This is a genomic window from Methanolobus chelungpuianus (assembly GCF_024500045.1).
Classification (GTDB): Archaea; Halobacteriota; Methanosarcinia; order Methanosarcinales; family Methanosarcinaceae; genus Methanolobus; species Methanolobus chelungpuianus.
On sequence record NZ_JTEO01000004.1, the window covers coordinates 284,203 to 339,672 of the forward strand.

Here is a 55,470-nt window from a genome sequence, read left to right on the forward strand (position 1 = left end):
GGACGTCTGCAGGGATGATATATACGAGATAGAAGGGGCCAATCATGTACTGGGTCTCCAGTGGCTTTTCCAGAGAGCCGGCATGGAATTGTCTCCCGAACACTACGGTCCTATACTTGCAAGGAAGGTAGAGATATTCTCAAGCATAGCCTGCATCAGGCCCTTTGAAGGGACCGGCGACTGCCTTGATAAACTGAAGGCATGCTTCAATCTTGCAGTTGTAACAGGCTCCGAGAGGGTAACTGTCACAAGATTGCTCGATGAGTTCTTTCCGGGCATCTTCGATGTAGTGGTCTGCGGCGATGATGTGGCCAGAGGGAAGCCCTTTCCCGACCCTTATCTCAAGGCAGTTGAAATGCTTGGCGTATGCAAGGAGGAATGCATAGTTATAGAGAATGCTCCTATGGGTGTGGAAGCGGCTAAGAATGCAGGGCTTTTCTGTGTCGGTATCCCTACATATGTTGCTGCGGACAAGCTCTCAAAGGCTGATATAGTGCTTGACGGCCATCCCTCCCTTCACAAGTATCTTCTCCGGATGCTTCCTTGATAGCTTCGGAAGGTTTTAAAGCGAAATTTCCAATATATCATATATGGACAATACGACAAACAGCACGGATCCGGGAAAGAAACTCCTGGAAGATCTAAATAGACACAAACAGGATTTCAGCCGTAATCCCAGCATGGACAATCTTTTCCAGATCGTTGTCATTTATGATGCACTCGGGCAGACTGAACGCGGTTTAGGATTTGCGGAAGCCTTTCTGATGCAGGTGGAGGACGAAATGGAGAGGATTGTGCTGAATACGATGGTCCTGAGCATGGTGGACAGGGATGATGAGGCAATCGAGCTTCTTGGAAAGGCGGAGAAAAAGTTCCCGGAGGACATCAGGCTCAAAAGGTACAGGGGTATGCTGCTCAACAAGCAGGGGAAGTTCGACGAAGCTGTCGGCGCCTTTGACGCGTTGCTGGAAAATGAGCCGGATGATCTTGAATCAGTGTCCGGTAAGATCATGGCCCTCCTGGGATTGAGGAAGAATGAGCAGGCCATGAAAGCGTATCAGGACTCTATCGGCATTACTCCCACGGAAGCGCCGCAATGGCACTTCAAGGGCATGATCGACGGGATGATGAGTGAGTGTCTTTTGAAGATGCAGCAGAGCGGTAAGGATGAGTCCCGTGAGAAGAAGCTCGCCGGGAGCTTTGATCGCATAAGCAACCTGATTGATACCTTCGGTCCGGATGTCCGGGATTTCTACAGGATGGGGCAGGTTGCAGGGAAGGAGGCCTATCATCTTACCATGAATGACACGGGGAAGGAATGAACCGGTCCCGGGGCAAATTCTTATTTTACTGCTCCTTTGTTCTCCACTCTTTATGCAGAGGGGTACACTTAAGATCATGATCTGTTCTTGGTGGTCCTATATGGCAGAATAGTGAATGCTATTTTAGCCTTTTCAGGCAAATTTAGCTTGAATCAGGGAAAGTCTTATAAGATATTTTTGTCCACCTTGGGTTGATGGAAAAATATACTGCGACTTGTTTACACTGCGGGGAAAGGCATGATCCATATTCGCTGAGTTGCAGGAATGGTGATGATGCATTATTGCGCACCATTTATTCATCCAGTCGCCTCAATTGTGCCGACCTGCCGGGAATATGGCGTTACAGGGAATGGCTGCCTGTCCGGGGAATGATCGAAGAGGGCTCAGGAAGGACTGTAACCTACAAAAGCACGGCTTTTGCCTCGGCATTGGGACTTGAGGACCTGTGGATAGCCTTTAACGGTTACTGGCCGGAAAAGGATGCCAGGATGATGACCTGTACGTTCAAGGATCTGGAGTCCTTCCCTACCATGCAGCGCCTTAGGGAACTGGGTGATACAGGGGTGATGGTGGTTGCATCCGCAGGCAATACTGCGAGGGCCTTTTCCCATGTCTGCAGCATAACCGGTCAGCCCCTGTTGCTGGTTGTCCCGGAGGGGAGTGCACACAGGCTATGGACCACACATGAAGATACCTCTGCAGTCTGCCTTGCCACAGTGGAGGGTGATTACTTCGATGCCATTTCCCTTGCGGGCAGAATAGCTTCCATGGACGGCTTCGTGAATGAGGGCGGGGCCAGGAACGTAGCCAGAAGGGATGGTATGGGCACGGTGATGCTTGATGCTGTCCTCACCGCAGGCTCACTGCCGGACCATTACTTCCAGGCTGTAGGAAGCGGTACAGGCGGCATATCGGCGTGGGAAGCATCTATAAGGCTCATCGGGGACGGAAGGTTTGGCTCAAAGCTCCCGCGTCTTCACCTGGCCCAGAACATTCCCTGTGCACCCCTGTATTCTCTCTGGCACGGGAAAGATGCGGTATCGACATCATGCCCCGGGGAAATGTATGATGATGTGCTGTTCAACAGAAAGCCCCCATACGGGACAAGGGGCGGTGTCAGGGATGCACTTGAGGCTACCCGCGGCACGATCTATGCGATCAGCAATGATGAGGCTTCCGGCGCACAGTCCCTTTTTGAAGCGGAAGAGAATATCGATATAAATCCTGCTGCAGCCGTGGCTGTTGCAGCACTTGTGCAGGCTGTCAGGAAAGGCAGCGTGCTTCCGGAAGACCGCATAGTCCTGAATATCACGGGAGGAGGTCAGAAAAGACTGATGCAGGACCTTCCAGTGAGATTGATGAAGCCTTCCGTGAGGGTATCGGCAAATGACCCGAATGCGGAGAGAACGATCATAACTACGGTACAGAGTATGTTTGGTGTGAGAATATGAGCGAAGAACTGACTTTAACAATACTTGGCGGTGTCGATAAGGACGGAGTCCCCGAACCGGTAAAGTTCCTTGAAGTAAGCAAGGGTGAGATCATAGGCATAGTGGGACCTACCGGTTCCGGGAAGAGCACACTTATAGATGATATAGAACAGCTCGCCCAGGGTGATACACCTACCGGCAGGTCCATACTGATCAACGGTAAGAAACCTGATGCACTTACACGTGTCGACCCGCGCAAGAAGCTGGTTGCCCAGTTGTCCCAGAAGATGCACTTCCTGGCGGATATGACAGTTGCGGACTTCCTGCAGATGCATGCGCGCAGCAGGGGCAAGGGCCCCGGTCTTGTGGACAGGGTGATAGAGCTCGCCAACACCCTCACTGGAGAACCCATCTCCCCTGACACCTACCTGACGGTTCTCAGCGGGGGCCAGTCAAGGTCCCTGATGACCGCAGACATTGCGGTGATAAGCGATTCCCCTGTAGTGCTCATAGACGAGATCGAGAATGCCGGTATCAAGAAGCAGGAAGCTCTCCAGTTGCTTGCGGGCGAGGGCAAGATCGTGGTTGTTGTCACACATGACCCTGTCCTGGCACTCATGGCATCCCGCAGGATAGTTATCCGCAACGGCGCAATGGTAGACATTATTACCACCAGCAGGGAGGAGCAGGATGTGTGCGGCAGGATCACCCAGGTGGATAACTGGCTCATGTCCCTGAGAGAGACCATCCGCAGGGGAGAGATCGTAGAGGAGCTTGCATGAAGCTGGTGGTACTCGCAGGTACGCCGGGCTCAGGTAAAACCTCCGTACTGCTCCACACCATCAGGACACTGGTAAAAAGCGGAAAAAGACCGGCAGTGGTCAAGGTCGACTGCCTGTGGACGGATGACGACCAGCGCTTCGGCAAGCTTGGCATCCCTGTGCACGTAGGCCTTGCAAAGGATATGTGCCCTGACCATTTCACGATCTATAATACAGATGCAATGCTGGACTGGGGTGCATCGAACAATGCCGATATAGTGCTCAATGAGACTGCAGGGCTTTGCCTGCGCTGCGCACCTTATCCCGACGAGTGCATGGCCATTTGTGTCATTGATGTCACAACAGGGCCCAACACACCCCTTAAAGTAGGCCCTCTCCTGACTACAGCGGATATCGTGGTAATGACCAAAGGCGACCTGGTCTCCCAGGCAGAGAGGGAGGTATTCAGGGAGAGGGTGCTTGACGTGAATCCCAAGTGCATGATCATCGAATCCAACGGGCTTACAGGGAAAGGGGCATTCGAACTTGCGGAGCTGATATCGGAGGGTCCGGAAGTGCGCGACAATATGGTACTGCGCTATAACCCTCCTCTTGCGATATGTTCCCTCTGCACCGGGGAGACCCGCGTGGCGCGCAAGCATCACATGGGAGTGCTGAGGCAGCTTGACGGCTTCATGGAGTACAGGGGTGAGTAACGTTGAGCGACATCCTGTCCCTCCTCCCGGGGTATAACTGCGGAAGCTGCGGCTTCAGGCAGTGCAGGGACTTTGCGGCACAGTTGAAGGTTCCCGGAGACCTGCAGAAATGCCCCTTCCTTGAAAGGGATATGTTCAGGGAGAACCTGGGGAAACTCTCCGCGATTGTAGGTGCCGAGGCACCCGCAGAAGAAAGGATAGTAGGTGTCATCGACGGGCTCGAGGCTGATTTCATGCTGGCGCCCCTCAGGGACGAATGCTCCTGCAGGGAGTTCATCCATCCCTTTGACGGCTCGGTCGAAGTACGGGTAGGGGATTATATCCGCTACAGGCCCCTTGCATGCCCTGTGACACATTTTGCAAAGGTCATTGATATCGACCCCGGTATATACACGATACATCTGGTGGGTCCCCTGCACCGGCTGGGCAGGGAGGACTTTAAGTTCAAGGAGCTGGGCCTCTGTATGATACTTGCCTTCGAGGGCAGGGTCTCCAGGGGAAAGCTCCCGAAGGTCGGCCAGACCGTCAGGTTCGTTCCCGAGTACTGCATGATGCAGAAGGTCCACTCAGGGATGGTCGTGGGCGTAGAGGGTAAGGATATACGTATAGAGGGCATAGACCTGAAAGTATGGTGAGGGAACTATGCCATTGCAGGAAGAAAATGACTCCGTCCAAAGCAGTGTACAACGGTATTAAGGATGCAGGTATTGATCTTATAGTCAGCGTGCCCTGCATTAACCTCAGGGAGCTCATTTCCCTGGTTGACAGGGACCCTGAGATCATCCACGTGCCTGTTACACGCGAGGAGGAGGGTGTCGGGATATGCGCCGGCGCCTATATGGGTGGCAGAAGGCCTGCGATACTCATGCAGAACTCGGGCCTTGGCAATTCCATCAATGCTCTCGCTTCCCTGAACCTTCTGTACGGCATCCCGCTCGTGATGATAATGAGCCATCGCGGTGTGGAAGGCGAACCTGTCTGCGCCCAGGTTCCCATGGGTGAGCTGACTCCGAAACTGCTGGATACGCTTGGTATCCCTTATTTTATCCCGGACTCCATGGCAAATGCAGCAGAGGATGTTAAAATGGCATGGGAAAGTGCCCTTGAGGGAAAGATGCCATCGGCAGTGCTCCTGCCGATCTCTTTCTGGAGAGGATGATAATGAAACGTATGGATGCCATCAGGGAGATCTCCGGGAAGGCGGTGCAGAGCGATGCGCTTATTGTATGCAACATAGGGATACCCTGCAAGGAATTATGCAGCATACGTGACACCGACAACAATTTCTACATGCTTGGCTCCATGGGACTTGCTTCTTCCATCGGTCTTGGGCTTGCGCTCTCCCGGCCTCATAGGAAGGTCATAGTCATTGATGGAGACGGCTCGGTGCTTATGAACCTGGGCAGCCTGGCAACCATAGCCACACAGGCCCCGGAAAATTACCTGCTTGTGATAATCGATAACGGCTCTTACGGCTCAACAGGCGACCAGCCTACAGCAACTGCAAAAGGAGCGGACCTTGCACAGCTTGCAAGGGGAGCCGGTAACAGCCTTGTGTGCGAGGTTCGTGACCCCCGGCACCTGGAACAGGCTCTGCAGGATATGGATCATGGGATTCTTGTTGTGAAGGCAGAGCCCGGGAATGCTGATGTGGCCACTATCTCCATGCGCCCGGAGGATATCCTTCGCAGGTTCATGTCCGGATCGTGTCGACCATCTGACTGATCCTGAAAGAGCCGTCAAGTATCATCTGCCTGAGCTTTTCCTCGAGTTCCAGTGCTCTCTTGCGGTCCGACTGCCTCAGCACTATGGGAACCTCATGCATCTTCCCTCCGGCTTCGAATCGGATGCTCCCAAGCTCTGCGCTGAACACGCTGCCGGGGCAAGTGGTGGTGCACAGTCCGCAGTTGAAGCACTGGCGCATGTTCATTACGGGCCTGTTATCCTTGTAATGTATGGCATCCATGGGGCAGCATTTCTCAGCAGCGCACTCATCGCACCGGATACAGAGCGAGGGACTGAACTCGACAGATATGTCAGTGTTCCTCCAGCCATCTGCGTAAGTGGTGCCCCCGATGGTCACGCGTCTGTCCACATCCATTACCGGCATTGGCACATCCTTATCTGTCATGGTGATGGCATCGATGACCGACTGGCTGACAACAGGTATGGGTATCGCCCAGGAGACTATGCACTCGGGGCCGGCGGATGTGGAGAATCCTCCCATGAGCGCCGGGTCCATGTCGTGCATGTCTGCAAACCCTGTAAGATTGGGTCTCGCCGGGCTGCTGCGTGTTCCCTCTCCTATCACAAAGCCCTGTGCCCCGTTCATAAGTATCCGGGTTCCCACGCCTATTGTCTCAAGCATCGGGTCGTTCTTGAGGGGATTGATCTGTCCGCATCCCGAAAAGGTGGCTGCCCTCATATCAGGTTCGAACTCAGTAGCGTGGAATATGGTGCCGATGGGCCTGTCCGAGCAGTTCACAAAAGCGGCATAGTTCTTGAATGTGTGACGGGTTGCAAAGAGCTTTGCGTGCGGTATCGCGTCTAGGGTAACCTGGGTCTGGAAAGCATTGTTCCCTTCGGTGATGACCGAGACATCTATCGTTTTCTTCTCTGCCATCTCCCGGAAAAGATGCCCTGCACCGTATCCGGGACTCAGATGCGAGTGTGCGGTCCCGAAGACTATCAGGTCCAGCATGCCGAGACTTTCGTTGGGACAGGGTCCCACATGTGCAGGCACCCCGTTGAGGAACACCTGTGAGGCTCTCTTGAAATGGAAAGGGGCTTCCACAGGGAAGGACAGCACGGCATACGTTCCGCTCATCACTGCCCTTGTGGCAGTTGTAACCACATCCACGTCCCGGATGGAGATATTCTCACCTTTCTCTACAAGCTCGCAGATCTCCTGCGAGGTCATGACGACTGCACTGTTACTACCTATCTTCTTTCTGATATCTTCAATTGAGCGCTCCATGAATATTACCCCGTATCCACTCAGAGTGGTGTGTGAAAATAGAATAGGGGCCGGGATTTAAATATCTCTCGCTATCAGTCCAGGCCAAGGATGGTTGCCAGCTCGAGCCCTTCACTTCCGATCTCAGCAAGCCTGTCGAAGGCCTCCTGCTTTGTTATGTACTTCTCGGTGCGTGTGCCATCGGAGGATTCCACCTTGATGGTTATCTCGTTCTTGACATATCCACGCTCGAAGGATTCCCTTACGATCTCCCCGTACTGCTGGGCTATCAGCTTGAGACAGTCGAACACTTCATTGTTGCGAACGGCATCCCTTCCGTCGAGCATCACCTGTGTGAGGGTCTGGGAACGTATGAACATCTCAACATACTTACGCAGCTCGTCCATAAGATCCTCAATGCTTTCCAGCTTGACTGACTTCACGAGGGTTTCGTCGGCTGTTATGTCCGTTTCCCCGAAATTGATCTGGCAGATGCCATCATTGCAGCTGACCCTGAACTGCTGATCTTTCTTCCTTGTCTCAAAAACGGCATCAATATAACCTATGCCATCGTATTTTACTGAAGTGACCAGGTACTCGGAAACATCGATCATCTTGACCTTGTTCTCCTTATGGAGCAGGCCAGCCTTTGTCCACGCAGGCAGGAAGAGATCGCCGTACGCTTCCCTGATGGTAAGCGTATCGTGTGCATAAGTGAGTTCGGATGTATACTCCATGCCTGCGAAAGCGGCAGTCATCGTACCCCTGAGCACTCCTTCTCTCATGGATACGTGATACCTGTTCGTTGTTCCGTAGATGCCGGACCTGAAAAGGGGATTGAGGCTTGCCAGGATCTCCTTCTCTATCTTGTAGAGTCCGCTCTCGGAATCATTCCTGATGATGTCAAGTTTCTGGCTGAGGTTCTTCAGTCCCCGGGTGGAACTTGCAATGCATGCATCCATGATGGCGTTACGGCACTCCAGTATCTCCTTGTCCTTTGCTCCCCTGGAAATGTCATCCACATAGGCCTGGACATCCTTACTGAACTTATCCAGCTCTGCGATTCTCAATTCAAGGGAGGATACTTCCTCGGATTCATCCTCGCTGAGCTCGATGGCAGAATTTTCCAGAGGAATCACTTTTTTGGCAGTTCCTATGAAGTCATTCAGGTCCTGAATAAAATCCCTTTGCAGTGGTAATGCAGTTGAGTCCTGGAATGTGTATTTCATCCAAATCCCTTTTTGAAATATACTTATTTTATATATGTCCTTATTTCGATTATATATATTTCGATTTAAGGCTTTGGCCGTCCAATCAATGGAACTTCCCGTTCATATTACTGATCTTACGGTTTCCAATATCATATTCATGTAGAGTGCAGCGCCGCTTTTGAGGTCCATGGGATGGAGCTGGCCGCTTGCGTACACCTGCTCAAGTTCGCCGTAGCTTCTGCAGTGAAGGTCCCCTCCGAACTTTTCAGGACGCTTGAAGACAACTTCTTCATAGCGCGGACAGATGTGGTACCTGAACAGTTCCAGCACGGGGTTATTCTCCACCTCTCCGGCAGGACAGAAGGCCTTTTTCATCTTGGCATTGATCTGCTCCTCGGTGTCGTCAACGGATATGAAATTATCATTGGACGAGGACATCTTGTTACCATCAAATCCAAGGATTATGGGTGTATGGATGCACAGCGGGGCAGGGAATCCGATCGAGGGGAGGCCTTCCCTTGCAAGCATATGGATCTTGCGCTGGTCAATACCTCCAACCGCCACGTCAACTCCGAGCATTGCTATATCGATAGCCTGCATTATGGGGTAGACCATCTGCGATACTTTCGGGTCGTCCATCTGGCGCCCCACCTCGTCCATGCTCCTTCTGGCCCTGTTGAGTGACGTAAGGCGGGTGAGCTTGAGAACATTGAGCATGTACTCGGATGAGAGCTGGTAGTCCGATCCGTATACGAAATTCGTCTCTTTCGGGTCCAGTCCCAGGGCAATGAAGCAGCGCTTGTTATAGTCAGCGATCTCGCGGACCTGCTCAAGCGTTCCCTTCTGGTTGAGATATGCGTGGACATCTGCCAGCAGCACTGTAATCTTGAAGCCTGCTTTCTGCAGGTCCAGGAGCTTGTTAACTGTAAGCACGTGCCCCATATGGATCTTGCCGCTAGGTTCGTACCCGACATAAGCAGTAGGATGCTCTTTTGTCTCCAGGAGCTGTGTGAGCTCCTCTTCCGTTACTATTTCCTGTACGTTCCTTTTTATAAGTTCAAGTCTGTCCATAGGTTCACCGTTACAATAGTGTGCCTTATAATTGCCTATCTCTTTAAATGCTTTTTCTTACATATCAGCAGTAACCTCAGGCCCCAAGCGCATCAGCGATGAAAGCCTCCCCTTCCGGGGATCTGAACAGGGGCAATTCCCATTCCTGCCTGACCCTGCTGCGTGTGGCAAGTGTCCTTTCCTCCAGACAGGGGTTAAAGCCCTCTATCTGGTAACTCTCCCTGAGCACCATGATCCCGCGCCTCTGCCACGCAGGCACGGCTGCAATATTGGTTCCCCGCCGGAAGAGCAGTTCGTGCATCTGCTCCGATCCTTTCTTCCTGAGGGATGATGCAGCCTCCCTTTCTTCCATGCCCTCGCTAAGCAGTGCATAGTAGGCATGGGAGTTGATGCAGTTACGCCATGCTTCAGCCTGCCTCCATACAAGGTATTCCTCGATATGCTGTCCATGTACCGGTATGATCCTGGAATCAAATGAAAGAGGCTCTTCTGGCTCCAGCAGCATGGTAAGTGCGCTGCTGATATAGGACGGTATCACGGAATCAAGCTTCTCGACCCTGCCATCGAAGGCGACATTATCGAAGCAGAAGCTGATCTCATCCGAAAAGGTATAAGCAAATACGGGGCTCAGGCCACTATGCCTGAAAAACAGTTCGATCGCATCCGCCATGGCAGATGCGAACTTAAGGTCATATGGTCTCTCAAATCCCATGCGCGACAGCACATGCTTGAAATTGCGGCCGTCAATACGCACAATCACAGGCGGTATACAGTAAAGATCTGAATAGATCTCTCGCCTTTTCATAGACCGGTCATTCTTCAGGTTCTTGCTTGGCCGGTTTTCTGAACCTGTTCACGATGTTCCTTATAAGGACGATATCGCCTGTTGTGACCACCCACCTGTAGGGTATTATGACACCTTTTGAAGTGACATCGAACAGGTCACGGTTAATGGACGTAATGGCTATCCCTTTTACTGTCCTCTCATCAACATCCAGCACAAGATCGGCAACCTTGCCTACATATGTGCCTGTATCGGTGTAAATGTTCAGTCCGAAGAGTGAAGTTATGTCTGCACGCATGGTATCCCTTCTTACTTATATTTTACTTATATATCAATATTTGTATGTAAGTGCCGGGGCCTTACTTATTTCTGTTACCACCGGCCAGCATAACACCTTATATCTTTGAGATACCCTGACGCACCTCGTCGGCAGATCTCTTCAGTGCCTGCTCCTGCTCCGCGGTAAGTTCAAGCTCTATGACCTTTTCAGCTCCGCCCTTTCCTATCCTGACAGGGACACCCAGGCAAACATCCCTTAGTCCATACTCGCCATCCAGATAGACAGATGCCGGTACTATTCTTTTTGTATCCTTCAGGATAGCTTCGGTCATCATCGCAACCGCCGCGGAGGGTGCATAGAATGCGCTTCCGGTCTTGAGGTGACCTACGATCTCCGCTCCGGCATTCACCGTTCTCTGCACAAGCCGGTCGATAGTTTTCCGGTCAAGCAGCTGGGGCAGCGGTATTCCTGAGATGGTCGTGTATTCGGGCAGGGGCACCATGGAATCCCCGTGGCCTCCGAGGACCATTGCATCGACATCCTTAACGCTGCATCCGATCTCCTTTGCAATGAATGTCGCAAACCTGCTGGAATCCAGCAGCCCGCTCATACCAAAGACCCTGCCTCTTTCCTGCTGCATGTATTTGACAGCAGCATAGGTTGTAACATCAAGCGGGTTTGTAACTGCCATGACTATGGATCCGGGCGCATGTTCCCGTATATTGGCACATACTTCCCTGATGATCTTGATGTTGATAGCAAGCAGGTCGTCCCTGTCCATGCCGGGCTTCCGGGCAATGCCCGCAGTAACAATAACAATATCGGAATCGGCGATGTCCCTGTAATCGTTAGTGCCTGTAACATCCACATCGTATCCCATGACCGGCGCTGCCTGGGCGATGTCCAGTGCTTTTCCCTGAGGCAGACCCTCCACGACATCCAGCATCACAACATCCGCAATATCAAGCTCAGCAAGACGCTGCGCAGTGGTAGCTCCCACGTTTCCCGCTCCTATTATTGAGACTTTCATAAATATCACTGTTTAACTTATTATGTCAGAACCTTAAGCCTTTATCTGTGGCCGGGGTGCATTATATAAGGAATGGTGTATTTGTAAATTTCCCGGTGGAACCTTATGATTTATGACATATCAGACATAACAGGTTAAGTGAAACAAATGCTTACCAGTACATACATCCATATTCCCCGGGTCGGCGCCACGGTGGAGAAAAAGATATGGGCCAGTGGGATCAGGACCTGGGACGATTTCATGAGTAACAAGGGTGATCTTCCCATCTCCCGTTCCAAGCTAGAGCTTATTGTCCCGGGCATAGAGGAATCCCGGGAGCGGCTGCAGTCCCAGGACTACGGGTTCTTTGCCAGGTCACTTCCCGGTGCAGAGCACTGGCGTGCTTTTCCGGAGTTCCGGGACAGGGCCGCTTATGTTGACATAGAGACCACAGGCCTTTCCCCCGGCCATTCTCACATAACGGTGGTGGGCATATACGATGGTAAGGAAGCCAGGACATTCGTCAGGGGCATTGACCTGGACGACATAGTGGAAGAGTTAGAGAAATACGATTATCTTGTCACTTTCAACGGCGCAAGGTTCGACCTTCCTTTTATCAAGCGTGAGTTCCCGCAGGTTGACCTGGACAAGCTCCATGCAGACCTTATGTATCCCCTGAGGCGTATCTGTCTTTCAGGTGGACTCAAGAAGATAGAAGTGGAACTGGGTATCACCAGGAGTGAGGATGTTGCCGGCATCACCGGCTTTGATGCGGTGCGCCTGTGGCATCAGTACGAAAGGGGCGACCAGGAAGCCCTTGAACTGCTCCTTGAGTATAACCGTGCTGATATAGTTAACCTGGAGACTATAATGAACACGACCCTTCCAAGATTCATAGACAATAAGTTCGCAGACTGCAGATGATATGGTTCCTGACTTAAGCAAGATACCTGATTCTCCGGGCGTGTACCTGATGAAAGGCGCATCAGGTGACGTCATATATGTGGGCAAGGCAATATCGCTCTCCCGCAGGGTGCGTTCTTATTTTCAGGCTTCGGCGGGCCATACTCCAAAGACGAAGGTGCTTGTAAGGCAGATAGAGGACATCGAGGTGATCCTCACGGATACCGAGATCGATGCCCTCGTACTCGAGGCCAATCTCATCAAGAAGTACAGGCCCCGCTATAACGTCCGGCTGAAGGATGACAAACGCTATCCCTATGTCAAGGTCACTGTCAATGAGAGCTTCCCGCGCATCTTTCTCACCCGCAGGAGGCTGATGGATAATGCCCTCTATTTTGGCCCTTACACTAACTCCCGGGCCATACGCAGCATTGTGGAACTCATAACAGGCCTTTTCCAGCTCCGCAAATGCCGGAAGCCCATCGTTGCAGGAAAGACGAGACCCTGCCTCAATTATCATATAAAGCTCTGCACTGCCCCCTGCAGGGGTGCACCGGAGGAGAGTGAGTACAGGGAAAGGGTCATGGAGGCAGTGCGCTTCCTGAAAGGTGATACTTCCGGCCTCCTGAAACAGCTCGAGGGAAAGATGCATTCCCTTGCAGAGCAGCAGGACTACGAGTCTGCGGCGCAGGTGCGCGACCAGATCGAGGGGATAAGGTGCCTCACCCAGCAGCAGATAGCGACCTCGGGCACCGATGACAGGGACATCATTGCAGCGGTATCAGACGAGACCGTGGTCTTTCTGCAGATATTCTACGTAAGGCACGGAAGCATGGTGGGCAAGGCGGATTTCTCCCTTGTGGGAGCCGAGGGCTCGAAGGAGATCCCTGAGGCTCTTGCGACATTCGTCAAGCAGTACTATCAGGATTCACCCATACCTCCTGAGATACTTGTTCAATACGAAGTGCCTGAGAAGGAGCTTATCATGACCTGGCTCAGCGGCAGGTCCGGAAGGGATGTAAAACTGCACGTACCCCAGAAAGGCGACAAGAGGAAGATGCTTGACATGGCTGTCCGTAACGCAGAGATGGCCATGCGGGTGGCTGAGCTGCACAAGGGTCCGGCCGAAGCAGCGCAGCTTGCGCTTACACAGCTGCAGGAGGTCCTGTCCCTTGAAAAGGTGCCGCAGCGCATAGAAGGCTTTGATATATCCAACATATCGGGAACCAATGCTGTCGGGTCCATGGTTGTCTTCGAGAACGGGCTACCTGCCAACAGCAAGTACAGGCAGCATAACATCAGGACCGTGAAGGGCATAGATGATTTTGCCATGATGGCCGAAGTGGTCACCCGCAGGTATTCGCGTCTCATGAGGGAGAATCTGCCCATGCCGGATCTGATACTCATAGACGGGGGCCCGGGCCAGGTAGGGGCGGCAAAATCCTCGCTGGACTCCCTGGGGCTTGACATCCCGCTCATTGGTCTTGCAAAGCGTTTCGAGCATATAATAACACCGAAAAAAGGCCCCGGAGAGGTGATCATACTTCCGAAGGCCTCTCCTGCGCTAAAGCTCCTTATGCACATCAGGGATGAGGCTCATCGTTTTGCCGTGACGTCCCATCGCCGCCGGAGGTCTGCAACCCTCACGCACTCCGAACTTGACGCGATACCGGGTATCGGTCCCGGCAAGAAAAGGCTGCTTCTGGAACATTTCGGTTCGGTGGATAATATAAGGTCGGCATCAGCTGAATCCCTGGCTGAGGTCAAAGGGATAAACAGGAAAACCGCTGAGCGTATCCTTCAGCATCTCGGGGCGAATGCTGAAAGTACCCAAAATTAAAATATATTGGGCTCCTACTTCCCTCTAGGAAGTTTGAAAGTTAACCGGTTTGTGGTTGAAGGGCGAGTTTATCATGGGAAACGAACTTGATTTTTACGGCAACATCAGGTCTCCTGATGTAAGGATGCTTTATGATATGGATGAGGTTCTCTTTGACAGGGAGTGGCTCCGGTCTGCAGAGAACATGGAGCTGTACTACATGTACAGGAACCTGTACCGGAGCAGCTCCGAGCATGAGATCATCAGCAAGCATAACCTTAGTTATGACATCACGGTGATACCTCCCAGAATGCTGGGCAGGGAGTATGTCAAGACCGCAGGACATTACCATCCGCATGTTCCCGGGACAGAGCTCTCCTACACCGAGGTCTACCAGGTGCTTGAAGGCAAGGCCACCTACCTGCTGCAGAAACAAGAGGATGACAGGATAACGGATGTGATGGTGTACAATGCTGAGGAAGGGGATTGCGTGCTCATACCTCCCGGCTACGGGCACATCACGATCAATGCCACCGGAGAGGCCCTGAAGATGGCAAACTGGGTGTGCCGTGACTTCTCATCCATCTATGGTACCATCAGGGAACTTTCGGGCGGAGCCTACTATCTGCTCGTGGACGGCTTCGTTAAGAATAACCATTATCAGGATGTTCCTCCCATCAGGTTCATGGATGTTGTCGACTATCCTGAACTGGGGCTGGTCTCAGGAACGGATATGTACGAGCTTGTCAATGATATCTCCCGACTGGGATTCCTGGAAAGGCCGCAGGACTATGCGGAAGTCTTTGAGAGGGCTGTAAAAGGGAAGTAACGTTTTTATTGTACTAACATATAAATGGTCCCAGCTACTAGAGCGGTTAGAGGTGTGTCGTTGCAGAAAAAGAGCCGTATACAGTTTACTTCTGTCAAGATCGAGGATCTGATGTTCAGGACTACCTTTGACCCCAGGACCCGGGAGGGAGATCTCATAGTCAACCTCTCCCTGATCAACAGCAAGGATTACGATGATGTCATCAAGATCTTCAGTATGGCAATGAACAGCGGTCTTACTGTGAGCCCCATGATAAAGGTCCTTCATGAAGGTGACAAGTTCGGTGAGATGACCATCGGGAAAGACGAGGTTGGCTTTGCCACAGTGTGCAGCATAACCATCGACGGCGTTCTTCTCAAAGCCGGCGTGATGATAAAGCCCAAGTTCGGCGGTCTGGTTGAGATAAGGGATGGTCTTCCGGTACGCTTCACCAATGTCCTCACATACCAGAGCACCACAATCGATCCCCTGGAAGTGCTTATGTCGCAGGAGCTCACATCCGTTATGGAAATGCTCAGGACAGGCACCGGCAAGATCCTTGCGAACTTAAGGGAAGCTCCCATGATCGCAAGGGATATCATCGACAGCACACTGTCCGACATGGTGGATGCAGGCATAACAGGCATCCTTGAGGTAGGAGAACCCAATACCAGGATACTGGATGTTCCAGTCGAGAGGGACCATCTGGGCATAGTGGTGATCGGCGGCACCAACCCGATGGCTATTGTCCAGGAGCATGGCATTCCCATAAGGACCAATGCAATGTCCACCCTGATGAGCTTCAGTGAGATGAAGCACATACGGGAATTGTAATCCCGGCAGCACAATGGTTTTTGCAGTGCGCCTTTAACACCTATGCACAGGATGATATCTGCGCTGCTATCAGCTCATTCAGGCGCTCGATGAACTCCTGCTTCTTACCGAAAGGCACCGTTGCTCCTGCGGCAATGTCATGCCCTCCTCCAGCGCCTCCGATTTCCTGGCACGCCCTGCTTATGGCATCTGAAAGGTTAAGTCCCCTGTTGACAAGCTCCTGCGTACCTCTTGCTGAGACCTTGTGCCCGTCCTCTTTATCCGCAAAGGCAACGATCGGGAGGTAACGGTTACTGGATGCATGGCTCATGCCTGCAACTATCCCTACGATGGTCTCGGGTATGGCGCTGCCTGCATCAAAGTACTGGAGGTGGGATAATTGTATGACCCCGTTCTCTTTAACGAAGTTGAGCCCGTCAACAAGGTTCTTGCGGTGCTCGTTCAGGAGTCTCTTTGAATCCTCATATGCTTCCTCCCGGTCACCCATGCAAACCGCCATTCCTATCTCTGCCTTCATGTAGCGTCCGGTTGCATTCAGGAGGGTGGCGTACTCACTGGCATCCCTCATCTCTGTTCCTTCTTTCTCGTGCAGGAGTATGTAGCACTCGCCGACCAGCCTGTTGACGCTGTAGGACGAGAGGCCGTTCTGCACCGAATACTGCAGAAGGGACGAGGTCACCTTTATGCGTTCCTCGTCTGTAAGGTCTATCCACCTGCGCCACCGCTCTTCCTCAGCACAGCGGAATCCTATCCTCTTAAGGAACTCTATGCATGCGTCCTCATTGCCTGTAAGCCCGGGAAGGTAGGGATCGGATGAATACTGCAGCATCTTATACACCGGCCTTGTCTGCTTACCGAAAAGGGATATGTCTGTCTTTGCAGTGATAATCTCAGGGCTAGCCTCAAGTATCTCGCGGTTGAGGCTCACCAGTTTCCCGAATTTGCGATACTGCATATCTCCTATGCACCCAACGATGGCAAGGTCTGCAAGGTCCCTGTTGTTCCCGAGCTGTTCCGCAAGCAGGAAAGCAGTTCCTGAGCCGCTGATCTCAAAGGACCCGTTTGCCCCGAAGAGGTGGGGATTAAGGTGCAGTTCGGTATCTCCTTGGGGGCGGTGGTGGTCCGCGATCACCGCGTGCAGTCCATAGCTGCTGATATGCTCGATCTGCCCGCTGCCAAGGTCCGTGAATATGATAAGTTCCGGGTTGCTGTCTGCCAGTTCACTGACGATGGTTTCATCCAGCTGTTTCACAAAAAGCATCTCGTATTCTATCCCTGCCCTTTCCATTGCCCTGGCAGTGATGGCGGCAGAACTGATCCCGTCTGCATCAATATGCGATACAAGCCGGACCTCTTTATGTTTTCTTATCTCCTCTGCGCATCTTCTGGCACGCTGAGTCATCTGTAGCATAGTTTCAGACATTTTTCCTCATACTAATATCCTTGGACCCCTCTTCCACCCCTGGGGATCGATGACATACTTATTTCCTGTTCTTTCGATCCTGCAGAACTCCTGGATCTCCCCTATAGTGAACTTGGTGGCATCATCCTGGTGGAATCTTTCTTGAAGCACGTTCCAGGGTATAATGTACGCTTCCCTGGAGTGCCCGACTCCCATCTTCAGTTCCACTGCAAGGAATCCTGTCCTGCCGGAACGCTTCAGGAAATCCGATATCCTGTCTATCTGGTGGGAGCCGTTCTTATCGGTTGTGAAATGCTGGGTAAAATACAGTGCCTTTGCACCCTTGTCGACCGAAATGCTCTTGCATTCGATACCCAGGTAGTAGTCAGGATCGAGCGAGTCCACAAGCACGTCAAGGAACTGCGGGGTGAACCTGTGCTGCTTCAGGCGGTGAGCGATACCTTTGATGTCCTTTTCCTGAAAAAACGTGTTAAACGACTGAACAAGTACTCTCTCGAACTCTGTCATGCAAGACCAGCTTTTTTAGGGATAAGATGAGCCTCATAATTTAAAACACTATGTCCCTGCGTTAACTTGATGTACTTTATCCTTTAATTATTCAGGCGATGAATAAGAGAAACATGGAAATCATATCCTCAGTAGGTTCTGTGGCTTTGCTGGCAGCACTTTTCATTCTGGTCCACCAGAACATGCCGCAGTCACAGGAATATGGCTTTGTTGCCTCGCTGGTGGCCTTTATTATCGTTGTGTCCCTGGTGGGTCTCAAACTGACAAGAATGGAATGACTCGTGGGATGTAATGGTAGTATTCACCGGTTATCTGGACTTTGATACAAAAGGTGACACTGATATCATAGATGTGACTTCCCCTGTCACAGGCATCGTTGCCTCATCCGGAATAAAGGATGGGATCGTGCTTGTCTTTGCACCGGGCTCCACAGCTGCGATCACTACCATTGAGTATGAGCCCGGTCTTGTCTTTGACCTGCGTGAGGCCTTGGAACGCCTGGTTCCCGGGGATATGTATTACAAGCATCATGAGAGATGGCACGACGGTAACGGACATTCCCACATACGTGCTTCACTGATTGGGCAGAGCAGGTCCTTCCCTGTTGTAAACGGGGATATCATGCTCGGTACGTGGCAGCAGATAATATTCATTGACCTGGACAATCGGCCGCGTTCAAGACGGGTGCTTGTCCAGGTATGCGGAGAAACAGTATAACTCCCGGGGAACTTGAGAATAGAACTGAAGCGTGGAGGAGCCTGATTCAGGGAATCAGGATCTCTTTCCAATCCTCGTATTAGTATTTTTATATCAGTTGTTCTGCTTGACAAGGAACTTGACAAAGTCGGGGCTAAGTCTTGTTTCCCTGACCATCTTATCCTCTATCTCATCATCTGAAAGACCATCTGCCCTGTACTGGTCAATACGGTCGTAGACGCTCTGTGAAACCTCGGAGTACTCGTTGATGTCCTTCCTGTGTCCCCAGACATCGCCCTCAAGAAGGTCGATTCCCTGCATTTCGAGGTACATCCTGGCTGAGTTTGAGATCGTCCTCTTGTATGAGCTTGGGATGTGCAATGCCTTTACATTGGGGCATTTCATGACAAGGGAGAAAATATCCGTGTTTGAAGGCCTGAATGCAAGGTGTACTATTTCCTCATTTGGTCCAAGGGTATTAATTTCGTCTTTTGAACTTACAACTCTTATTTTCATGTTTTCTCACCATATTTATTTTTCATTGTTAGATGTTCAAATACGCGCCCACTATTTTGCCAATACCGGTGCAGTACTTTACTCAGTAATAAATTAGTGTATATACAAAGTTTTATTTAAACGTTGCTAAGTATATAACATTATAGTCATAGTATAAATTAGTTCAATCGTATAACTTATAAGAAAGATACTAATGTTGATTGGTACGAATCATCCGCATCAGCCTTATGATGCTGTTTTAGACGTCCCTCACTGTCAATATCCCTTTCATATGCATGTATTCTTATGTTGTACCTTAAGATATGTGCGAAGTAATTGCATCTTTATTTCTCTTTCTTTTCAAGCTTTGCTAAGTTTGTCTCAAATATAATAAAAGGTGGTGCATACAAATATCTTAGTGTGTATTTAACTCTTACCATTATTGATATGATTGCATACGATAATTTGCGCACAAAAAAATTCCAAGTAAACCTATTTATAAATATAAAAGCATCTGCTCTTTTGTATGCTGCCGAATGGAGTAAAGTTATGGCCCAAAGCAAATATCAAGTTTACATACCTGATATTTGGTATAGTTCTCACTTACTTCTCAAGTTATCTACCGGACCTGGCAGGCGTTGTAGGAATAGAAGGAACAAGGATAAGTTCCATAGTTGCTTTTGGCTCATTGAACGGCATGCTTTTCGGCCCTTTCTGGGGTGCTCTTGTATCAGGCACCGGGATGTTCATGCATGAGCTCAATACTCCGGGTTACATAAGCAAGAACGCTTTCAAAATGCTTTCTCCTTTCTTCATAATGTTATGCTCCGTTGTTTCAGGCATGATTATGCAAAGGCAGCAGCGGGTGGTTGTCAGTATCTATGGAGCTTTGTTATTGCTGTGGTTATCCCAGGGTGTCGGCAGGGAGGCCTACTACTACCCTTGGTTCCATCTGGTCGCACTCATGGCATTTCTGGTTATTGGCAGGTATCTTACTCAATCAGTACACTCGAAAATATACCTGTTCATCTATTTGTTCTTTGCAGCTCTTTTAGGCGTCCTTTCGGACCATCTGGCAGGCTCCATTGCATATTCCTACATATACGCCATTCCTGCATCTGCATATTCCTCTGTCCTGATGCTATATCCGATAGAACGCACCATGCTTGCTATGGCTGCTGCATTCACAGCATTCTTCTTCCTGTCCATCTATAAGGACATAGTCCTGTGTTCTGAAAATCTGGAGGATGACGTTGACAGGCTCAGATCAAAAGATCTGGAAGAATATCTTTACTGTGATGTAGTAAGGATAATTGAGAATGAAGAACAGAAGGGCCGCTGAAGGATATTGTACCGAAGGATTGTGCGTTATATATCACAGGATACTTTCCAGCTTATCCTTTATGTCACAGATAGCCCGTGAGAACTCGTGTTCACGGTCTGAAAGTACAAATATCTCGCCGCTCCTTTTTGCGATGTCGCATATACAGGGTATTGCTGCGATCACAGGAAAGCCGTAGCGCATCCCATCAAGCGTATCCTCGTCAAGAGAACAATGGTGCATGTTGTCAACTATTGCACATTTCTTATTGAGTGACTTATATACTCCGTTGACCAGCTGCTCGGTGCACTCGGAACAGGCCTTCGTAGAACTGTGCACTATCAGGACAAGATCGGAGGCTGCGACGGCATTGATCGACTCGTATTCCACGCCGGGGCCAGTATCAAGTATGATCACTTCCGTGCCACTCCTGATAAGCTCCTTTTTGCCTGCGATTATATTTTTCAGTGCATTGGACTGCCATTTTCTGTCTTTGCTTGCAAGCTCACGTATCTCGGATATGTCTGCCTTGGAATAGGCCACTGAGACCTTTCCTGCCATCCCGAGACCGGCCCCTGTATCCATCACCACTTCGTTTATTCCTTTCCTTCCTGAAAGCAGGTCATTGACCCAGAAAGACACTCCTGATGAACCGTTATCAAAAAAAGTGCGTAATGACGGTCCCCTTAGATCCATATCCAGCAGGCATACTTTCCTGCCGTCAAGAGCATAAGCTATGGCGAGGTTTACTGCGATACTGGTCTTCCCAGTGCCGCCCTTTGCGGAGTGTACTGCAATCGTGAACGCCATCTTATGTCATCTCCTGCGCAGTCTAGAGCAATTTGGCTCTTTTATAAGAAATACTTTTCCTTTTAATTCGCGCTGTTCTCATATAAAAGAGGATATGGAGAGAACAGTCCTCTTATCAACATAACTTACTGTTGATATGGAAATATACTTTTCTTCCTTCTCTGTACTTCTCGACGTGTTCCATTCTGACAAGCTGGTTGAGGTAATTGCTCTCAACAGCCCTTTCCTTACGGGTCACCTCTGCAATATCCTCTGCAGTCGCCGGCCCTATCTCAAAGAGGGTGGTTGCTGTAGTACGCAGGTGGTCAGGCAGGGAAAGAAGCATCATCACGTCCAGTGAGTCACTCGAATGTACTTTCTCGTTCAGGGAAGCCGTGTTTCCATTCTGTATTATTTTATCCAGTTTGGCATTTATCTCTTTAAGGTTATGAAGTATCTCCTCGATCATCTCTTTTTCAATCATTTACCTTACCTTTTGTTTTTATCTGGCATTTTACATAATGCTGATTATATCATAGGCATAACATTTAACCGAAATAAATGTTTTCACTACGGCTTAGTCAAGTTTCCTTGACATGTATACACCATCAGTTTCATAGCCCAGTTTCCTGTAATAGCCTCTTACTCCTATGCCGCTGAGGATAGCCAGTTTGCTGTAACCTGAATCGGAAGCTATCTCCTCTGCACGGGCAACCAGTTCCCGGCCATATCCCCTGTGCTGCCAGTCGCACTTTCCGGCCTTCTCACCAACCGAGACCATGGAGCCATATACATGCAGTTCCCTTCCCAGGGCAGCATTGACAAGCTCCTCCCGGTGCGGTGCATTAGGGAAGCGCAGTCTCATAAAACCTATAAGTATGTCCTGGACAGTGTCCTCAAAGGCAATGAAATGCTCCGTTCCTCCGCAGCATCCGTAACTCTCAACGGTGATCCCGATATTTTCGCTGTCCGGCTCTTTTCCTCTGAGCATATTGTGTCCTACCTCACGACATCTGATGCAGTGGCATCTGCCCCCGTGCTGTTCAAGATGATCCTGTGCAAGCTGCCTTACATTGCTTTTACGGACCCCGGCCAGTATCTGGGGGGCCGGTATGTCCCTCTGGATACGCTGCAGGCGCACCCATTTGGGTATGAGCGACTTGATACGGGCCAGAAGCTCTGCAGCCTCCTCATCGGTAATGGGGCTATATTCACCTTGCTCCCATATTCTGTGCAGTTCCGTGCCTTCTGTGACAAGCGTAGGGTATATTTTGAGATAGTCAGGCATGAACCCCGGCTCAGAGAAAAGCCTCTCGAAGTTCCTGATCTCCCTCTCTTCATCCATTCCCGGAAGTCCTGGCATCATATGGAAACCCACCTTCAGGCCGCTGTCCCTGAGCAGCCTGTTGGCCTCAATGCTGTCTGCAACAGTATGCCCCCTGCGCATCCGGGAGAGTACGAAGTCATAGGTGCTCTGTACGCCTATCTCTACCTTTGTGGCCCCAAGCTCAAGCATCCTGTCGATATGTCCAGGCTTTGCCCAGTCGGGCCTGGTCTCAAAAGTGATTCCCGTGTTCCTTACCTCGGCAGTCTCGTTAGCCCTGTGCACATCTTCCAGGGTCACGTAAGGACAGGCCTCTCCGATAGCGTTTACCTTCCCGCGCCACTCAGTGCCATAAAAATCGTTCATTGCCTCGATACATCGCTTTGCATACCATTCCTGGTAGTCTATGGATCTTGCAGAGAACGTGCCTCCCATCACTATAAGCTCGGCCTTCTTGATCTCGTGCCCGATCTCCTTTAGCTGCTCAAGCCTGGATGTTACTATTCTGTAAGGATCATAATCATGCTGGATGGCGCGCATAGTGGAAGGCTCCCTGCCCATATAGCTCTGGGGAGAGTTGAACTGCGAATCAGGTCCCCCCGGACAGGGTACGCATATCCCGTGAGGACATGGGGCAGGGGATGTCATGGCTGCGATGACCGCAACCCCGGAAATGGTACGCACCGGCTTACGTTGCAGCAGATCCCTTACTTTCCTCTGTTCCTCCTCGTTGCCTGCCATGATGATGTCAGCATTCTTGGGAAGGCTGGCAAGCCTGCAGCTCTTCGCCATTTTCTTCTTTGCCTGGTTCAGCTGGCGCAGGTCCGTGATCTCCCCGCTGATGACCATCTCAAGGATGTCCCGGCACGCCTTATTAAAATCACTATGTTCCGCAGTCATTTATTGCAAGTGGTCTTCTCTGTCCCGGTTACGTGCAAAAGCCTGCCACCAGGTTTTCCAGCTGTATCCTTTCACTGGATGCGTCTGTCATGCAGAGGTCTGCATCAGCTATCCTGATCATCCATCCAGCTATGGTCTCCTCGCTCTCATTGGAAGATACCGTCATTGCATGCAGCTGCAGCAGGATCTCCTGTCCTGACATGCCGTCCTCCAGAATGAGGTTATCTATTGCCTTGCGGGCCTCAGTGATGTCCTTTGCAACGGCAGCCTGGAACAGTTGTGTGATATTCTCCGACCTTTCCTTCAGGGTGCAGTCGTATATCTCCTGTGCCCCTATGACCGTGGCAGGAAACTGCAGGGACGCCACCTGTAAGGTATGCAGTGCTCTGGCAACATTGCCGTTTGCATGATACCCGAGTGCATCAACCCCGTCATCTGAGACCGACAGACCTTCGCTGTCCGCCACCTGCCTGATAAAAGCTGCAAGTTTCTCTGCCGACACGTGCCTGAAGAAAAGCTGAAGGCCCCTCGATCTCAGGGGTGCGATGAGCTTTGATGGCTGGGTGGTTGAAAGCACAAACCTGCATGTGGTTGTGTATTTTTCCATGATCCTCCTCAGGGCATGCTGTGCGTCGGAGTTGAAGGCTTCCGCGTTATCAATGAAGATTATCTTGAAATCCGAATCAATGGGGCCCATACTTGCATACTCGTTGACTATCTCCTTGAAGAGGGAGATCACGCTTTTCTGTATCTTTGAAGGGTCATCAGTACCTATGATGCGCAGGAATCTCTTGTCCCTCACAAGGTAACGCTTGCCCTGCTCAAAGAAATCCGAAGCGTTGAAGTAGGTCAAATTGCGCTCGTAATCCTCTCCGTATATCTCTCTGGCCATCGCAAAGGCAGCTGAGGACTTGCCAGTGTTCTCAGGACCGTGGAGCACCAGGTGAGGGAGATTCTTCGAGCATACAAGCCTGCGTATCATGTCTACGGATTCTTCATTGCCCAGTACCTCGTCAAGATTTGAAGGCCTGTACTTTACCGTCCATATGTCTTTCATCTTCCTCACCCGGTCTATCCGTTTTCACTCTGCCCTGTTCCCGTTCCTGGCTGCGTTCGCTTCAAGCACGCTGAGAATGACCCTGCCGTAAACCGGCCTGGCTATCAGTATACCTATCAGGACACCCACGATGGTCGTTATCGCGAAACCCTTGAGGGCGCCGAATCCCATAACCACCAGGGGGGACATTGCTATCACTGTAGTGGCTGCTGCAGCGAATATGATGGCAAATGCTTTTGTTATCCTGGCCAGATATACTTTTCTCGGAGGAAGCTTGCCTTCGTAGAGCACCTCATCCGTGATGATCACAAGATGGTCTATGCCGGTTCCCATGACCGCTATGATGCCCGCGATGCTCGGAAGGTCAAGCTGCCAGCCTATGGCGCCGGCAAACCCGAGGATCATTATCACTTCACTGACGGATGTGGCAACCATGGGCAGGAGTATCTCCGGCTTCCTGTATCTCCTGTAGACGACGGCTGCAACGGCAAGCAGGGTCATCAGCCCGGCAAACACTGCCTGGCTCTTGAACTGCTCTCCGAGGGATGCATCAACCTGTCCGGAGCCGATTATCTCCACATTTACCGGAAGGGCGCCTGCACGCAGGTGTATCTGTAACTGTTCTGCCCTGGCCTTGCTTTCCTCATCCCCTCCCGTGGATGCCTGCCAGGAGTATATGGGATACTGGGCAAGGGTCGAGGCTGCAGAGGAGCTGAGAGGCGCACTATATACTTCGCTGCCATCAAGGTACATTATCAGGTTATGGGACAGCGGGTCCCGGGTGGCGCCGGTTTCGACGGCTGCCTTCTGGAGTGCAAGAGCTCCGGCATCACTCAAGGTGAAGGGTGTATACCATCCGCTCTGGTCACTGTATCCTGCGATGCCCACGCTCTCTATCTCATCTCCATAGAGCACATGCCTGCTTTCATTACCCTGCGTGGCGATCCTTATCTCGAACTTGCCGGGCTTTGATGCGATGTCCTGGGCGGTGGCAAGGTCCATGCCTGCAAAGTCAATGAGGATATAGTTCTCACCGACGACCCTGACAGGTATGTCCTTAAGTCCGAGCGTATTGAGCTTATCACTGAGAATATCCTTTGTCAGGTCCAGTGTTCCTGCTCTTACGCCTTCCCTGTAGACCGGCGTGCCGTCACTGCCGCGGACGATGTGCCCGCCCACATTTGCCATGATCCTTTCCAGATCTTCCTGGGACACGGCGGTCCTGATCTCATATTCCACGTTACCTGAATCCGCCAGTGCCGGAATGACCTCCGCCTTCAGGCCATCTGACAGGTAGGAGGTGATCAGTGCTGGTTTGGATGTGTACAGCACAACCTCGGTGACATTGTTCGTACGCTTGACAGTGGATTGGCCCAGTCCGAGCTGGTCCATCTGGCTGGTTGTGATCTGCGTGGGAGTTGTAAAGGTGACTGCAAGCTCCCCATTGGCTGCATTTGCGCTTATGATATCGATATTATTACTGATTTTATTCCCGAGGACTGCAGCAGACAACATGTTTGCATCTGCATCAAGCTGGGCAACTGCTCCCTTAAGCTGGACCTGCAGCCATGATCCTCCCTCAAGATCAAGCCCGTAATTGAGCCCGGTGTTAAGACCTTCCCCGGAGGAATACCCCGGCTGGATGAAGATTATCGAGGCCAGTATAGCTATTATGAACACTATTACCCTGAAATCCCTGAACAGGCTCTGCTTTTCTTCATCTTCTCTCATGCTTTTCTCCCCCTCTGGCTTGGGCGGTTTACGTGCCACCTGAGGATTGATGTGTTCAGCATCCATGTGTTTATAATGTCAGCCACAAGTCCGAAGATCAATACTATCGATATGTTCGAAAGCAGTGTGATCTGCGAGAATGAGGGGATGACAAGATATGAATACGTAGAGACCACATACATCACGAAAAGTGCTGCAAGGGTTGTTGTTGTCATTGTTATGCCTGTCTGCATTGCATTGGAAATGTTCTCCTGGACCGTGCCGCGTCTTTTGAGCACCCTTGTGGTGAGCAGGATGTCACTGTCCACCGAATAACCGATAAGCATCAGCAGTGCGGCAACTGTTCCCAGTGAGAGTTCTATGCCTGCCACATTCATGAACGCGGCAGCTATCATTATATCCGACATCGCCGAGAATACCACGGCAGCGGACGGCACGAAGGTCCTGAATATCAGGAAGACCACAATTGCCATTCCTGCGAATGAAAGGAACACGGCTGTTACAGCCTGTTTCTGGAGGCTTGCCCCGTATACGGGACCTATCTGTTTTATCTCAACTTCAGTATAGGATGATGTCACTTCCTTTGCGAGCCGGTTCTGCTCCTCATTGCTCATGGGCCCGAATTGCATCACGACACGCGAGCCTGTCTCACGGGCATCGCTGATGGGATAAGAGGAAAATTGTGCTTCAAGGGTTTCGGCACTCTGGGTAGTGGCCACTGATATCTGTGTTCCTCCCTTGAACTCCATACCAAGTTTCACAGGCGCGCCGGTGCTTGCAAATGTAATTCCAAGTATAAGCGCAGATACGAGGAAAAGTGCAAGAGGTAGTGCCGCAAGCTGGCGGTTACTGTGATTTTTAACAAACGAATCTAAACGTTCGGTCAGACCGACTTCCATGTTTCATACTCCGGAAAACTTTTTCAGCCCAAATGGTGCTAATAAAGTAGTTGCTATTCATACACTACAACTTATATATACTACTTGTCGTTTTCTTTTGAACGAATGACAGACAGACCAAGCATTGACGAGTATTTCCTTGAGATCGCTACAGTGGTTGCCAAGCGTTCCACCTGCCTGAGGAACAGGGTTGGTGCTGTTATTGCCAGGGACAAGAGAATATTGTCCACAGGTTACAACGGTGCGCCGCGCAACATGGAACATTGCCTTGATATCGGATGCATACGGGAACAGAACAATATCGCATCAGGTACCCGCCATGAGAAGTGCAGGGCAGTGCACGCCGAGCAGAACGCCATACTGCAGGCTGCCCTCCATGGAGTGAGCACTGATTCGGCAACACTTTACTGCACACACCAGCCCTGTATATTGTGTGCGAAGATGATCATTAATGCAAATATTAAAAGGGTTGTCTACATCCAGCCTTATCCGGATACGGATGCGCTCGGCTTCTTTGCGGAAGCAGGTGTGGAAGTTGTAAGCATCCCCCTTTAGGGATGATTCAGGCTGCGCAGCCCTTTCCTGATAATATCCTGCCCGCTCTCCCTGTACATCTCTTTTACGGAGGCCGGGTCATCAGAGCGCATTTCAAGTCCTCTGAGGACGACCACAGGATAGCCACCATCCCCTTCTCCCATGAGAAGGTTAGCTGCGCCCGCGATCTCGTCCGCGATCGATTCTTCCGTTATCTGCAGTATGTTACCGAAAAGGTCTTTCTTCCCTTTCCAGTTCCTGATGGGGTGGATGCGGTAAAGGCCCACTGCAACGCCTGTCTGCCCTATCTTGAATGCCCTGCCGTTGGTATCGGTTATGATGACACTGATCTTCCTGCCTGTTATCTCCTCCATCCTCTTCCCGATGTTTGCAGCACTCAGGTCGGGGTCTTCCGGGAGGTCTGCAAGGAATCCGCTGTCAACATTGGATGCATCGATACCTGCCTTTATGCAGACATGGCCGTGCTTTGTCTCAACAAGGAATATGGGCCACTCGACCAGCACGTCGCGGCTCCTGTCAAGCACAGCCTGTACAAAGCGGGGGTCCGTCTGGTGTTCATGTGCTATCCTCCCGGCCTCGTCACCGGGTACTATGTCCTCGAGCCTGAACATCCTGCCTTCGGCTTTTGCGACTATTGTTGAAGCAATAATGATAATATCATTGTCCATGAGCTGCGCATTCTCACAGATGATGGCGGCGATGTCATCTCCCGCCCTGATAAGCGGTACGTTCTCAACAGTAAAGGCTTCCATCTTCAAGGGCTATTCCTCAGCAGATTAAACAGGAGTAGGAATAAATAATAGTATCGTATAAAAGGGACTCGCGGCGATGATGATAGTTACCCCCACTGAGCAAAGGATGATGATAACTCTGACTGATGCCGCGTTAATAACTCATTTTTACAAGATCAAAAAATGAAAGTGATATGTCCACTTTTAAGTGAACATCCGGTAAAGAACAAACTTGCTTTCCGGAATGCAGGATGCTTATTCTATCATGATCCTGTGCTTCTCTTCCTCTTCCGCTTTCGGGAGCGTGATGGTAAGCACGCCGTCTTCCATCTTCGCAGTTGAACCCTGCTCCGTCACTGAAGCAGGCAGGCTGAAGGAACGTGCAAATCTCTTGAAGGAGCGTTCCTTCATGAGGTATCCTTCCTTCTCTTCCTCACTTTCCCTCTGGGTATTGGCACTGATCCAGAGCCTGTTACCCTTGATATCTATATTTACATCTTTCTTATCGATTCCCGGAAGGTCGGTAGTGACAATAATGTTATTCTCCTTTTCCTTGATATCGGCAAGAGGGCGGAATGTATCTATGTCCATCCATCCGCCGCCAGTCTCGCTTTCACCGAAGAGCTGGTTCAGGCGATCCTGCATGCTTCTCATTTCCTCGAACGGGTCCATCCTGTCAACTGCAGAAGGGCTCCACTTTGTAAGTCCAAATCTCATTGTGTCCACTCCTTATTCCTGGTACCTGTCTTAATGCGGAAGCCTTCACTCTCAGCTTCCATCATCTCTATTATAGAGTGGTCTTATTTATACTTGATCAAAGACAGAGCCTATAGTATCTGAATTCCGGAATAATATAAAGGAGCAGGCTCACCCTCTCTTTTTTATATCAGGTTTGCTGACCGGATCTGATCAGCATTCCTATCAGGTCTGCTGCATATACTGTGCCGAAAGATCCGTTCTTTACCGACTCCTCATCAAATGCCTGTGCAGCATCCGGCTGTTTCTCTGCCGTGGAGAAGACTGCAAAGGGTATCGGGGCCGATGTGTGCGTTCTCAGGGCAACAGGTGTCGGATGGTCCGGCAGCACCATTATAGTTACATCCTCCGGATAATCCAGGGCCGCTTTCAGGACCGTGCCTACAACCTTCTCATCAAAATCCTCTATAGCCTGTATCTTGGCTTTCATATTACCCATATGGCCTGCCTCGTCCGGCGCCTCCACATGCACAAACACGAAGTCATGGTCATCCAGGGCCTTCATTGCGTACTCGCCCTTACCCTTGTAATTGGTATCGAGATAGCCTGTGGCTCCCGGGACCTGTATCACGTCGAGCCCTGCATATATGCCTATTCCGTTCACAAGGTCCACAGCCGATATTATGGCTCCCCTGAGCCCGTAGAGCTCGCTGAAAAGAGGGAATGCCGGTGCGAATCCCTGGCCCCAGAGCCAGATGGAGTTCCCGGGGTTTTTGCCTTCCCTTATCCTCTTCTCATTGACCGGATGCTTCTCCAGTACCGGCATGGATGCCTCGATGAGCCTGCTCATGACCTCATTGTCCTTTCCCTTTGGCATGTGAAGAAGCCTGTCCTGGTCTATGACATCATGCGGGGGTGTACATAGTGTCTCAGCTCCAAGCGCACCCTTGCTCACCAGCAGGTGACGATAGCTGATCCCGGGATAGAAACTGAAGGCTTCGCTGCCAAGCTCTTTGTCAACGGCCTCGATAAGCTCCTTTGCCTCGGCGTTTGTGATATGTCCCGAACTGTAATCTGCTATGAGGCCGTCCTTTATTGTAATGAGATTGCACCTGAAGGCCACGTCATCTCCTTCAACTTTGATACCCATGCTTGCGGCTTCCAGGGGTGCCCTGCCGGAGTAGTATTTTCTCGGATCGTAGCCTATGATGGACATATTGGCAACATCACTGCCGGGATGCAGTCCTTCAGGCACTGTCCGGGCCAGCCCTGCACGCCCGTTCCTTACTATATAATCCATGTTTGGTGTGTTGGCTTTCTGGAGGACTGTCTTTCCGCTCAGTTCCTCAAGGGGTTCATCAGCCATGCCGTCTCCGATAAGTACTACATATTTCATGTTTTGACCTCAGTTAAGACTCCAGTAAATGGGAATTACTTATTAACGTTCTCTTAAGTATGTTTACTTTGCTGTCGTGTCCGGTGTACCTGCATGCACCTGGCCTATGGGAAAGGCTCCTGATATGCATCCTGAGGCCCGGTGTCAGAAATAACTGTATCCAAGCATCGCAAGCTCCATGAGGACCAGTATAAGCATGGATTTGCCAAGGATCAACGGAAGGACCATTTTCCTTATCGGGAAGGAGGATATCCCGAGCACTATCGAGATGGCATCACTGGGGAGTGGCGTCATGGAGTAGAAGAAGATCAGTATGATCATTTTCCCATCGCTGTACTTCTCTGTCCGCCTCCTCAGACGGGCTACGATGCTCCCGTATCTTTCAGGAATGCACTGGCTCCCCGTTCTTGACAGATGGTATATTACAAGATCCCCTGAGAGAAGGCCCGTACTTGCAGACAGGGAAAGCCAGACCGGATCGACCCCGCTAAAGGATATTGCTATCAGCGAGGTATAGAACAGGGTGGTAGTGAACAGGGACACTCCGCCAATCATCGCGAGCAAGAACACGAAAATGTAAGCATTGCGGACTCCCAGCATCTTCACTATCTGCACAGGATCGTACAGAGACAGGAATACGGACCATAGCACTACGGCAAGAGCGATCACCAGAAATATCCTTCTGCTTTTCTCCCTTCCGGGGTCACAGGATGATAATGCTGTATTGCGGCTATGCAAAATCGGGTCCTCTGATGTCATTCTTCCTGTTATATTGACCCCAAGGTTCTTAATGGTTCTTTACCGTCTTTTGCTACTCATAATCTTTATATCAGTCCGTATCTTTATACTGCGAAAAGCGGTATTGATCAAAACACGTGGTTGAACTATGAGAATCGTAATGAAATTCGGCGGTACGTCGGTTGCAAACGGCGAGAAGATCCGTCACGTCGCAGAACTCCTGAAGAGGTATCATCAGGGCGGTAACGAAGTTATAGCAGTAACCTCGGCTCTTAGCGGTGTCACGGATGGCCTGCTCAACACGGCAAATGAGGTCTCTGTAAACGGAAAGGTCACCCAGGTCAAAGAATTCATAGCCGATATAACAAAGAAACATTACGATGCCATAAATGTGGCCATGGACGGCGAGACTCTACGGGACCAGTGTATCGCAGCGGTGGACTGTCGGCTGGACGAACTCGAGAAGGCCCTCATCGGCATATGCTACCTGGGCGAGCTCACGCCACGCTCCATTGATTACATCTCATCCTATGGTGAACGCCTTGCAGCTCCCATTGTAAGCGGCTCCATACGCTCCGTGGGAATAAACTCGGTCTCGTTGACCGGCGGTGAGGCGGGCATTGTCACTGATTCCAATTACGGCGATGCAAAGCCCCTCGAACAGAGCTATTCCCAGATAAAGGAAAAGCTGTGCCCCCTGCTTGAGGACTCCATACCAGTGGTCACGGGTTTCATTGCGCAGAACAAGCAGCAGATAATCACTACCTTGGGGCGCAGCGGTTCCGACTTCTCGGCATCCATTCTGGGCGCCGCAGTGAACGCTGACGAGATATGGCTCTGGAAGGAGGTCGACGGGATAATGACCACCGACCCCAAGATAGTCCCGGAGGCCCAGTCCATCCCGCTCATATCATATATAGAGGCAATGGAGCTCTCATATTTCGGGGCCAAGGTGCTCCACCCACGCACAATAGAGCCTGCTATCACGCACAGGATCCCCGTACGTGTGAAGAACACCTTCGATCCTGAGTTCGAAGGCACTCTTATCGTTGCCGAGCAGAAGCAGAAGGAAGACGTAGTAAAAGCCGTGACCCTGATCAAGAAGGTCGCCCTGATCAATATATCAGGTGCCGGCATGATGGGCACCATAGGCACTGCAGCAAGGGTCTTTTCCTCACTGGCCAGCGAGGGCGTTAATATTATAATGATCAGCCAGGGTTCCTCTGAGGCCAACATGACCCTGATCGTTAATGAGGACCATCTAGAGAGAGCGGTAGCGGCCATAAGGCGCGAGTTCAGCAACAATGTTGTCGGAGATGTGGCATATGACCGGGATGTCTGCGTAGTTGCAGTGGTAGGCGCAGGCATGGACGGCATTCCGGGTGTTGCGGGCAAGGTCTTCAATGCTCTTGGAAAGGCAGGCATCAATATTATCATGATCAGCCAGGGCTCTTCCCAGCACAACATATCTTTTGCTGTCAGCTCGGATGATGCTATTGAGGCTGTAAGGGTCCTACACAGGGAATTCGAACTGGACCGCCAATGCAGGGATCAACAATGAGTGATAAACATCTAACCTATGCAGAGTCAGGAGTAGACATCGAAGAGGAAGAGAAGACCATCAAGGCCCTCACTAAGGGCATGACCTATAAGCGTACGGGACTCGGTGCGCCACTGACCGATATAGGTCACTATGCAGGTCTTATAGACTTCGGGGAATATGCACTGGCACTTGCCACCGACGGGGTCGGCTCCAAGGTTCTCATAGCCAACGAGATGAAGCGCTGGAACACGGTGGGCATCGACTGCATAGCAATGAATGTCAACGACCTGCTGGCAATAGGTGCTGAGCCCATATCTTTTGTGGACTATCTTGCCCTCGAAGAGCATGACGAGGATTTTGCATCCCAGATAGGTGAAGGCCTCAGGAAAGGAGCAGAGTTCTCCCGCATGTCCATCGCAGGCGGTGAAACAGCCACCCTGCCGGATATAATCAACGGCTTTGACCTTGCGGGCACATGCCTGGGAATGGTCAGGAAGGAGAACATCATTACCGGTGAAAAGGTCCGCCTGGGAGATGCCATTGTAGGCATACCCAGCGCAGGCGTCCACAGCAATGGGTACACCCTTGTCAGGAAGATCGTCGAGAACTCTTCGTATTCATACCATGATCCTTTCCCTTATAACCCGTCAACGACCCTGGGGGACGAACTGCTGATACCCACGCGCATCTATATGGAGATCCTTGATGTCATAAAGGAGTGCGACGTCCACGGGCTTGCTCACATAACGGGCAGCGGGCTTCTGAAACTCAGGCGTGTGACCGGCCTTGGATTTGATTTCCACGATCCTCTGGAGCCTCATGACATTTTCAAGTTCCTGCAGAAAGAAGGCAATGTCGATGACCTGGAAATGTACAGGACATTCAATATGGGAATGGGCTTTGTCATTATACTGCCTCCTGAACAGGCACAGAAGGCTGCTTCCATGACCGGGGGCAAGATCGTAGGCAGGATAGTGGAAAGTGGTATAAAGGTTTCCGGCCTAGTTATTGTATAGTATTGTCAAAGGTAAAAGGGAAAGTGACCAATGGCCTGTATAAGCGACCTGCCTTACGAGATCCTCCTGAAAGGGGGCACGCCCGCCCAGTGTGAAGCACTTATCAGGGAAAACTCTGACGAGGTATACCATGTAGGAGGCGGCTATACCATACGCGGAGTTATCCTTAAGGGAGACAATATCCCTATTGGCACAAAAGGAAATGATCTGTTCTTCCAGTATATCAAGCCCTGCTTCGGGCTCTTTGTCCTCAGACTGCCGGATGCGGCGGACGAGGTTGAGAAACTGCGTTCCAAGTTCGGGAAGAAGTGAGGCCATTCTTCCCATTTGGCTCAGAGCCTCGTGCTTTTTGCTTTCTGCAGCACCCACTTCAGGAAATCCCCTGAAGGGAATTCGTGTATGGTTGTTACAATGATCATTCCGTCACCTGTTTTTTTGCTTACCATGAGAGCCCTGCCTTTCTTGTCCGTGAGCAGCACATCCCCCTCTGCATTCTTCAAGTAACCATCGAACTCCACCCCTTCCAGCTTATCCACTATGCATTGTGACTCATCCTTAGCCTTGCAGATATCTGCAGACATCTGCTTCTGCACGTATTTCAGTTCCATGGGAAGCCAGTCAAAATCATGTCCTTCCACCATTGGTCCGAATGCAAGCACGATCCCGCCCTTCTCTACGAACCTCTCTATCTGTTTCTTGCTTCGCCTGAGCCCTCCCAGCACTTTCGTATAGGCCGGGTTTGCAAAGCCCGTGGGGACCACCAGGCATTTACATGGAGGCAGGAAAGGGGTGCCAATGGTCTCTGCAGTAATTCTCTGGCATTTTATGCCATGTTCGGCGAACAGTTTCTCAAAAAGCAGGGGGCTGTCCCAGAGCAGCATCACATCGGTCATGGGTGGGAATATTACCTGCTGGTTTAATTGCCTTTCTTTTCTTGGCCCATGTCCGGACACATATTATACAGATTTAACACGGGTTTTATGTGGCAGAGGATTTCTAAACTCACTCTTTCCTGAATCTGTGTCATCCGTGCAAATCCCTGTCTTAGAGGGTATTATGAAAAAGAATCAGCCTTGATGAAAAGAGGATCTCAAAAAAGAAAATACAAAAGGAAAAAGCTGGTGGTTTAAACCAGCTTGAAGATGGGGTGGTTCGGGTCCTTGACCTCGAGGCCAAGTTCCTTTGCAGTCTCAGCCAGCATGATATCGACCATTGCTGTTGCAGGGAATACCTTGTCGGTGTTCTCTATAGGTCCGAACAGCTGGAAGTTTGAACCGAGCACCTGTGGCACAAGGTTTGTTCCGATATCTGAAGGCATGTAGATTGCCTGCTTCTCTTCCTTTGTCTCGAATTTCTTCTTGTAGTTCTTCATCCAGTCCCATGCGGATGCCATGTTGTGGTATCCACCGCCTACAGGCAGGCCGAGGTGGCCCTTGATGGCTACTACGGATCTCATGGATGCGCCTGCACCTGCTCCCAGAGGGGTTGCAGCGACGTCGATAAGGGGCTTTGTGATACCGCATTCCCTTGCGATCTCAAGCATACCCTTGCTCTGTCCGGTACCGCCGGTCTCGAGGATCTCAAGCTTTCCTTTTACGCTGGGGTCTGTTGCATTGAATGCAAGGACGATGGAACAGTTGATGTCACTGTCTGCGATGGCTGTGATCTCGTCTGCGTGGACACTGGCATTGATGGAGTTGTAGATGGCCCTCTTGGCTACACCAATCTCGGTCACATACTCTGCTGCAGCTGCACGTACCTCGCCTGCTGAGGAGTCTATCAGGAATGGTGTCTTGTCGTCAAGCTCGACGAACCAGTCGATGTACTTCTTGATAGCTTCTGGTGTCTCACCCACGATCTGGTTGACGTATGGGTTACCTGTGACCTCTCCCATGTCGACAATGTTCTGCCAGAGCTTGTCTGCTGCAGCCTTGTCGAAAACACCCTTGTCTTCATCAGTCACGATCTTGTGCCTGTTGTAGAACATTGTTCCTACAAGCACAGTTGGATATTCGCCGGGCTGTCCACCGAACTTGACGCCTCCGACCTCGAATACTTCTTGTTTCTTGTCAAATCTGAACATATGAATAACCTCTTGTTTTAGATCCTTATCCCTAGGCTTGCCAGGTACGGTGCTATGAACAGAACATATACCAGGAATATGAGTATCCCGGCTACTGCTCCGTACAATATGCCTATGTCTCTGCCTACTTTCTTACCGATACGCTGTGAGATCTCACTGTTTACGAACTCTACCTTCTCATCGATCTTGTTGAGCCTGTCGAGCACAGCACTGAAATCTGCAGGATCGACTACAACGCTTGGTACCTTATCACTTGCATTGCTCATATCATCACCTGCCAGATAAACATCGGAAGTATGACTACTATGAACAGTATGAAGACAAAACCGGCTATGAATCCAGACACACCTGTTGCAGATACTCCTGAATCCAGTTTCTGGTTCCTGGCTATCAGCTGAGCTCTGTAGCGGATGTCCTCTATGACGGACTCGATGGGTCCCATCTGTGGATTAATGACCGTCGGTACTCCTTTTCCATATTCTTCTTCTGCCATGTCAATTACCTCCCGAACAACAACATTCCAAGCAGTGTCAGGGTGATGGCAAGACCTATCATGATCCCTTCCACCTTGCCTGCGTGTACACCGGAGTGGAACTTGTTCAGGTTACCTATGTACATCATTTCCCTGTCGATGTCCAGTATCCTGTTCCTTATGGTTGCCAGCTCGGCAGCCATTGGCTTAAGTCCACCAGCCTCTGCACCTTCTTCCTCTTTGTCTCCACCGACTTCGATCACCAGCGGGTCGGCATCAAAGGCTCCGGGGTCCTTTGCAGCGTATTCCTTGATCTTGGCAACGATGGCATTCATATCCTCCGTACCAATAAAGTCTATAGCCTCTACCTGTTCCTGGAATCTCTTGATAGCTGCATCGGTGAGGTTCTCAATGTAGGGGATAGCGCCGGTTGCACCGACTATCCTGTTGTCCTTTATACCATTGCGGTGCAGGGACAGGAATGCCTGTCCGGTGATGTGCCCTTTTACCTCTGCACCTGTCACTATCAGGTACCTGATGTTGGGGTTTGAGATGATGTGTGCAACGACCTTCTCAATACCCAGGTTCTCTGTCTTACAGGGACCTGTGATGGCCGCACCGGCTTCCAGCTGAGGTCCGGATGCAAGGTGGGAACCGCAGGTGATGACAGCGACACAGTTCTTTATGTTGCCGACATCATACTCTCCCTTGAGTATTGGCCAGTCAGGGGCTGCCTCTCTTTTTGTAACCATTTTATATGCCTCCAAGTGCGCTCATCACAAGAAGCAACAGTCCTGCAACTCCCAGCCCAACTACAATACCGTAGAAGGCGTTCCCATAGAACCCTGCCTGCATGGATGTGTTCTCACGTCCCGGGAATGAGTTGAGCAATTCCCTGTCTGGTGAAAGGGAGTTTATCAGGTCTTCTGCGATCTTATCCAGTTCATCAAGCTGTGCCATGATGGGATCCATTGAATATGCTATGATATCCTCTCTCTCTGCAGCAAGCAAAGATGTGAGTGGATCCAGTACGAGGTGTGCCTCTGGGGCAACGTGAACCATGCTCATTCCAGTTCCTCCTTGGATGGCAGAAGCCCTGTACCTGTTACCCTGTATGCATCTCTCTTAACACGCTTGTAGAACCCGCTGAAGGATATGTACCATATGGCAACTCCTATGAGGATTGTAAGTGAGCCTGATGCAAATGGTGTAATGGTGGCGACTATTCCTGCAGTGATCATTGCTATCGCACCCTTCTCGAAAGCACATGCAAGTGTGCGGTCCTGTTTTTCATCAGGTCCGAGGTTTGCATTGTACGGGTGCAGAATTGCAAGTCCGCCTGCAATGAAAATAACTGCTATGTATCCTGTTGTCATGACTCCGGTGGCTACTCCCTGTGCAACGACCACGCCATTGACTACCTCGTCAAAGAACATGAACGTACCGATCATGGAAGTGCTGAGGCCGATAATGGTAATGGCACCAGCTGCCGCGATCTCTGTCATTGACTGCACCATTATGGGTATGCCCATATTGAGCACCTTGTTTGCAAGGATGCCTACTACAAGCCCTATCAGGGATGCGAAAATAACTGCAATTACAGGACCGGCTATTCCACCGACTGCAAGACCGAATGTTGCTGCTATTATGCCTATACCAAGTGCAAGCATACCGATGGAAGGTACGCCGGTACCAAGGCCGTAATTTGCAACCCTTCTGACTGCTGCAGCGCCCCACACGATACCGCATAGGGCACCAAGGGCTCCCAGGAATGACATGGATGGTCCTATAATGTCAGTCAGGAAGTAAGCTGCGTATATTCCTATAAGGCCGCCTATTACTCCGAAGGCTATCAAGTTGTTCTGGGGAATTGCCGCGTGGGCTCCTCCGCCTCCTCCGCCTACTGACATCTTACATACCTCCAATAGCTACTACACCCATGATCGCAGCCAGGAATGTTGCAACAAAGGATGCGATAACAGCTTTCGGGAATCTCTTGAATTTCGGGTCGTGGAATCCTTCGATGGTTCCTCCTATGTTGTATGAGGGGATGACCGCATTAACGAAGAAAAGACCAATTGCGAAAATGCTTGCTATTCCGACGAAATCCGCCTCGGGCAGCCCGTTTTCAATGCTGAGCAGGGCGTAATATATCAGGGATCCGCCGAGTCCGCCAAGTGCTGCGCCGATAACACCGCTGATGAAGGATGCAGTGGGTATGCCGTGACCCTCCGTACCCTGTGATACGTAGAGATCCTGCCTGTCCTTGGTTATCGGGTCGTACTTGACCTTTGCGGATGCCGCAGGACAACCTACGCCGTAGACGTAGATCCACTGTCCGACAAGCATTGTGACGGATATCATTATCATAGCACCGACTGTGCCGGATGCAAGGATGAGTGCCATGCTGTCAGTGACGTTCATCATGAATCCTGCAGTCACAAGCCCCGTAAGGCCTGCTCCGGCAGCAAGCTGGACTGTACCTGTACCTACACCGGTTGCCTGCGCCATAGCTGCTGGGGCTCCACCTACAGGTATCAAGTGGACACCCATTGAAATAAGTATACCACCGAGGGTTATCAAAATTATATTAAGAAAATCTGCTGTAATAATTCCAACTACATCGATCAAGCTGCCACCTCTGCTTCTTCATCTTTCTTGTAAGCTCCGAATGCACCACGGGCAGCCACTTCGATCTTCCTGTTCCATATAACGAGCAGCAGTACAATGACGACACCTGCTATGATGGATTCCCATCCCAGGGATTCATTGATGGAGGGGTCGAATACGACAGTTATCCATCCGCTGAGGAAGACTACCATACCGAAGGCAATTCCTGTTGCAGGTCCTCCGAACTTGGCACAGAACCAGGAGTTGTCGATACCATTCCTGATACCAGACTCTGCTTTCCTCACGATCTTACCGGAGTTTGCAGCGTTCAGACCTGATCCGAACTCCACGTTCTGGAATTCACGCTCTGCACCATAGTGGACGTCTCCTGTGGAAGATCCTATCGAACCGACAGTGATTCCCCAGATGAATGCCAGCAGTGGAAGTGAGAACGGGTGTCCCATAACGGCTGTCATCAGATATGACACAACAAGTATACAGAATGTGGTAATGAATGCATATCCCATGATGACGGGTGTGTGTGATCTTATTATATCAAGATAGATTGGTTGTTTGAAACGTTTTTGACTTGCACATCTGCCAAAATAACCTGTAACTGAGTAAGTACCATGCACGGCTGCCGCGACAATGGCTCCTACGGCCAGTGCCAGGATGACAGACGCACCAGTACTCATCAGGACGGAAGCAGTAGTTCCACCAATTGCACACATGAGTGCGTTCGATGGTGGTTCACCAGAAATAGCTTTGTTGTAGATCCTGTGTGGATACATCATCTGGGGCGCTAATTGCACCTGGGAGTTCGGGTTACTCTGGGATCCTACGTCAGATTCAAGGTCCTCAGAGGCACCGGCAATAGTTGCCGCGGCTCCTATCAGTGCCATTACGCCCATACTTGTGAGCGGTTCCATTCACATTTCCTCCTTTTTATCATTCTATAGAGTAAATCTCACCAGAAACACAACTAATCTTGTTATGTCTCTTATCATAATTGATATGGCGTAAACTAACGTCAGGTGGTTTGCATTATATTAAATACTTATTAAACCTTTCGAATGACTTCCCATAAAAAGCCTCTATTCTCCGCCATAAAAGTATGAAAAAGGCATAAGTAAAATATAATTATGGCGTGATGTTTTACATTGGTGCATCAGATTGGATTCATTCCCTGCGGTCAAAGTTAAGTATATATATATCCGGTCTCGGCATTTTTCCGCTGCTTCGGGCAAAGTCCATATAGCACCTGCCGCAGAGCAGACGGGAATTGAGGGATGCTATTTCGGCAGTGCCCGGCACAAGCCTTGCAAAAAGGAACGCTGGCTCAACTTCAAGGTCCTGGGATGCCGTTTTGAAATAGCCTGTGATATGCTCTTCGAATATCTCAAGGTCATCGACCTGCAGTCCTCTTGTGTTCAGAGTAATGCCGCAGCATCCGCAGGGAAGTGAAAAGATATCCGCTTCTATAAGGAATACGGGTTTGGCAAGAATGTTCCGCAGTCTGTTCTCAAGTTGCCCGCGACTCTTTGATAATTTGTCCGCTATTGTCATATGTTTCCCTTCTTATGCAATGGCTGCAGTTCTTCCGGCGTGTTGCCTGCGGAATATACCTTTACCACTTTCTCTGCAAGTTTCCTGCAGTATCCGCATCTGATGCACACTTTGTCACAACGCTTCCACTGGGAGATGGCACCTTCCAGCTCTGTGTTCGGTATATAGAACAGGTCCCTTATGTCCTTGGGACAATCAAGAAGGTCCATCAGATTACCGTCATAGTGCCTCCCTGTATATGCCCTGACGTTGTTGAGTATCCAGTTGGGGAAATGCGTCCTGCCTCCTATCTTAAAGGTGTCCGTGATGTGCTCGTATTCTTTCAGGTCTTCCGGCCTTATCCATGGAGATTTGATAAGCTGCTGGGGGTCGTTGATCCTGAGGGAGAGGCATTTGTAGTAATAATAATCGTCAAGCACGTTCAGTTTCGGTCCGGGTCCGTTGGCATGGGAGAAGAAATTGAAATGGGCATACCTGAAAGGACACTGGTAGAGACATCCCTCGTTCACTAGCAGTTTCAGTCCGCAGGACACAGACTCTTTAATAGCTTCAAGTTTTCTGAAATCCCTGTTGATGGCGGGATCTATGACAATGGTATCTGCGCCCAGCTCCTCATAGAACTCAGCCTTCTGGGGAGAGTCCACGAATGAAAGCACTGAAACGACCACTTCCATATCATATTCCCTTGAGAGCATTTCTACGAAGTACGGTTCTGCCACAGTGATAGAATCAATACCGATCTTGCTGAGCTGGCCGAAATACCAGCTGACCTTATTGAAGCCCTGCGGCGTAAGGTGCTGCCCGCCCATGCATGAGCTGTTGAGAACGACCTCCATCTTCACGCCCTTGTCATGCGCGTACTCTGTCTGCTCGCGTATATCCTCAAGGCCCGGCGCGCTGAGGTTCGTCCTTCCCGTCCCTACATAATCGGGTGTTCCGGCCATATAGACTGCGTAGATGTCCTCAGGACCTTCCAGAAGATCCTGCAGTCCCTGCATATGTCCGACGTGCGGTACGTAAAGTTTCATTGCTTGCTGGTAAGCCTGAATTTAGATAAGTATTTTGGTTTGAGCGGCCAAAAGTATATTATATTCCAGTCATGTCTTTAGGGTATGATACTCGGTGCCTCCTCCTTTGCAGGCAGTTTTTCACAGATAGCTTCAGAAGTGGAATCCGTTGAGCTCTATATCCCTAAAATGGGAATCTATACTGATTCGCTGCTCAGGAAGGATCTTCTTGCCGGGATAATTGATGAGCTGTCCACAGTAGACCTGTACACCTCCCTGCATGCTCCGTATTTCGCAACCTCACTCACGTATCCGCAGGATGTGCTGGTTGATACTGCAAATATGGACTCTTCAGCTTTTCGGCTTATCCGGGAATCCATAGAGATGGCCGGAGAGTTTGGCTCACGCGCAGTGGTACTGCATCCGGGCAGGGTGAACGGTGATCGGGAAAAGGCCTTCGGGGCCATGGTCCGCAATCTCGGGATACTCGCACAGGATGCAGAGGAGCACAGCGTGATACTGGGCCTTGAGAACAAGGAAGGTACCGATCAGGGAAATCTTTGCATTGAAGCTGAAGAGCTTATCAGGGCAGTAGAGGAGGTCAACTCCGACAACCTGGGAATCACCTTCGATATAGGGCACGCCAACCTGACCTGTGGTGGCAACATGATGAGACTGCGTGAGTTTGCAGGAAAGATAGCCCGTCATGTGGTGCACGTGCACGTGCATGACAACAGGGGCATCTGGCTTGAACAGTACGACGGCGACGAGCACCTGGCACCCGGGGACGGGATAATAGACTACAGGGTCCTCAGCGAACTGACAGGTTACAGAGGCATCTTTAATATGGAGGTATTCTCAATGGAAGACGTTGTTAAAGGTAAAGGGACGATCCTTAATGCGGTCCGCATACCCTAGGGCTCTGTTATTATACTATAATTAGGTGGGACAACAAGCACCAGCACATCAGATAACTGCAATACCTTTTCGGTCACAGTACCCACAAATTTCTTGATGCCGCTCTTTCCCTGAGTTCCCATCACTATTCTGTCAACGTTGCGCTCCTTCGCCACCTCAACTATCTTTTCGGGAGCACTGCCATCCATGATGAGGGTCTCGATGAATTCCTCCCGGCACCCCATCCTTACAAGCGTGTCCTTGATGGACTGAAGCGCATTCTCAGCTCCCTGCTTGCGCCATGTCTTCCTTGAGACTCCTTTATCCGGCACCACGTGGAGCACTATGAACTGGTACTCGTGTTTCATCGCGATCCTGGCTGCGACCTTTGCAGCGTTCTCCGCATATGCTGAGCCGTCTGTGGGGATCAAGATTCTCATTACAAGGGGATATGTCGCGCAAATATTAAATATTTAGGTTTGTAATTCTTGTAATATACTGGCTGCAATACTGTTAACCGGGGAGCAGTCCTGTTCATGAGATATCCGCATATATCCGGTTTAAGGAGTCTGAAGGTGAACAAGTATCAGAAATTCAAGAAAATGGATAGCAAGAGTTATTCAGATGTGACCCGCTTCCTCAAAAAGACCACACACCTCACTGCAAGGGAGTGGGTTACTGCCCGCCTGTGTGCAGATTTCAAGAACCTGTCCAACCAGTCCGAAATGACATGGATCGGTGAGAAGCTCCCTGAGCTGGTTCCTTTCATGGAGGAAACATATACCCGCCAGGAGGTATCCAATGCCCGCGCCACATTCAAGAAAAAGGTCCAGAAAAGCGGAACAACTTTCTTCTACGCATATTATGCAGGTCTGATAAGCCAGGAGGAAATGCTTGAACTGATCCATCAGATAGTCAGGGACATCAAAAACCTCATGGCAACGGAAGGGAGTGAGATTCCTGAGGAGCACGCAACAGAAGTGCAGTTGCTGATAGCTGAGGTGCTTCGCAGGATAAACGAGTCCCTTGACGAGGACTGAGGGGAATGTAGCAGCATGTGGATGCTGCCGGTGACATCTGCAGGAATGATGTGCAGGAATGCCGACTCACTTAAGTGATCGGAGATATTTCTCTATCATCCTCATTTCTATCTGTCTCAGGTACCTTGCCTGCACCCTGGATACGTAAAGGGTGCTGCTCCCCATTTTTATCACGATATCAGAGTCCTTCGGATCTGTATACTCTACAGGATATATGGCAGGACCGCCGCATGTCGTACACAGCCTGAAATCCCTGCCGGATTTTTTTATGAATTCCTCTACTTCTTTCTCGATCGTGATATGTGCAGGATTATCTGTCATCGGCCTAAAGCGGCTTTTACAATACTTAAACTTTATCGTTTTCCTGAAATGGGTCAGGGCAAATTTAAATTTAATGAGTTCCAATGTATGTCCCATGTTGATGAAGGATAAGGGAAAACTGGTCATCTGGCCTGCCTATATAGATAAGAACAAGTCCCGGAGTAAGGGGCGCATCATATCAAGGAAGTCTTCCGTGAATGAACCCACTCTGCAGGAGATTGGCCTTGCAGCCCAGAAGCTTGGGATGAACCCGGAGATCGAAGAAGATAAGGCCTATCCGAGGTCATGGTGGGAATCAAAGGGCAGGATACTGATTGATGATAGTGCGCCCAAGACCGCATTGTCCAGAAAGATAGCTGCCATGATCAAGGACATGCGATCCGGTCAGGTAAAGTAGGTCTTTTTTACAGGCTTCTGTCAGCAGAAGAATAAAAACACAGAACACGAACAACTGAAAGGACCGGATGTGGCAAGAAAAGGAATTGTTCCCTGAGAGATCAGGGAAGCGGCCATATCCCAAAGCTGGCATCCAGTATGAGTATTGCCAGGCCTATTACCACGCCTGTGGCAACAACTGTTTTTGGATTGATGTGTATTGCTCTCTTGTCAGCCTCGTAATAGCGCATGAGGCCGGCCGATGACATCAGCCCGCTGCCGCTTGATTTCTTTTTAGTCATTATTATCTCCGTCTGCCTTTGTTAAATGATATATCGATTATTATATTATATCTTGCTATTAGTTATTTGCTGTTAGTGATGCATTTAATGATTTAAAAGATTGTGCCCTACATAAGCACCTCATCCAGCAGGAACGGAGGATAGAACACGCCCTTCTCCGTAATGATGCCGCTGATATTCTCCATGGGTGTCGCGTCAAATGCAGGATTGTACACCTTCACATCCATGGGCGCGGTCTGCACACCCCTGCAGAACCTGAGCTCGTCCTCATCCCGCAGCTCGATGGTCACTGTCTCTTCCCAGCCCTCAAAGTCAAATGTAGAGACCGGTGCTGCAATGTAGAAAGGTATCTCGTGCTCTTTTGCAAGCACGGACAATGTGTATGTCCCTATCTTGTTGAAGACTGCATCTCCTGTGATCCTGTCAGCTCCTACTATTATCTTGTCCACCATTCCTTTTCTCATCACATGGCCGGCCATGGAGTCAGTGATAAGGGTCACAGGTATCTTGTCCTGCATGAGTTCCCATGCCGTTATCCGGCTTCCCTGGTTCAGGGGGCGGGTCTCACATGCTATGACGTTGATCCTCTTCCCGGACCCGACTGCCGAGCGCACTACCCCAAGGGCAGTTCCCCAGTCCACGCAGGCCATCCTCCCGGCATTGCAGTAGGTCATGACCGTATCGCCGTCCTTCAGCAGTTTTGCTCCGTGTTTGCCTATCATTTTATTTGTGGCCACGTCCTCGTCTGCTATTCTCCTGGCCTCGGACAGGACGATATCCCTGATGCCTTCCACATCGTATGCATCCGCTGTTGCATCAATCACCCTGTCGACTCCCCAGGCAAGGTTCACAGCTGTCGGGCGCGTGGCTTTGATGGTATTTGCCGCCACATTAAGGTCCCTCATCAGGTCATCCATATTGCCCGCGCTGCTCAGGCTTGCTGCAAGCGCTATCCCGAAAGCTCCTGCTGCACCAAGTGCCGGCGCCCCTCTTATGCGCAGGGATCTGATGGCTTCGCAGAGGGAGCTAAGGGTATTGCATTCGATGACCTTATATTCCACAGGAAGGAGGGTCTGGTCTATCATTACGATAGAATCTGATGCATCGTTCCAGTCTATTGTCCTCATGATATCTACCGGATAAAGGACCTATATGGGATAAAAATGTAAAGGTTTACCGTTATCTGTGCATCAGACTGCCTCAGCTTCATCAGGGATCTTTCTGAGCTTTGTTTCTCCCATCAGCTCTGCCAGCCAGTGTGTCTCCTCGAAGCTCCCCAGGATTGTCCTTACAACCATCGTAAGCGGAGTGCTCAGGAGTGCTCCCGCAGGTCCCAGCACGTATCCCCAATAGACCAGGGACAGGAACACAACGGATGGCGACAGTTCCAGGCCCTTGCCTGCAAGCGAGGGAAACAACACATTTTCCGAGAGGGCATTGATTATCAATATGGCTGCAATGATAGCCAGTGCTCCCAGCGGGCCGTACTGCAGCAGCGCAAGGATGGCGGGAGGGATGACGGCAAGCAGGAGTCCGATGTATGGTATATAGCCCAGCACGAATGCCAGAAAGCCCCACAGGATGGCAAAATCAACACCGGCTATCAGCAGGATGACCGCTGTCCCGATCCCCATCACAAGGTTCGTCTCGGTGCGTATCACCATGTAATCCACCACCTGCCGCCCAAGGTTCTTGATGTTGGCCGCAAGGACAAAGTGTTCTTCCACTTCCCTCTGGACCTTCTTTGAGACTCCCACGGCATCGATCAGCAGGAATGCCGTTGTGATGATTATAAGGCCCACGGTTGTGGCTGCATTCACGGTTCCTGTAAGTATTGATGCCAGAGAGCCCAGCAGGAACAGTGCAATATCGCGGGCAATGGTCCCAAGGGAGATATTCTCCACGGAGGGCAGGTATATACTGAGGCTGTTGAGGGTCTCTATCAGCCGGCTCTGGTAGGTGGGGATGAGCTGATTGAACTGCAATATGGCACTGACGACAAGCAGGCCGATAGCTATGACCATGAGCAGGAAAAGCAGGATTACAAGTGCGACACTGACCACGGGATGTATCCCTTTTTTCTGGAGCTTGTGGATCAAAGGGGCAAGTATGAGTGTTGCGAACAGTGAGAACAGTATTGGTATCAGAATTGATGCAAGTTCGCTGATGCCTATTGTCAGGAGCACTGCAGCAGTAACGGTGAACAAGAGCCTTGCCGGCATCGTGAATGTACCTGTGCTTATATCTCTCATGATTAATGACCTGTGGACCTTTTACTTAAGGCTATATATATTGCAATCATGCCTTCCACGAGGAGCAGGCCGGCTATGACCCATAAAAACATCCGGGCACCTGCAATTATATTCGTGGCCAGGGCCGCGCCTATGATAATACTGATAATGCCGAAAGCCCCAATCCCCCATCCTTCGCCGGTGACCCCGGCCAGCAGTGATGTGATGCCTGTGGCCATTCCCATAATACCAAGTACGAATACAAGGGTCCCGGGCAATATCAGGGCACTCTGTAACGGATGCTGCAGCACAAGGATACCCGCAAGTACTCCGATGATGCCGCTGAGCAGTTTCCAAATTCGGCGCTTTCTGTCGATAAAGACGTTGAGTATCAGGAACAATCCCTGGATCAGCCACCAGAGCCCTAGAAGCAGTGCGATCACAGTCAAAGTAACTCCGGTCCATGTGATGAGCAGGATCCCGAAAATAAGGGAGCTCATGCCTCCCAAAAGCAGGGCCCGGTCATTTATACTGTATTCATAGATCGTAGTTGCCATTCCACTCCCTCATTTGATATCCTTTCCCCGTATCTGGTACGCCAGCCACTTCTTAATCTCATTCCTCTTCAAGGACATACGCAATTTTCTCCTTTCAGTGGCAGCTTGTACTCCTGCCATTGTTTGTCATTATAAACTTATGTCTTTCAGTAGATAAAAAATACACTTATATAAAGCTTAGTAGCTATATTATTGCATTCCTTTTTCCTATGTTTATATATTCTAACATTAGATATTATCTTATATGCAAAAGTCCCTGCTTATCCATGACCCTGTGCACAAGACCATCATCCTTGACGAGTTCGAGCAGATGCTTGTCAATACAAGGCATGTGCAGAGGCTAAGGAACATACAGCAGCTGGGGCTTGTGGACACTGTCTATCCGGGTGCCAATCACACCCGTTTCGAGCACAGTATCGGCACTATGCATATGGCTTCTGTCATCGGCACCTCCCTGGGCCTGGAGCCCGATGAGATCCGCATGGTCAGGGCGGCGGGACTCCTGCATGACGTAGGTCACTCAGCCTTTTCTCATGTAGTGGAAGGGGTCTTGAAAAGGAATCCATCCCTGCAGCCTGACATCAATGGCAACAGGCTCGTCAAGCACGAGGCCTTCACAAGAGATATTATTTCCCGCAGCCTGCCGGAGGACACTTTCATTGCAAGATATGTGGAAAAGGAATTCGGTTCAGACCCGCATGAGTTCTTCGGGGAGATAGCGAAGATAGCCACAGGTGATACCTCCCTTAAGAAGCCGTATCTTGCGCAGGTTATAGCAGACGATGTGGATGCCGACCGTATAGACTTCATGCTGCGCGATTCCTACCATACAGGTGTTTCCTTCGGAATGATCGACGTGGACCAGATAGTGCGCAGCCTTGTTATAAGGAACGAAAACATCGTTCTGGGCAGTCCTGACGGCTCGGGCTATGGGGAGGACATGGCACTCACGGCGGCAGAGTCCCTGCTGATATCCAGGGCTCACCACTATACTGCCATTATCCACAATCCAAAGACCCAGGCATCCCGGGTCATGCTCCTGTACGCGCTTGAGGACGCCCTCGGGAGCTATGAGAAAAAAGCAGGTCTGGAAAAAGCCAGGGAGGAGGTCGTACTCTTTTTCAAGACCTATAATGACACTGACCTTCTGGACTTCATAAGGTCGCATGCATCAGAGAAGTCCCTCCATCTGCTTGCTGATATCCGCGACGGCAACATCTATGCACCTGTTGCAAGGCTCAGCCAGAAGACCATTCCTCCTTCCGTCAGGATGGCCCTGTCCACGATTGCGCGCCATGGGGTGGCTACGAAGAAACTGGAGAGCCTTCTTTCCCGGAAGCTCGGGGACGTGCTTGTGGACCTGAGCGTTGCCTCCGGTATTCCCAAGAGCATGCGTATCTCCCTGGGAAAAGAGGACGCTTTCTTCTATGATGAGTCGGCTCTTGCCAACGGCCTTGTGCGTGCGATTTCAAGGCAGCTTTCCCTCACGGCATTTGCCCATCCATCTGTTGTCACGGAGATGGACAACGAGGCAGTCTCCCTGAGGCTGCGGGAGGCGGTCGACGATCTTTCCCCAAAGCTCCTTCACTTCATACGCACGGAACAATATCTTCCGATAGAAGGTGTGATGCTGCTCTTTTATGGCGTGCACAGCCTTTTTGAAGACAAGGAGGATGGTTTTTTATCCATTCCGAGGCTGAGGCACATCACCTGGCTGTATCGTACCATAAGACAACTGCGTGGGTCTACAAGACTTAGGAACCTCTTTGACTATTCTTTCCATGAGAAGTACGGCTTCCCTTACAGCGACAGGCTCTTCGAGGATATACAGATACTCGTTGCCATGGGCATAGTGGACGAGGACCTGAGGTACTATGAGAAGGGTGGCAGGTTCCGGCAGAGTTATGAATATGTGCTGACATGGGATGGTGTCGAGTACGCAAGGATGCTTGCGGATGCCTACAGGCCGGAATTCGAGGAGATAAGGAATTACCTTGTAATGAACAAGCACTCCATCCCGCGTGACATTGTCACTATCCCGGCTAACAGGTACGTTACTAAAAAACGCTGAACAGGAGTTTAAAAATGTTATCAGGCGAACTGATTATGCTGAAGACCTCCCATCGGGGAAAGGTAAGGGAGTTCATTGTGAACGTTTCCGAAGACGGGTTTCATACGGATTTCGGGATAATCGACCTGTCACTGCTCCTGGAGAAGGAAGCTGGTGATACTGTGGTCTCGCACATGGGCCAGGAGTTCACAATACAGCGCCCGCGCATGCCTGATTTCTTCAATCATGCTAAGCGTTCGGGAGCACCCATGATGCCTAAGGACATAGGTCCCATAATAGCCTATACAGGCCTTAATACGAATGATACTGTGCTGGATGCAGGCACAGGTTCAGGCGTGCTTGCCATGTACCTTGGTTCCATTGCAAAACGCGTGCTCAGTTATGAGGTACGTGAGGATTTCGCGCAGCTCGCCCGGCAGAACATTCTCAGTGCAGGACTTGGTAATGTGGAGATACGCTGCGGGAACATTGTCGACGAGATAGTTACTCTTGAAGAGCGCTTTGATGTGGTCACCCTGGATACTCAGGATTCGAAGGATGTTATTCCCCATGTAAGAAGGGTGCTGAATCCAGGGGGTTTCCTTGTAACGTATTCTCCGTTCTTCGAGCAGACCAAGGACATCCGTCAGGCAATTGATGCCGCCGAGTTCTATGATGTCAGGACCATGGAGTTCTCGGAACGTGAGATCTCATTCTCTGACCGGGGCACCCGCCCGGCAACAGCAAGGGTCGGACATACCGGTTTCATAACAATAGCACGAAAATGAACCGGGATCTATCTCAGGCCTTCGTTAGTTATCCTGAAATCGCGTGACCTGCCTTCGGGGAGCGAGCGGTGCTTCCACAGCTTTGCCCGTCTTGTCCCCTCACCGGTCTTTTCCAGCTGGATGATGGTCTTGGATATGTGTTCTATCCCGCTGCCTCCTATGGGTTTCAGGGTACCTGTGGCAACATCGCTGTAGACCTGGTTGGTTATCACGACCGCAAGTTTATACTTGCGTGCTATCCCGTGCAGGAAACCTATCTGGTTAGAGAGCTCCCTTCTTGACCTGATGCTCGAGTCGTCCTGATCAAGCTCGAAACGGTAGAACGCCGTGGCAGAATCCACAATGATAAGTCCTATCCTGTCAGAAATGAGCTTCTCTATTTCCTTTACTGCAGCATATTGTTCCTCAAAGCTGGTGGGTTCAAAGATTATTATCTCCCGGGCTATCTCCTTTGCATTCTCTCCGGCGATCTGCCTGAATCTCTGGGGTGAGATGGCTTCGGTATCTATATATATTACTTTCTTGCCGCTCTTCACGCATTCAACAGCGAGCTGCATACACAGATTTGTCTTGCCGCTGCCGGCCTCTCCGAATACCTGGGTAACGATGCCGGTCTCAAAGCCTCCCTCCAGGAGCTCATCGATGGACTGGCTTCCGGTCGATAGATGTCTGGTTATCTTTTACACCTCTTGCCTGAAATACCTATAATAGAACTCCTGATATACATCTTTTGGCAAAGTGTCTGTATTCAGATGTGTATCCATCTCAGATTAATTATTATTACCATTACTGATATATATTGTCTGCAATATATTATCTGTTCAAGCATTATAACCGTCATTTCTGTTACCAGAGAGAGTCTGAAAAAGCATTATTAAGCTGGAAGTCATTTTATAATTTACCTCACGGTGAAAAGGACAAGTCAAAATACAATGCCAGCAGAATGTTATTTTTTTCAGTTGGCATTGTAGTTCCTCTCCACTGGAGATTAATATAATAATTCGTTTATATGCTCGAAGGGACGCGAGAGAATGGCTGATGTAACTATATATACAACAAAAACATGCCCAAAATGTGAACAGTTGAAAAAGGTGCTGCAATCAAAAGGTATTCCTTTCAGGACTGCAGACATGTCAACTCCTGAAGCACTCACTGAACTGAAGTTCAATGGTGTATTCACAATGACCGCACCGGTACTCCAGATCAACGATGAATTTTTAACCCATAAAGACCTCTTCAAGGGTCCTGATGTGAACCTGGAAGCCCTGAGCAGCCTGCTCTGAAGTTTATGGGTGCTGAGGTGGGAAGATGGAAGGATGCACTACTGTAACTAAGGCTGATGCCAGGGAAGATGATCACGAACAGGCCGATCTGGCCTGTGATGCTCAGGTTCAGTCCGGGGAAAAGAAAGGGACGCCGATAAACATGACACAGACAAGCAAGCCACTTGCTATTCAAAAAACGCTTGATGGTCACACCATATCCATTATGCCCAAGGTCCGCACCACAGCAGGGCACATGGTAGAGTGGGACCGCAATATCATAATTAACCAGTTAATAAAAGAGACAAAGCTCTCTGAACGCTTTCACGGGATGCCTGGCATGCAGAAGGAAGAAGCCCAGGACATTGCAAAAGAGGTGGAGCGCCGTATCAGGAGCCTTGAGCTCAAGTTCCTTTCCGGCCCCCTTATCAGAGAAGTTGTCAACATAGTGCTCCTTGAGAGAGGCCACACTGAATGGAGGAACATCTCCACCAGAGTAGGTACCCCTGTGTACGATGCCTGCGAGATAGACCTTGGCAGCGGTTTCGAAGCAAAGGACAACGCTAACTTGCAGGAGAATGCCGAGACCTCCCACAAGAAGAAGGCGGATAAGATCTCCAAGGAACAGTACCTTCTCCTCCTCCCGCCAAAGACTGCGGATCTGCATCTTAACGGTGACATCCATATCCACGACCTCGAGTACCTGGGTACCCGTGCGTTCTGTCAGGACTGGGATCTCAGGTACTTCTTCTACTACGGGCTCATGCCTGACGGCTCCGGTGCCAAGGCAAGTGTCGCTGGCCCGGCCATGAAGGCGGAAGTAGCAATGCTGCACGCTGTAAAGGCCCTCGGAAGCGCCCAGACCAACTTTGCAGGCGGTCAGGGATTTTACAATTTCCTTACCTTCATTGCTCCATACTTCGAAGGTAAGGGCTACCTTGAGATCAAGCAGCTCATGCAGATGTTCGTGTACGAGATGACCCAGATGATGGTCGCCCGCGGAGGGCAGGTCGTCTTCTCCTCTGTGCAGCTCTCCCCGGGAGTACCAAAGCTCTGGAAGGATAAGCCTGCGGTCTACAAGGGCAGGGTTCACGATGGCACCAATGGCACCGAGAAGCGCACATACGGAGAATTCGAGCGTGAGGTGCGCCTGGCGTTCAAGGCACTCATGGATGTCATGATCGAGGGTGACAACTGGGGCAAGCCCTTCAATTTCCCAAAACCCGAGATATCCATCGAGCCTGATTTCATGGAAGAGGACGGTTTCTTCAACAGGGCACACCCTGAGCTTCCGACCTACGAGCAGCTTTACGATATGACCTTCGAGCTGGCCGCCAAGTTCGGTACGCCTTACTTCGACAACCAGCTGCCGGAGTACAGGGGCGCAGGCGAGGGCATATCATGCTACCAGTGCTGTGCTTACCAGTTCTCGGCAAATGCTGATGCTGATGCCAGCTTTGAGGACAAGCTAATGTTCAAGGACGGGAAGCACTTCTCAATGGGTTCCTGGCAGGTCGTATCCCTTAACTGTCCCAGGGCTGCCTACAGGGCCAAGGGAAATGATGAGGCACTGTTCGCCGACCTCAAGAACCTCATGGACCAGAGCATCAAGCTGTTCAAGACAAAGCGCAGCTGGATGGAGAGCATCATCGAGAACAACAGGATGCCTTTCGCGACCCAGAGGCCGAAGGACCCTGTGACAGGCGAGAAGGGTGCAATAGCTGTCGATATCGATGCACTGGTCTACACCATAGGTGTGATCGGTATCAATGAGATGGTGCAGTATCATGTAGGCTCCCAGATACATGAATCAAAGGAAGCCTTCAAGTTTGCCATCAGGGCAATGACCGAGATGGAGATGTACGGCAAGGAGCTAAGCCAGAAACACGGCATGGAAATTGCACTCGCCCGTACTCCTGCAGAAACCACATGCCAGAGGTTTGCGGTGTCGGACATGCTGCATGAGGAATATAAGGATGCCGTCCTGCAGGTAGTCAAGGGCGACAAGGAAGCAGCCCTTGCAAATATCAAGCGTACCCATGACCTGCCTGTCTATTACACCAATGGCACCCATGTTCCTCCGGGTGCCAACGTATCGCTGATAGACCGGATAAACATAGAGCATGTGTTCTTCCCAATAGTGGACGGAGGCAATATCTGTCATATATGGATGGGTGAAGGCTCTCCGGATGCAAAGGGCCTCAGGGAGTTCGCGATGAATATCGCAAAGAACACGCAGATAGGCTATTTCGCCTTCACCAAGGATATGACTGTATGCCTCAACGATTTCCATATCATGTCCGGCCTGAAGGAATGCTGCGAGAACTGCGGCTCCGGTGATGTGGAGCAGCTCTCAAGGGTAACCGGCTATGTCCAGGCCGTGCACGGCTGGAACGCTGCCAAGAGGCAGGAGCTGGCAGACAGGATGCGTTACAGTTCAAGTGACATGATCTGATAGCAATGAAAGTGAATTACGGTAGTTGTGTTCCCATCTCTACTGTGGACTGGCACGGTCATGTGTCAGTCGTCCTCTTTTTAAGGAACTGCCCCTTCCGCTGTCCCTATTGCCAGAACCACGAGCTTCTGAACGGTTCAGGGCTGACGGATATATCCGTTCTTGAAGCTGCAATAAAGAAATCAAGACCTTTTGTCAGCAGCCTTGTTCTGCTGGGAGGTGAGCCCCTCATGCAGAAGCAGGCTGTAATGCATCTGTCACGTTTTGCCAAACAGAACGGGCTGCTCGTGGGAGTACATACCAACGGGTTCTATCCGCAGGTTCTTGATGAGATGATAAAGGAAAAGCTGCTTGACAAGATATTTATTGACATCAAGGCGCCTCTGGATGATATTGAGGTATACGGCAGGGTAACTGGCTGCGACACCTCGCAGGTAAGGGCAGATCCGGCTGATGCCGTCAGGAACGTATCGGAATCTGTGTTACTTGTCATTCGTGGTGGCGTTGAACTGGAACTGCGGACAACGGTGTTCAGGGGCTTTATGGGCGATGCTGCTGACATTGGTAGAATAGCTGCCTCCATTCTCTCTCTTACAGGTGACAGGCAGGTTCATTATGTGCTTCAGCAGGGGCTTGCGGAAAATGCAGCACTTGAAAGCATGCGCTGCATAAAGCCTTTCAGCAGGGATGAGATGCTTGAGCTGGCCAGGTCTGCCCACGGGTCGCTGGAGAATATATGGATAAGGACCAGGGAGCAGGGGAACGAGAAGCTTAACTTCGAACCAGTTTGAAGTTTAAAGAATTATTATATAGTCCTGATACAATCACTCAGTAATACACGCCAAATGGAGCGATATGAGTGAAAAGAACATACCTTCTATCAGCATTATTGCTTGTGTCCATCGCTATTCTCGTAAGCGGCTGTGCGAGCCTGGATAGGGATGCAGGCTCTTCATCTTATACTTCCAATGAAGCCATATCTGAATATGATACTGTGACAGAAGAATCTGCGAGGCAGGTATCAGGCGCGGTAAATACGGCTTCCATGGATCGGAAGACCATAACTACCGTGGATATGTCCCTTGAGGTTGAAGACGTCCCTGCAGCCATAGAACAGATAGCTGCAACAGCAAGAGCTTCGGAAGGCTATGTTTCCGGTTCTTCAGTGTATGCGCACACCTATGAGCAGAACACCTGGAGGGACGGATATATCACTGTAAGGGTCCCTGAGGCCGGGCACCCGCAGTTCATAGATGAGGTAAGCCAACTGGGAGAGGTCACTTCCAGAAGCGTATCCGCCCAGGATGTCACGGAAGAATATATCGATGTCACTGCCCGCCTGGAGAACCTGAAGAGGCAGGAGCAGCGTCTCCATGAGGTTCTGAACATGAGCAGTACCGTGGAGGAAGTACTGAGCGTGGAGAAGGAGATCGAGCGTGTCAGGGGCGAGATCGACAGCCTGACCGGCCGCCTGAACTATCTCAATGACAGGGTCGAATATTCGACCATCAGCATCCGCCTCACGGAGTCCGACCGCATGGTTTACTCATGGGGACTCGGGGATGCGTTGTCCGAGTCGGTCAGGGGTTTCATATCGATGGTCAATGCACTGATCATACTTGCAGGTTACATGCTTCCCATAGTTATTCTTCTGACCCTGTTCGGTGGCCTCTTCGTAGCGTTGAGGAGGATGGCACGCCGGTGATATAGGTGCCTGGGAGCTGAATGAGGGG

65 protein-coding genes (1 of these 65 only partly in view) are annotated in these 55,470 nt (G+C 50.6%); 28 read left to right on the forward strand and 37 right to left on the reverse strand.

Annotated features, from left to right (window positions below):
* The 8 genes from PV02_RS05885 to comE form a co-directional block, all read left to right on the forward strand.
* On the forward strand, positions 1-547 hold the 3' portion of the coding sequence (locus tag PV02_RS05885; protein ID WP_256622450.1) for an HAD family hydrolase. 98 nt of this gene lie to the left of the window's left edge; the window shows 547 of its 645 coding nt (coding positions 99-645); its start codon lies off the left edge, out of view; the stop codon is at positions 545-547.
* Positions 548-590: 43 nt separating this feature from the next.
* The gene (locus tag PV02_RS05890; protein WP_256622451.1) at positions 591-1,322 is read left to right on the forward strand and encodes a tetratricopeptide repeat protein; all 732 of its coding nucleotides are present in this window, start codon (positions 591-593) and stop codon (positions 1,320-1,322) included.
* A gap of 194 nt (positions 1,323-1,516) precedes the next feature.
* Positions 1,517-2,773, forward strand: a complete 1,257-nt coding sequence (locus PV02_RS05895) for a cysteate synthase (RefSeq protein ID WP_256622452.1) — start codon at positions 1,517-1,519, stop codon at positions 2,771-2,773.
* Positions 2,770-3,534 (forward strand): ATP-binding cassette domain-containing protein, encoded by a 765-nt coding sequence (locus PV02_RS05900; RefSeq protein WP_256622453.1) that lies wholly within the window; start codon positions 2,770-2,772, stop codon positions 3,532-3,534. Before PV02_RS05895 ends, PV02_RS05900 begins: the two co-directional genes overlap by 4 nt.
* Positions 3,531-4,229 carry a GTP-binding protein gene (locus PV02_RS05905; protein WP_256622454.1) on the forward strand — a complete coding sequence of 233 codons (699 nt, stop codon included), beginning with the start codon at positions 3,531-3,533 and terminating at the stop codon, positions 4,227-4,229. The genes PV02_RS05900 and PV02_RS05905 overlap by 4 nt, the downstream gene beginning before the upstream one ends.
* 2 nt (positions 4,230-4,231) lie before the next feature.
* Entirely contained in the window at positions 4,232-4,864 is a 633-nt protein-coding gene (locus PV02_RS05910) for a (Fe-S)-binding protein (protein ID WP_256622455.1), read from the forward strand.
* A 26-nt stretch (positions 4,865-4,890) separates the two neighbouring features.
* A complete protein-coding gene (gene comD / locus PV02_RS05915; protein WP_256622456.1) occupies positions 4,891-5,388 on the forward strand; it encodes a sulfopyruvate decarboxylase subunit alpha in 498 nt (165 codons plus the stop codon).
* A gap of 2 nt (positions 5,389-5,390) precedes the next feature.
* Positions 5,391-5,954 carry a sulfopyruvate decarboxylase subunit beta gene (gene comE, locus PV02_RS05920; protein WP_256622457.1) on the forward strand — a complete coding sequence of 188 codons (564 nt, stop codon included), beginning with the start codon at positions 5,391-5,393 and terminating at the stop codon, positions 5,952-5,954.
* Here the strand turns inward: comE and PV02_RS05925 are convergent.
* The 6 genes from PV02_RS05925 to mdh all read right to left on the reverse strand — a co-directional run bounded on the left by PV02_RS05925 (position 5,923) and on the right by mdh (position 11,561).
* A complete protein-coding gene (locus PV02_RS05925; RefSeq protein WP_256622458.1) occupies positions 5,923-7,206 on the reverse strand; it encodes a methanogenesis marker 16 metalloprotein in 1,284 nt (427 codons plus the stop codon). The two genes, comE and PV02_RS05925, sit on opposite strands and share 32 nt — an antisense overlap.
* Before the next feature lie 74 nt (positions 7,207-7,280).
* A complete protein-coding gene (locus PV02_RS05930; protein WP_256622459.1) occupies positions 7,281-8,414 on the reverse strand; it encodes a hypothetical protein in 1,134 nt (377 codons plus the stop codon).
* A gap of 102 nt (positions 8,415-8,516) precedes the next feature.
* On the reverse strand, positions 8,517-9,467 hold the full coding sequence (locus PV02_RS05935) for a tyrosine--tRNA ligase (protein ID WP_256622460.1): 951 nt from the start codon (positions 9,465-9,467) through the stop codon (positions 8,517-8,519).
* A gap of 76 nt (positions 9,468-9,543) precedes the next feature.
* On the reverse strand, positions 9,544-10,272 hold the full coding sequence (locus PV02_RS05940; RefSeq protein ID WP_256622461.1) for a tRNA(His) guanylyltransferase Thg1 family protein: 729 nt from the start codon (positions 10,270-10,272) through the stop codon (positions 9,544-9,546).
* 7 nt (positions 10,273-10,279) lie between these two features.
* Complete coding sequence (locus PV02_RS05945) at positions 10,280-10,549, reverse strand: PRC-barrel domain-containing protein (RefSeq protein WP_256622462.1); 270 nt, start codon at positions 10,547-10,549, stop codon at positions 10,280-10,282.
* Between the two features lie 97 nt (positions 10,550-10,646).
* Positions 10,647-11,561, reverse strand: a complete 915-nt coding sequence (mdh, locus tag PV02_RS05950; RefSeq protein ID WP_256622463.1) for a malate dehydrogenase — start codon at positions 11,559-11,561, stop codon at positions 10,647-10,649.
* Between the two features lie 147 nt (positions 11,562-11,708).
* Here mdh and PV02_RS05955 point away from each other — a divergent pair, with 147 nt between their 5' ends.
* From PV02_RS05955 to PV02_RS05970, 4 genes are all read left to right on the forward strand, one after another.
* A complete protein-coding gene (locus PV02_RS05955) occupies positions 11,709-12,464 on the forward strand; it encodes a ribonuclease H-like domain-containing protein (protein WP_256622464.1) in 756 nt (251 codons plus the stop codon).
* 1 nt (position 12,465) lies between these two features.
* Positions 12,466-14,283 carry an excinuclease ABC subunit UvrC gene (uvrC, locus tag PV02_RS05960; protein ID WP_256622465.1) on the forward strand — a complete coding sequence of 606 codons (1,818 nt, stop codon included), beginning with the start codon at positions 12,466-12,468 and terminating at the stop codon, positions 14,281-14,283.
* A 73-nt stretch (positions 14,284-14,356) separates the two neighbouring features.
* Complete coding sequence (locus PV02_RS05965; RefSeq protein WP_256622466.1) at positions 14,357-15,091, forward strand: glucose-6-phosphate isomerase family protein; 735 nt, start codon at positions 14,357-14,359, stop codon at positions 15,089-15,091.
* 60 nt (positions 15,092-15,151) lie between these two features.
* On the forward strand, positions 15,152-15,904 hold the full coding sequence (locus PV02_RS05970) for a DUF128 domain-containing protein (protein WP_256622467.1): 753 nt from the start codon (positions 15,152-15,154) through the stop codon (positions 15,902-15,904).
* 40 nt (positions 15,905-15,944) lie between these two features.
* Here PV02_RS05970 and recJ read toward each other — a convergent pair whose 3' ends face one another.
* A complete protein-coding gene (gene recJ, locus PV02_RS05975) occupies positions 15,945-17,327 on the reverse strand; it encodes a RecJ family nuclease (protein ID WP_256622468.1) in 1,383 nt (460 codons plus the stop codon).
* A 6-nt stretch (positions 17,328-17,333) separates the two neighbouring features.
* Positions 17,334-17,834, reverse strand: coding sequence for a hypothetical protein (locus PV02_RS05980; RefSeq protein ID WP_256622469.1), 501 nt, complete (start codon positions 17,832-17,834; stop codon positions 17,334-17,336).
* A gap of 98 nt (positions 17,835-17,932) precedes the next feature.
* Here PV02_RS05980 and PV02_RS05985 point away from each other — a divergent pair, with 98 nt between their 5' ends.
* Complete coding sequence (locus tag PV02_RS05985) at positions 17,933-18,112, forward strand: hypothetical protein (protein WP_256622470.1); 180 nt, start codon at positions 17,933-17,935, stop codon at positions 18,110-18,112.
* A 13-nt stretch (positions 18,113-18,125) separates the two neighbouring features.
* The gene (locus tag PV02_RS05990) at positions 18,126-18,551 is read left to right on the forward strand and encodes a secondary thiamine-phosphate synthase enzyme YjbQ (RefSeq protein ID WP_256622471.1); all 426 of its coding nucleotides are present in this window, start codon (positions 18,126-18,128) and stop codon (positions 18,549-18,551) included.
* 93 nt (positions 18,552-18,644) lie between these two features.
* Here the strand turns inward: PV02_RS05990 and PV02_RS05995 are convergent, their stop codons facing one another.
* The gene (locus PV02_RS05995; RefSeq protein WP_256622472.1) at positions 18,645-19,046 is read right to left on the reverse strand and encodes a DUF1699 family protein; all 402 of its coding nucleotides are present in this window, start codon (positions 19,044-19,046) and stop codon (positions 18,645-18,647) included.
* 505 nt (positions 19,047-19,551) lie between these two features.
* Between PV02_RS05995 and PV02_RS06000 the strand changes: the two genes are divergently transcribed.
* Positions 19,552-20,367, forward strand: a complete 816-nt coding sequence (locus PV02_RS06000) for a hypothetical protein (RefSeq protein ID WP_256622473.1) — start codon at positions 19,552-19,554, stop codon at positions 20,365-20,367.
* 33 nt (positions 20,368-20,400) lie between these two features.
* Here PV02_RS06000 and PV02_RS06005 read toward each other — a convergent pair whose 3' ends face one another.
* The 6 genes from PV02_RS06005 to PV02_RS06030 form a co-directional block, all read right to left on the reverse strand.
* Positions 20,401-21,156: a ParA family protein gene (locus PV02_RS06005; protein WP_256622474.1), complete on the reverse strand. Its 756-nt coding sequence runs from the start codon at positions 21,154-21,156 to the stop codon at positions 20,401-20,403.
* Between the two features lie 115 nt (positions 21,157-21,271).
* Positions 21,272-21,619 (reverse strand): helix-turn-helix domain-containing protein, encoded by a 348-nt coding sequence (locus PV02_RS06010; RefSeq protein WP_256622475.1) that lies wholly within the window; start codon positions 21,617-21,619, stop codon positions 21,272-21,274.
* Between the two features lie 93 nt (positions 21,620-21,712).
* Positions 21,713-23,359: a tRNA uridine(34) 5-carboxymethylaminomethyl modification radical SAM/GNAT enzyme Elp3 gene (locus PV02_RS06015; protein ID WP_256622476.1), complete on the reverse strand. Its 1,647-nt coding sequence runs from the start codon at positions 23,357-23,359 to the stop codon at positions 21,713-21,715.
* 28 nt (positions 23,360-23,387) lie between these two features.
* Positions 23,388-24,416: an AAA family ATPase gene (locus tag PV02_RS06020; RefSeq protein WP_256622477.1), complete on the reverse strand. Its 1,029-nt coding sequence runs from the start codon at positions 24,414-24,416 to the stop codon at positions 23,388-23,390.
* 24 nt (positions 24,417-24,440) lie between these two features.
* On the reverse strand, positions 24,441-26,147 hold the full coding sequence (locus PV02_RS06025) for a preprotein translocase subunit SecD (protein WP_256622478.1): 1,707 nt from the start codon (positions 26,145-26,147) through the stop codon (positions 24,441-24,443).
* Positions 26,144-27,046: a protein translocase subunit SecF gene (locus PV02_RS06030; RefSeq protein WP_256622479.1), complete on the reverse strand. Its 903-nt coding sequence runs from the start codon at positions 27,044-27,046 to the stop codon at positions 26,144-26,146. Before PV02_RS06030 ends, PV02_RS06025 begins: the two co-directional genes overlap by 4 nt.
* A 105-nt stretch (positions 27,047-27,151) precedes the next feature.
* Here PV02_RS06030 and PV02_RS06035 point away from each other — a divergent pair, with 105 nt between their 5' ends.
* On the forward strand, positions 27,152-27,601 hold the full coding sequence (locus PV02_RS06035; protein ID WP_256622480.1) for a deoxycytidylate deaminase: 450 nt from the start codon (positions 27,152-27,154) through the stop codon (positions 27,599-27,601).
* Here the strand turns inward: PV02_RS06035 and PV02_RS06040 are convergent.
* From PV02_RS06040 to PV02_RS06055, 4 genes are all read right to left on the reverse strand, one after another.
* Positions 27,598-28,359 carry a coenzyme F420-0:L-glutamate ligase gene (locus tag PV02_RS06040; RefSeq protein ID WP_256622481.1) on the reverse strand — a complete coding sequence of 254 codons (762 nt, stop codon included), beginning with the start codon at positions 28,357-28,359 and terminating at the stop codon, positions 27,598-27,600. The two genes, PV02_RS06035 and PV02_RS06040, sit on opposite strands and share 4 nt — an antisense overlap.
* A 228-nt stretch (positions 28,360-28,587) precedes the next feature.
* A complete protein-coding gene (locus tag PV02_RS06045; RefSeq protein WP_256622482.1) occupies positions 28,588-29,049 on the reverse strand; it encodes an Hsp20/alpha crystallin family protein in 462 nt (153 codons plus the stop codon).
* A gap of 169 nt (positions 29,050-29,218) precedes the next feature.
* Entirely contained in the window at positions 29,219-30,424 is a 1,206-nt protein-coding gene (locus tag PV02_RS06050) for a cofactor-independent phosphoglycerate mutase (protein ID WP_256622483.1), read from the reverse strand.
* A 144-nt stretch (positions 30,425-30,568) separates the two neighbouring features.
* Positions 30,569-31,183, reverse strand: coding sequence for a VTT domain-containing protein (locus PV02_RS06055; RefSeq protein ID WP_256622484.1), 615 nt, complete (start codon positions 31,181-31,183; stop codon positions 30,569-30,571).
* Between the two features lie 127 nt (positions 31,184-31,310).
* Between PV02_RS06055 and PV02_RS06060 the strand changes: the two genes are divergently transcribed.
* From PV02_RS06060 to PV02_RS06070, 3 genes are read left to right on the forward strand one after another with little or no spacing between them, the layout of a single operon-like run.
* On the forward strand, positions 31,311-32,723 hold the full coding sequence (locus PV02_RS06060) for an aspartate kinase (RefSeq protein ID WP_256622485.1): 1,413 nt from the start codon (positions 31,311-31,313) through the stop codon (positions 32,721-32,723).
* Complete coding sequence (gene purM, locus PV02_RS06065) at positions 32,720-33,721, forward strand: phosphoribosylformylglycinamidine cyclo-ligase (RefSeq protein ID WP_256622486.1); 1,002 nt, start codon at positions 32,720-32,722, stop codon at positions 33,719-33,721. Before PV02_RS06060 ends, purM begins: the two co-directional genes overlap by 4 nt.
* 30 nt (positions 33,722-33,751) lie before the next feature.
* Positions 33,752-34,033, forward strand: a complete 282-nt coding sequence (locus PV02_RS06070; protein WP_256622487.1) for a DUF1894 domain-containing protein — start codon at positions 33,752-33,754, stop codon at positions 34,031-34,033.
* Positions 34,034-34,053: 20 nt separating this feature from the next.
* Here PV02_RS06070 and PV02_RS06075 read toward each other — a convergent pair whose 3' ends face one another.
* The 11 genes from PV02_RS06075 to PV02_RS06125 all read right to left on the reverse strand — a co-directional run bounded on the left by PV02_RS06075 (position 34,054) and on the right by PV02_RS06125 (position 41,480).
* The gene (locus PV02_RS06075) at positions 34,054-34,614 is read right to left on the reverse strand and encodes a hypothetical protein (RefSeq protein ID WP_256622488.1); all 561 of its coding nucleotides are present in this window, start codon (positions 34,612-34,614) and stop codon (positions 34,054-34,056) included.
* Between the two features lie 233 nt (positions 34,615-34,847).
* Positions 34,848-35,804: a tetrahydromethanopterin S-methyltransferase subunit H gene (mtrH, locus tag PV02_RS06080; protein WP_256622489.1), complete on the reverse strand. Its 957-nt coding sequence runs from the start codon at positions 35,802-35,804 to the stop codon at positions 34,848-34,850.
* Between the two features lie 17 nt (positions 35,805-35,821).
* Positions 35,822-36,070 (reverse strand): tetrahydromethanopterin S-methyltransferase subunit MtrG, encoded by a 249-nt coding sequence (gene mtrG / locus PV02_RS06085; protein ID WP_256622490.1) that lies wholly within the window; start codon positions 36,068-36,070, stop codon positions 35,822-35,824.
* The gene (locus PV02_RS06090; RefSeq protein ID WP_256622491.1) at positions 36,067-36,297 is read right to left on the reverse strand and encodes a tetrahydromethanopterin S-methyltransferase subunit F; all 231 of its coding nucleotides are present in this window, start codon (positions 36,295-36,297) and stop codon (positions 36,067-36,069) included. The genes mtrG and PV02_RS06090 overlap by 4 nt, the downstream gene beginning before the upstream one ends.
* A 5-nt stretch (positions 36,298-36,302) precedes the next feature.
* Positions 36,303-37,028: a tetrahydromethanopterin S-methyltransferase subunit A gene (mtrA, locus tag PV02_RS06095; protein ID WP_256622492.1), complete on the reverse strand. Its 726-nt coding sequence runs from the start codon at positions 37,026-37,028 to the stop codon at positions 36,303-36,305.
* A 1-nt stretch (position 37,029) separates the two neighbouring features.
* Positions 37,030-37,344 carry a tetrahydromethanopterin S-methyltransferase subunit B gene (locus PV02_RS06100; protein WP_256622493.1) on the reverse strand — a complete coding sequence of 105 codons (315 nt, stop codon included), beginning with the start codon at positions 37,342-37,344 and terminating at the stop codon, positions 37,030-37,032.
* Positions 37,341-38,186, reverse strand: coding sequence for a tetrahydromethanopterin S-methyltransferase subunit MtrC (mtrC, locus tag PV02_RS06105; protein WP_256622494.1), 846 nt, complete (start codon positions 38,184-38,186; stop codon positions 37,341-37,343). The genes PV02_RS06100 and mtrC overlap by 4 nt, the downstream gene beginning before the upstream one ends.
* A gap of 1 nt (position 38,187) precedes the next feature.
* Positions 38,188-38,889, reverse strand: coding sequence for a tetrahydromethanopterin S-methyltransferase subunit D (mtrD, locus tag PV02_RS06110; protein WP_256623066.1), 702 nt, complete (start codon positions 38,887-38,889; stop codon positions 38,188-38,190).
* A gap of 14 nt (positions 38,890-38,903) precedes the next feature.
* Entirely contained in the window at positions 38,904-39,815 is a 912-nt protein-coding gene (gene mtrE, locus PV02_RS06115; protein WP_256622495.1) for a tetrahydromethanopterin S-methyltransferase subunit E, read from the reverse strand.
* Positions 39,816-40,065: 250 nt separating this feature from the next.
* The gene (locus PV02_RS06120; RefSeq protein ID WP_256622496.1) at positions 40,066-40,452 is read right to left on the reverse strand and encodes a DUF5402 family protein; all 387 of its coding nucleotides are present in this window, start codon (positions 40,450-40,452) and stop codon (positions 40,066-40,068) included.
* On the reverse strand, positions 40,449-41,480 hold the full coding sequence (locus PV02_RS06125; protein WP_256622497.1) for a peptidase U32 family protein: 1,032 nt from the start codon (positions 41,478-41,480) through the stop codon (positions 40,449-40,451). The genes PV02_RS06120 and PV02_RS06125 overlap by 4 nt, the downstream gene beginning before the upstream one ends.
* 84 nt (positions 41,481-41,564) lie before the next feature.
* Between PV02_RS06125 and PV02_RS06130 the strand changes: the two genes are divergently transcribed.
* A complete protein-coding gene (locus PV02_RS06130) occupies positions 41,565-42,377 on the forward strand; it encodes a sugar phosphate isomerase/epimerase family protein (RefSeq protein ID WP_256622498.1) in 813 nt (270 codons plus the stop codon).
* Here PV02_RS06130 and PV02_RS06135 read toward each other — a convergent pair.
* Positions 42,374-42,796, reverse strand: coding sequence for a universal stress protein (locus PV02_RS06135; protein ID WP_256622499.1), 423 nt, complete (start codon positions 42,794-42,796; stop codon positions 42,374-42,376). The two genes, PV02_RS06130 and PV02_RS06135, sit on opposite strands and share 4 nt — an antisense overlap.
* Positions 42,797-42,958: 162 nt before the next feature.
* Between PV02_RS06135 and PV02_RS06140 the strand changes: the two genes are divergently transcribed.
* Entirely contained in the window at positions 42,959-43,396 is a 438-nt protein-coding gene (locus PV02_RS06140) for a DUF5806 family protein (protein WP_256622500.1), read from the forward strand.
* 66 nt (positions 43,397-43,462) lie between these two features.
* Here the strand turns inward: PV02_RS06140 and PV02_RS06145 are convergent, their stop codons facing one another.
* Complete coding sequence (locus PV02_RS06145; protein WP_256622501.1) at positions 43,463-43,717, reverse strand: hypothetical protein; 255 nt, start codon at positions 43,715-43,717, stop codon at positions 43,463-43,465.
* Between the two features lie 100 nt (positions 43,718-43,817).
* Here PV02_RS06145 and PV02_RS06150 point away from each other — a divergent pair, with 100 nt between their 5' ends.
* Complete coding sequence (locus PV02_RS06150) at positions 43,818-44,114, forward strand: signal recognition particle protein Srp19 (RefSeq protein ID WP_256623067.1); 297 nt, start codon at positions 43,818-43,820, stop codon at positions 44,112-44,114.
* Positions 44,115-44,214: 100 nt separating this feature from the next.
* Here PV02_RS06150 and PV02_RS06155 read toward each other — a convergent pair whose 3' ends face one another.
* The 4 genes from PV02_RS06155 to PV02_RS06170 form a co-directional block, all read right to left on the reverse strand.
* Entirely contained in the window at positions 44,215-44,394 is a 180-nt protein-coding gene (locus PV02_RS06155) for a preprotein translocase subunit Sec61beta (RefSeq protein WP_256622502.1), read from the reverse strand.
* Between the two features lie 107 nt (positions 44,395-44,501).
* Positions 44,502-45,521, reverse strand: coding sequence for an S-methyl-5-thioribose-1-phosphate isomerase (locus tag PV02_RS06160; protein WP_256622503.1), 1,020 nt, complete (start codon positions 45,519-45,521; stop codon positions 44,502-44,504).
* Positions 45,522-45,584: 63 nt separating this feature from the next.
* Entirely contained in the window at positions 45,585-46,646 is a 1,062-nt protein-coding gene (locus tag PV02_RS06165; protein WP_256622504.1) for an AI-2E family transporter, read from the reverse strand.
* A 2-nt stretch (positions 46,647-46,648) separates the two neighbouring features.
* Positions 46,649-47,182 carry a DUF308 domain-containing protein gene (locus PV02_RS06170; protein WP_256622505.1) on the reverse strand — a complete coding sequence of 178 codons (534 nt, stop codon included), beginning with the start codon at positions 47,180-47,182 and terminating at the stop codon, positions 46,649-46,651.
* A 244-nt stretch (positions 47,183-47,426) separates the two neighbouring features.
* On the opposite strand from PV02_RS06170, the gene PV02_RS06175 reads away from it, so the two are divergent.
* Both PV02_RS06175 and PV02_RS06180 read left to right on the forward strand, forming a co-directional pair.
* A complete protein-coding gene (locus PV02_RS06175; protein ID WP_256622506.1) occupies positions 47,427-49,253 on the forward strand; it encodes an HD domain-containing protein in 1,827 nt (608 codons plus the stop codon).
* Positions 49,254-49,267: 14 nt separating this feature from the next.
* Complete coding sequence (locus PV02_RS06180; RefSeq protein ID WP_256622507.1) at positions 49,268-50,020, forward strand: tRNA (adenine-N1)-methyltransferase; 753 nt, start codon at positions 49,268-49,270, stop codon at positions 50,018-50,020.
* A gap of 8 nt (positions 50,021-50,028) precedes the next feature.
* On the opposite strand, the gene radB is transcribed toward PV02_RS06180, so the two are convergent.
* Positions 50,029-50,697, reverse strand: coding sequence for a DNA repair and recombination protein RadB (gene radB, locus PV02_RS06185; protein ID WP_256623068.1), 669 nt, complete (start codon positions 50,695-50,697; stop codon positions 50,029-50,031).
* Between the two features lie 354 nt (positions 50,698-51,051).
* On the opposite strand from radB, the gene PV02_RS06190 reads away from it, so the two are divergent.
* From PV02_RS06190 to PV02_RS06205, 4 genes are all read left to right on the forward strand, one after another.
* Entirely contained in the window at positions 51,052-51,303 is a 252-nt protein-coding gene (locus tag PV02_RS06190) for a glutaredoxin family protein (RefSeq protein ID WP_256622508.1), read from the forward strand.
* Positions 51,304-51,445: 142 nt separating this feature from the next.
* On the forward strand, positions 51,446-53,737 hold the full coding sequence (nrdD, locus tag PV02_RS06195; RefSeq protein ID WP_425438350.1) for an anaerobic ribonucleoside-triphosphate reductase: 2,292 nt from the start codon (positions 51,446-51,448) through the stop codon (positions 53,735-53,737).
* A gap of 5 nt (positions 53,738-53,742) precedes the next feature.
* Positions 53,743-54,528: an anaerobic ribonucleoside-triphosphate reductase activating protein gene (locus PV02_RS06200; RefSeq protein WP_256622510.1), complete on the forward strand. Its 786-nt coding sequence runs from the start codon at positions 53,743-53,745 to the stop codon at positions 54,526-54,528.
* 68 nt (positions 54,529-54,596) lie between these two features.
* Positions 54,597-55,442, forward strand: coding sequence for a DUF4349 domain-containing protein (locus PV02_RS06205; RefSeq protein WP_256622511.1), 846 nt, complete (start codon positions 54,597-54,599; stop codon positions 55,440-55,442).
* Positions 55,443-55,470: the final 28 nt, after the last annotated feature.

Bases quoted from the DNA above. Each gene is read 5' to 3' on its own strand.
- PV02_RS05890 (WP_256622451.1), top strand. From the start codon at position 591: ATGGACAATACGACAAACAGCACGGATCCGGGAAAGAAACTCCTGGAA.
- PV02_RS05895 (WP_256622452.1), top strand. From the start codon at position 1,517: ATGGAAAAATATACTGCGACTTGTTTACACTGCGGGGAAAGGCATGAT.
- PV02_RS05900 (WP_256622453.1), top strand. From the start codon at position 2,770: ATGAGCGAAGAACTGACTTTAACAATACTTGGCGGTGTCGATAAGGAC.
- PV02_RS05905 (WP_256622454.1), top strand. From the start codon at position 3,531: ATGAAGCTGGTGGTACTCGCAGGTACGCCGGGCTCAGGTAAAACCTCC.
- comD (WP_256622456.1), top strand. From the start codon at position 4,891: ATGACTCCGTCCAAAGCAGTGTACAACGGTATTAAGGATGCAGGTATT.
- comE (WP_256622457.1), top strand. From the start codon at position 5,391: ATGAAACGTATGGATGCCATCAGGGAGATCTCCGGGAAGGCGGTGCAG.
- PV02_RS05925 (WP_256622458.1), bottom strand. From the start codon at position 7,206: ATGGAGCGCTCAATTGAAGATATCAGAAAGAAGATAGGTAGTAACAGT.
- PV02_RS05930 (WP_256622459.1), bottom strand. From the start codon at position 8,414: ATGAAATACACATTCCAGGACTCAACTGCATTACCACTGCAAAGGGAT.
- PV02_RS05935 (WP_256622460.1), bottom strand. From the start codon at position 9,467: ATGGACAGACTTGAACTTATAAAAAGGAACGTACAGGAAATAGTAACG.
- PV02_RS05940 (WP_256622461.1), bottom strand. From the start codon at position 10,272: ATGAAAAGGCGAGAGATCTATTCAGATCTTTACTGTATACCGCCTGTG.
- PV02_RS05945 (WP_256622462.1), bottom strand. From the start codon at position 10,549: ATGCGTGCAGACATAACTTCACTCTTCGGACTGAACATTTACACCGAT.
- mdh (WP_256622463.1), bottom strand. From the start codon at position 11,561: ATGAAAGTCTCAATAATAGGAGCGGGAAACGTGGGAGCTACCACTGCG.
- PV02_RS05955 (WP_256622464.1), top strand. From the start codon at position 11,709: ATGCTTACCAGTACATACATCCATATTCCCCGGGTCGGCGCCACGGTG.
- uvrC (WP_256622465.1), top strand. From the start codon at position 12,466: ATGGTTCCTGACTTAAGCAAGATACCTGATTCTCCGGGCGTGTACCTG.
- PV02_RS05965 (WP_256622466.1), top strand. From the start codon at position 14,357: ATGGGAAACGAACTTGATTTTTACGGCAACATCAGGTCTCCTGATGTA.
- recJ (WP_256622468.1), bottom strand. From the start codon at position 17,327: ATGTCTGAAACTATGCTACAGATGACTCAGCGTGCCAGAAGATGCGCA.
- PV02_RS05980 (WP_256622469.1), bottom strand. From the start codon at position 17,834: ATGACAGAGTTCGAGAGAGTACTTGTTCAGTCGTTTAACACGTTTTTT.
- PV02_RS05985 (WP_256622470.1), top strand. From the start codon at position 17,933: ATGAATAAGAGAAACATGGAAATCATATCCTCAGTAGGTTCTGTGGCT.
- PV02_RS05990 (WP_256622471.1), top strand. From the start codon at position 18,126: ATGGTAGTATTCACCGGTTATCTGGACTTTGATACAAAAGGTGACACT.
- PV02_RS05995 (WP_256622472.1), bottom strand. From the start codon at position 19,046: ATGAAAATAAGAGTTGTAAGTTCAAAAGACGAAATTAATACCCTTGGA.
- PV02_RS06000 (WP_256622473.1), top strand. From the start codon at position 19,552: ATGCTGCCGAATGGAGTAAAGTTATGGCCCAAAGCAAATATCAAGTTT.
- PV02_RS06005 (WP_256622474.1), bottom strand. From the start codon at position 21,156: ATGGCGTTCACGATTGCAGTACACTCCGCAAAGGGCGGCACTGGGAAG.
- PV02_RS06010 (WP_256622475.1), bottom strand. From the start codon at position 21,619: ATGATTGAAAAAGAGATGATCGAGGAGATACTTCATAACCTTAAAGAG.
- PV02_RS06015 (WP_256622476.1), bottom strand. From the start codon at position 23,359: ATGACTGCGGAACATAGTGATTTTAATAAGGCGTGCCGGGACATCCTT.
- PV02_RS06020 (WP_256622477.1), bottom strand. From the start codon at position 24,416: ATGAAAGACATATGGACGGTAAAGTACAGGCCTTCAAATCTTGACGAG.
- PV02_RS06025 (WP_256622478.1), bottom strand. From the start codon at position 26,147: ATGAGAGAAGATGAAGAAAAGCAGAGCCTGTTCAGGGATTTCAGGGTA.
- PV02_RS06030 (WP_256622479.1), bottom strand. From the start codon at position 27,046: ATGGAAGTCGGTCTGACCGAACGTTTAGATTCGTTTGTTAAAAATCAC.
- PV02_RS06035 (WP_256622480.1), top strand. From the start codon at position 27,152: ATGACAGACAGACCAAGCATTGACGAGTATTTCCTTGAGATCGCTACA.
- PV02_RS06045 (WP_256622482.1), bottom strand. From the start codon at position 29,049: ATGAGATTTGGACTTACAAAGTGGAGCCCTTCTGCAGTTGACAGGATG.
- PV02_RS06050 (WP_256622483.1), bottom strand. From the start codon at position 30,424: ATGAAATATGTAGTACTTATCGGAGACGGCATGGCTGATGAACCCCTT.
- PV02_RS06055 (WP_256622484.1), bottom strand. From the start codon at position 31,183: ATGACATCAGAGGACCCGATTTTGCATAGCCGCAATACAGCATTATCA.
- PV02_RS06060 (WP_256622485.1), top strand. From the start codon at position 31,311: ATGAGAATCGTAATGAAATTCGGCGGTACGTCGGTTGCAAACGGCGAG.
- purM (WP_256622486.1), top strand. From the start codon at position 32,720: ATGAGTGATAAACATCTAACCTATGCAGAGTCAGGAGTAGACATCGAA.
- PV02_RS06070 (WP_256622487.1), top strand. From the start codon at position 33,752: ATGGCCTGTATAAGCGACCTGCCTTACGAGATCCTCCTGAAAGGGGGC.
- PV02_RS06075 (WP_256622488.1), bottom strand. From the start codon at position 34,614: ATGACCGATGTGATGCTGCTCTGGGACAGCCCCCTGCTTTTTGAGAAA.
- mtrH (WP_256622489.1), bottom strand. From the start codon at position 35,804: ATGTTCAGATTTGACAAGAAACAAGAAGTATTCGAGGTCGGAGGCGTC.
- mtrG (WP_256622490.1), bottom strand. From the start codon at position 36,070: ATGAGCAATGCAAGTGATAAGGTACCAAGCGTTGTAGTCGATCCTGCA.
- PV02_RS06090 (WP_256622491.1), bottom strand. From the start codon at position 36,297: ATGGCAGAAGAAGAATATGGAAAAGGAGTACCGACGGTCATTAATCCA.
- mtrA (WP_256622492.1), bottom strand. From the start codon at position 37,028: ATGGTTACAAAAAGAGAGGCAGCCCCTGACTGGCCAATACTCAAGGGA.
- PV02_RS06100 (WP_256622493.1), bottom strand. From the start codon at position 37,344: ATGAGCATGGTTCACGTTGCCCCAGAGGCACACCTCGTACTGGATCCA.
- mtrC (WP_256622494.1), bottom strand. From the start codon at position 38,186: ATGTCAGTAGGCGGAGGAGGCGGAGGAGCCCACGCGGCAATTCCCCAG.
- mtrE (WP_256622495.1), bottom strand. From the start codon at position 39,815: ATGGAACCGCTCACAAGTATGGGCGTAATGGCACTGATAGGAGCCGCG.
- PV02_RS06120 (WP_256622496.1), bottom strand. From the start codon at position 40,452: ATGACAATAGCGGACAAATTATCAAAGAGTCGCGGGCAACTTGAGAAC.
- PV02_RS06125 (WP_256622497.1), bottom strand. From the start codon at position 41,480: ATGAAACTTTACGTACCGCACGTCGGACATATGCAGGGACTGCAGGAT.
- PV02_RS06130 (WP_256622498.1), top strand. From the start codon at position 41,565: ATGATACTCGGTGCCTCCTCCTTTGCAGGCAGTTTTTCACAGATAGCT.
- PV02_RS06135 (WP_256622499.1), bottom strand. From the start codon at position 42,796: ATGAGAATCTTGATCCCCACAGACGGCTCAGCATATGCGGAGAACGCT.
- PV02_RS06140 (WP_256622500.1), top strand. From the start codon at position 42,959: ATGGATAGCAAGAGTTATTCAGATGTGACCCGCTTCCTCAAAAAGACC.
- PV02_RS06145 (WP_256622501.1), bottom strand. From the start codon at position 43,717: ATGACAGATAATCCTGCACATATCACGATCGAGAAAGAAGTAGAGGAA.
- PV02_RS06150 (WP_256623067.1), top strand. From the start codon at position 43,818: ATGAAGGATAAGGGAAAACTGGTCATCTGGCCTGCCTATATAGATAAG.
- PV02_RS06155 (WP_256622502.1), bottom strand. From the start codon at position 44,394: ATGACTAAAAAGAAATCAAGCGGCAGCGGGCTGATGTCATCGGCCGGC.
- PV02_RS06160 (WP_256622503.1), bottom strand. From the start codon at position 45,521: ATGAGGACAATAGACTGGAACGATGCATCAGATTCTATCGTAATGATA.
- PV02_RS06165 (WP_256622504.1), bottom strand. From the start codon at position 46,646: ATGAGAGATATAAGCACAGGTACATTCACGATGCCGGCAAGGCTCTTG.
- PV02_RS06170 (WP_256622505.1), bottom strand. From the start codon at position 47,182: ATGGCAACTACGATCTATGAATACAGTATAAATGACCGGGCCCTGCTT.
- PV02_RS06175 (WP_256622506.1), top strand. From the start codon at position 47,427: ATGCAAAAGTCCCTGCTTATCCATGACCCTGTGCACAAGACCATCATC.
- PV02_RS06180 (WP_256622507.1), top strand. From the start codon at position 49,268: ATGTTATCAGGCGAACTGATTATGCTGAAGACCTCCCATCGGGGAAAG.
- PV02_RS06190 (WP_256622508.1), top strand. From the start codon at position 51,052: ATGGCTGATGTAACTATATATACAACAAAAACATGCCCAAAATGTGAA.
- nrdD (WP_425438350.1), top strand. From the start codon at position 51,446: ATGACACAGACAAGCAAGCCACTTGCTATTCAAAAAACGCTTGATGGT.
- PV02_RS06200 (WP_256622510.1), top strand. From the start codon at position 53,743: ATGAAAGTGAATTACGGTAGTTGTGTTCCCATCTCTACTGTGGACTGG.